This is a genomic window from Thermophilibacter sp. ZX-H3, from assembly GCF_052599055.1.
Genome location: NZ_JBQXES010000008.1, coordinates 56451 through 100468 on the forward strand (window position 1 = coordinate 56451; position 44018 = coordinate 100468).

Annotated in this window: 46 protein-coding genes (1 of these 46 only partly in view); 24 read left to right on the forward strand and 22 right to left on the reverse strand. The window is 70.4% G+C overall.

Translation table 11 applies throughout. The annotated features are described in order from the left end of the window. The 10 genes from aroF to ACULPM_RS04850 all read left to right on the forward strand — a co-directional run. On the forward strand, nt 1–237 hold the 3' end of the coding sequence (aroF, locus tag ACULPM_RS04805; protein ID WP_167929432.1) for a 3-deoxy-7-phosphoheptulonate synthase. It extends 789 nt beyond the left edge of the window; 237 of the gene's 1026 nt are visible here — the last part of the coding sequence; the start codon falls outside the window, past its left edge; its stop codon occupies nt 235–237. Then, nucleotides 238–1113, forward strand: a complete 876-nt coding sequence (locus ACULPM_RS04810; RefSeq protein WP_445331440.1) for a prephenate dehydrogenase — start codon at nt 238–240, stop codon at nt 1111–1113. Then, entirely contained in the window at nt 1110–2219 is a 1110-nt protein-coding gene (gene aroB, locus ACULPM_RS04815; RefSeq protein ID WP_445331441.1) for a 3-dehydroquinate synthase, read from the forward strand. The genes ACULPM_RS04810 and aroB overlap by 4 nt, the downstream gene beginning before the upstream one ends. After that, a complete protein-coding gene (gene aroA, locus ACULPM_RS04820; RefSeq protein ID WP_445331442.1) occupies nt 2216–3535 on the forward strand; it encodes a 3-phosphoshikimate 1-carboxyvinyltransferase in 1320 nt (439 codons plus the stop codon). Before aroB ends, aroA begins: the two co-directional genes overlap by 4 nt. Next, entirely contained in the window at nt 3535–4650 is a 1116-nt protein-coding gene (gene aroC, locus ACULPM_RS04825; protein ID WP_445331443.1) for a chorismate synthase, read from the forward strand. Before aroA ends, aroC begins: the two co-directional genes overlap by 1 nt. A gap of 29 nt (nt 4651–4679) precedes the next feature. Beyond that, a complete protein-coding gene (locus tag ACULPM_RS04830) occupies nt 4680–5831 on the forward strand; it encodes a bifunctional chorismate mutase/prephenate dehydratase (protein ID WP_445331444.1) in 1152 nt (383 codons plus the stop codon). A gap of 9 nt (nt 5832–5840) precedes the next feature. Beyond that, nucleotides 5841–7121, forward strand: a complete 1281-nt coding sequence (locus tag ACULPM_RS04835; RefSeq protein WP_167929463.1) for a shikimate kinase — start codon at nt 5841–5843, stop codon at nt 7119–7121. 195 nt (nt 7122–7316) lie between these two features. Continuing rightward, nucleotides 7317–8270 (forward strand): type II 3-dehydroquinate dehydratase, encoded by a 954-nt coding sequence (gene aroQ / locus ACULPM_RS04840; protein WP_167929437.1) that lies wholly within the window; start codon nt 7317–7319, stop codon nt 8268–8270. A 133-nt stretch (nt 8271–8403) separates the two neighbouring features. Next, the gene (locus tag ACULPM_RS04845; RefSeq protein WP_167929438.1) at nt 8404–8808 is read left to right on the forward strand and encodes a hypothetical protein; all 405 of its coding nucleotides are present in this window, start codon (nt 8404–8406) and stop codon (nt 8806–8808) included. Then, nucleotides 8805–9170, forward strand: a complete 366-nt coding sequence (locus tag ACULPM_RS04850; RefSeq protein ID WP_445331445.1) for a hypothetical protein — start codon at nt 8805–8807, stop codon at nt 9168–9170. Before ACULPM_RS04845 ends, ACULPM_RS04850 begins: the two co-directional genes overlap by 4 nt. Here the strand turns inward: ACULPM_RS04850 and ACULPM_RS04855 are convergent. Further along, on the reverse strand, nt 9148–10716 hold the full coding sequence (locus tag ACULPM_RS04855) for a LuxR C-terminal-related transcriptional regulator (protein WP_445331446.1): 1569 nt from the start codon (nt 10714–10716) through the stop codon (nt 9148–9150). The genes ACULPM_RS04850 and ACULPM_RS04855 overlap by 23 nt on opposite strands. A 7-nt stretch (nt 10717–10723) precedes the next feature. Next, nucleotides 10724–11323, reverse strand: a complete 600-nt coding sequence (locus ACULPM_RS04860) for a 5-formyltetrahydrofolate cyclo-ligase (RefSeq protein ID WP_445331447.1) — start codon at nt 11321–11323, stop codon at nt 10724–10726. A 151-nt stretch (nt 11324–11474) separates the two neighbouring features. Between ACULPM_RS04860 and trpS the strand changes: the two genes are divergently transcribed. After that, nucleotides 11475–12524: a tryptophan--tRNA ligase gene (trpS, locus tag ACULPM_RS04865; protein ID WP_445331448.1), complete on the forward strand. Its 1050-nt coding sequence runs from the start codon at nt 11475–11477 to the stop codon at nt 12522–12524. Between the two features lie 379 nt (nt 12525–12903). Here trpS and argF read toward each other — a convergent pair whose 3' ends face one another. After that, on the reverse strand, nt 12904–13902 hold the full coding sequence (argF, locus tag ACULPM_RS04870) for an ornithine carbamoyltransferase (RefSeq protein WP_445331449.1): 999 nt from the start codon (nt 13900–13902) through the stop codon (nt 12904–12906). Between the two features lie 202 nt (nt 13903–14104). Between argF and ppk1 the strand changes: the two genes are divergently transcribed. The 5 genes from ppk1 to ACULPM_RS04895 all read left to right on the forward strand — a co-directional run bounded on the left by ppk1 (nt 14105) and on the right by ACULPM_RS04895 (nt 20084). Next, complete coding sequence (gene ppk1 / locus ACULPM_RS04875; protein ID WP_445331450.1) at nt 14105–16588, forward strand: polyphosphate kinase 1; 2484 nt, start codon at nt 14105–14107, stop codon at nt 16586–16588. A 29-nt stretch (nt 16589–16617) separates the two neighbouring features. After that, entirely contained in the window at nt 16618–17910 is a 1293-nt protein-coding gene (gene rlmD, locus ACULPM_RS04880; protein WP_167931134.1) for a 23S rRNA (uracil(1939)-C(5))-methyltransferase RlmD, read from the forward strand. Between the two features lie 191 nt (nt 17911–18101). Further along, entirely contained in the window at nt 18102–18287 is a 186-nt protein-coding gene (locus ACULPM_RS04885; protein ID WP_075280240.1) for a ferredoxin, read from the forward strand. Between the two features lie 215 nt (nt 18288–18502). After that, entirely contained in the window at nt 18503–19135 is a 633-nt protein-coding gene (locus ACULPM_RS04890; RefSeq protein WP_445331451.1) for a Maf family protein, read from the forward strand. After that, the gene (locus tag ACULPM_RS04895) at nt 19128–20084 is read left to right on the forward strand and encodes a P1 family peptidase (protein ID WP_445331452.1); all 957 of its coding nucleotides are present in this window, start codon (nt 19128–19130) and stop codon (nt 20082–20084) included. The genes ACULPM_RS04890 and ACULPM_RS04895 overlap by 8 nt, the downstream gene beginning before the upstream one ends. A gap of 494 nt (nt 20085–20578) precedes the next feature. Here ACULPM_RS04895 and ACULPM_RS04900 read toward each other — a convergent pair whose 3' ends face one another. Together ACULPM_RS04900 and glf are read right to left on the reverse strand one after the other, a co-directional pair. Further along, nucleotides 20579–21613 (reverse strand): glycosyltransferase family 2 protein, encoded by a 1035-nt coding sequence (locus ACULPM_RS04900; protein WP_445331453.1) that lies wholly within the window; start codon nt 21611–21613, stop codon nt 20579–20581. Between the two features lie 89 nt (nt 21614–21702). After that, a complete protein-coding gene (gene glf / locus ACULPM_RS04905; protein ID WP_167931125.1) occupies nt 21703–22905 on the reverse strand; it encodes a UDP-galactopyranose mutase in 1203 nt (400 codons plus the stop codon). Nucleotides 22906–23105: 200 nt separating this feature from the next. Between glf and pta the strand changes: the two genes are divergently transcribed. After that, nucleotides 23106–24092 carry a phosphate acetyltransferase gene (gene pta, locus ACULPM_RS04910; protein ID WP_167931124.1) on the forward strand — a complete coding sequence of 329 codons (987 nt, stop codon included), beginning with the start codon at nt 23106–23108 and terminating at the stop codon, nt 24090–24092. 106 nt (nt 24093–24198) lie between these two features. Here pta and ACULPM_RS04915 read toward each other — a convergent pair whose 3' ends face one another. From ACULPM_RS04915 to pckA, 3 genes are all read right to left on the reverse strand, one after another. Beyond that, a complete protein-coding gene (locus tag ACULPM_RS04915) occupies nt 24199–24684 on the reverse strand; it encodes a type II toxin-antitoxin system VapC family toxin (RefSeq protein WP_445331454.1) in 486 nt (161 codons plus the stop codon). Then, nucleotides 24674–24991 carry a FitA-like ribbon-helix-helix domain-containing protein gene (locus ACULPM_RS04920; RefSeq protein WP_445331455.1) on the reverse strand — a complete coding sequence of 106 codons (318 nt, stop codon included), beginning with the start codon at nt 24989–24991 and terminating at the stop codon, nt 24674–24676. The genes ACULPM_RS04915 and ACULPM_RS04920 overlap by 11 nt, the downstream gene beginning before the upstream one ends. Nucleotides 24992–25123: 132 nt before the next feature. Next, entirely contained in the window at nt 25124–26728 is a 1605-nt protein-coding gene (pckA, locus tag ACULPM_RS04925; protein ID WP_167931121.1) for a phosphoenolpyruvate carboxykinase (ATP), read from the reverse strand. Between the two features lie 207 nt (nt 26729–26935). On the opposite strand from pckA, the gene ACULPM_RS04930 reads away from it, so the two are divergent. Together ACULPM_RS04930 and ACULPM_RS04935 are read left to right on the forward strand one after the other, a co-directional pair. After that, the gene (locus tag ACULPM_RS04930; protein WP_167931120.1) at nt 26936–27820 is read left to right on the forward strand and encodes an aldose 1-epimerase family protein; all 885 of its coding nucleotides are present in this window, start codon (nt 26936–26938) and stop codon (nt 27818–27820) included. Beyond that, entirely contained in the window at nt 27820–28311 is a 492-nt protein-coding gene (locus tag ACULPM_RS04935) for a GNAT family N-acetyltransferase (RefSeq protein ID WP_445331456.1), read from the forward strand. Before ACULPM_RS04930 ends, ACULPM_RS04935 begins: the two co-directional genes overlap by 1 nt. A 275-nt stretch (nt 28312–28586) precedes the next feature. Here ACULPM_RS04935 and ACULPM_RS04940 read toward each other — a convergent pair whose 3' ends face one another. The 11 genes from ACULPM_RS04940 to rnd all read right to left on the reverse strand — a co-directional run bounded on the left by ACULPM_RS04940 (nt 28587) and on the right by rnd (nt 38154). Continuing rightward, nucleotides 28587–29327: a gamma-glutamyl-gamma-aminobutyrate hydrolase family protein gene (locus ACULPM_RS04940; protein WP_167931118.1), complete on the reverse strand. Its 741-nt coding sequence runs from the start codon at nt 29325–29327 to the stop codon at nt 28587–28589. 1 nt (nt 29328) lies between these two features. Then, complete coding sequence (locus ACULPM_RS04945) at nt 29329–30093, reverse strand: amino acid ABC transporter ATP-binding protein (RefSeq protein ID WP_445331457.1); 765 nt, start codon at nt 30091–30093, stop codon at nt 29329–29331. A 15-nt stretch (nt 30094–30108) separates the two neighbouring features. Next, a complete protein-coding gene (locus ACULPM_RS04950; RefSeq protein ID WP_445331458.1) occupies nt 30109–30942 on the reverse strand; it encodes an amino acid ABC transporter permease in 834 nt (277 codons plus the stop codon). Then, entirely contained in the window at nt 30939–31598 is a 660-nt protein-coding gene (locus tag ACULPM_RS04955) for an amino acid ABC transporter permease (protein WP_167931116.1), read from the reverse strand. The genes ACULPM_RS04950 and ACULPM_RS04955 overlap by 4 nt, the downstream gene beginning before the upstream one ends. 49 nt (nt 31599–31647) lie before the next feature. Beyond that, nucleotides 31648–32619, reverse strand: coding sequence for a glutamate ABC transporter substrate-binding protein (locus ACULPM_RS04960; protein WP_167931115.1), 972 nt, complete (start codon nt 32617–32619; stop codon nt 31648–31650). Between the two features lie 328 nt (nt 32620–32947). Next, nucleotides 32948–34117 carry an acetate/propionate family kinase gene (locus ACULPM_RS04965; RefSeq protein WP_167931114.1) on the reverse strand — a complete coding sequence of 390 codons (1170 nt, stop codon included), beginning with the start codon at nt 34115–34117 and terminating at the stop codon, nt 32948–32950. 99 nt (nt 34118–34216) lie between these two features. Beyond that, entirely contained in the window at nt 34217–34561 is a 345-nt protein-coding gene (locus ACULPM_RS04970) for a histidine triad nucleotide-binding protein (protein ID WP_445331459.1), read from the reverse strand. Nucleotides 34562–34586: 25 nt separating this feature from the next. Continuing rightward, nucleotides 34587–34859, reverse strand: coding sequence for an exodeoxyribonuclease VII small subunit (xseB, locus tag ACULPM_RS04975; RefSeq protein ID WP_075280254.1), 273 nt, complete (start codon nt 34857–34859; stop codon nt 34587–34589). Between the two features lie 30 nt (nt 34860–34889). Further along, nucleotides 34890–36236, reverse strand: a complete 1347-nt coding sequence (xseA, locus tag ACULPM_RS04980; protein ID WP_445331460.1) for an exodeoxyribonuclease VII large subunit — start codon at nt 36234–36236, stop codon at nt 34890–34892. Continuing rightward, nucleotides 36236–36937, reverse strand: coding sequence for a zinc metallopeptidase (locus tag ACULPM_RS04985; RefSeq protein ID WP_445331461.1), 702 nt, complete (start codon nt 36935–36937; stop codon nt 36236–36238). Before ACULPM_RS04985 ends, xseA begins: the two co-directional genes overlap by 1 nt. Nucleotides 36938–37023: 86 nt before the next feature. After that, nucleotides 37024–38154, reverse strand: a complete 1131-nt coding sequence (gene rnd / locus ACULPM_RS04990; RefSeq protein WP_167931110.1) for a ribonuclease D — start codon at nt 38152–38154, stop codon at nt 37024–37026. 117 nt (nt 38155–38271) lie between these two features. On the opposite strand from rnd, the gene ACULPM_RS04995 reads away from it, so the two are divergent. Further along, nucleotides 38272–39246: a diacylglycerol/lipid kinase family protein gene (locus tag ACULPM_RS04995; protein WP_445331462.1), complete on the forward strand. Its 975-nt coding sequence runs from the start codon at nt 38272–38274 to the stop codon at nt 39244–39246. Nucleotides 39247–39264: 18 nt separating this feature from the next. On the opposite strand, the gene ACULPM_RS05000 is transcribed toward ACULPM_RS04995, so the two are convergent. The 3 genes from ACULPM_RS05000 to ACULPM_RS05010 are packed head-to-tail and all read right to left on the reverse strand — an operon-like array spanning nt 39265 to nt 41347. Then, a complete protein-coding gene (locus tag ACULPM_RS05000; RefSeq protein ID WP_445331463.1) occupies nt 39265–39582 on the reverse strand; it encodes an AzlD domain-containing protein in 318 nt (105 codons plus the stop codon). Next, on the reverse strand, nt 39579–40274 hold the full coding sequence (locus ACULPM_RS05005) for an AzlC family ABC transporter permease (RefSeq protein ID WP_445331464.1): 696 nt from the start codon (nt 40272–40274) through the stop codon (nt 39579–39581). Before ACULPM_RS05005 ends, ACULPM_RS05000 begins: the two co-directional genes overlap by 4 nt. An 11-nt stretch (nt 40275–40285) precedes the next feature. Continuing rightward, nucleotides 40286–41347 carry a Gfo/Idh/MocA family protein gene (locus tag ACULPM_RS05010; RefSeq protein WP_445331465.1) on the reverse strand — a complete coding sequence of 354 codons (1062 nt, stop codon included), beginning with the start codon at nt 41345–41347 and terminating at the stop codon, nt 40286–40288. A gap of 136 nt (nt 41348–41483) precedes the next feature. Between ACULPM_RS05010 and ACULPM_RS05015 the strand changes: the two genes are divergently transcribed. From ACULPM_RS05015 to thyA, 4 genes are all read left to right on the forward strand, one after another. Beyond that, nucleotides 41484–42200: an acyl-[acyl-carrier-protein] thioesterase gene (locus ACULPM_RS05015; protein ID WP_445331466.1), complete on the forward strand. Its 717-nt coding sequence runs from the start codon at nt 41484–41486 to the stop codon at nt 42198–42200. Nucleotides 42201–42208: 8 nt separating this feature from the next. Further along, nucleotides 42209–42640, forward strand: a complete 432-nt coding sequence (locus tag ACULPM_RS05020) for a (deoxy)nucleoside triphosphate pyrophosphohydrolase (protein WP_445331467.1) — start codon at nt 42209–42211, stop codon at nt 42638–42640. A gap of 61 nt (nt 42641–42701) precedes the next feature. Next, nucleotides 42702–43016, forward strand: coding sequence for a hypothetical protein (locus ACULPM_RS05025; protein WP_445331468.1), 315 nt, complete (start codon nt 42702–42704; stop codon nt 43014–43016). Nucleotides 43017–43066: 50 nt separating this feature from the next. Continuing rightward, the gene (gene thyA, locus ACULPM_RS05030) at nt 43067–43915 is read left to right on the forward strand and encodes a thymidylate synthase (protein ID WP_445331469.1); all 849 of its coding nucleotides are present in this window, start codon (nt 43067–43069) and stop codon (nt 43913–43915) included. Nucleotides 43916–44018: the final 103 nt, after the last annotated feature.

The following is a 44018-nucleotide window of genomic DNA, read 5'->3' on the forward strand; positions in this document are numbered from 1 at the left end:
CACCTGCCCGTCGTCGGCGACCCGAGCCACGCCACGGGCTACACGCGCTACGTGAGGCCCGCCGCCTACGCGGCCGTCGCCGCGGGGGCCGACGCGCTCGAGATCGAGGTGCACGACTGCCCCGCGAAGGCCTGGTCGGACGGCGCGCAGGCGCTCACGCCGGACCAGTTCGCCGACGCCATGCGGCGCATCGCGCTCATCCGCGAGGCCGTCACCGCCGACCTCGGGGAGGCCTAGGTGGCCGCCCGCGCGCTCGCCCCCGAGGTCGTGCCGGGGCGCATCGGCATCGTGGGGCTCGGCCTCATGGGGGGCTCCTTCGCCAAGGCCTTCGCGGCCGCCGGCGTCGAGGCCTTCGCCTGGAACAGGACGCGCTCCACGCTCGAGCTTGCGATGATAGAGACCGTCTCGGGCGAGCTTACCGACGAGGTGGTGCCGACCTGCGAGCTCCTGATCCTCGCGGGCTACCCCGCCGCGGCCGTATCGTGGCTCGAGGAGATGGCGCCGCTCATCTCCGCCGGCGCCATCGTCATCGACACGGTGGGCGTCAAGCGCGTCATCTGCGAGCGGTGCGAGAAGATCGCGGAGGGCCACCCCTTCACCTTCGTCGGCTGCCACCCCATGGCGGGGACGCAGTACTCCGGCTTCGCCCACGCGCGCGCCTCGATGTTCAGGGGAGCGCCGATGGTCGTCGTGCCGCCCGAGATGGACGACTTCGAGCGGGCGGACGTCCTCGAGCGCCTGAAGGAGCTCCTCGAGCCATGCGGCTTCGGCAGCTTCACGCTCGCCACGCCCGCGGAGCACGACCGCGTCATCGCCTTCACCTCGCAGCTCGCCCACGTCGTCTCCAACGCCTACGTCAAGAGCCCGACGGCACGTGCGCATCGGGGGTTCTCGGCGGGCTCCTACCGCGACCTCACGCGCGTCGCCCGCCTGAACGCGCCCATGTGGACGGAGCTCTTCCTCGACAACGCCGACTTCCTCTCCGAGGAGATCGGGACCATCATCCGGAGCCTCTCCGAGTACAAGGAGGCCATCGACGCGCGGGACGCCGCGCGCCTCGAGTCGCTCCTCGCGGAGGGCGACAGGATCAAGAGGGAGGTCGACCGCCGATGAGCGAGCCGTCTTCCGGCGAGCGCGCGGTGCGCGTGAGCGCCGCGTCGGGCGCCTATGACGTCTACGTCGGCGCGGGCGTGCTCGCCCGCGCCGGGGCAATCGCCCGCGAGGCGGCGGGCGGCGGGAGGTGCTGCGTGGTCACGGAGACCAACGTCGGGCCCCTCTACGCCGAGGAGCTCGAGGCCTCGCTCGCCTCCGCCGGCTACGAGGTCGCCCCCAAGCTCACCTTCCCGGCCGGGGAGCCCTCGAAGAACCTCGGGACGCTCGCGGGCCTGCTCGAGGGACTCGCCGAGCGCGGCCTCACGCGAGACGACGTCATCGTCGCGCTCGGGGGCGGCGTGACGGGCGACGTCGCGGGGCTCGCGGCGGCGCTCTACCTCAGGGGCTGCCCCGTGGTGCAGGTCCCCACGTCGCTTCTCGCCATGGTCGACTCCTCCGTCGGCGGCAAGACCGCCGTCGACCTGCCCGCGGGCAAGAACCTCGCCGGCGCGTTCTGGCAGCCGTCCGCCGTGGTGGCCGACGTGCGATGCCTCTCCACCGTATCCCCCGAGCTCTTCCGCGACTCGTGCGGGGAGGTCGTGAAGCACGCCGTCCTCGCAGACGCACGGATGCTCGACGACCTCACGCGCGCCCCGCTCACCGAGCCGGGCGTCGGCGAGGCGCGCCTCGTCGACGTGGTGGCGAGAAACGTGGAGATAAAGCGCGACGTCGTCGACGCCGACGAGCGCGAGCGCGGGCTTCGCCAGACACTCAACCTCGGGCACACCCTGGGGCACGCCATCGAGTCGGCGAGCGGGTTCTCCCTCGGGCACGGCTCGTGCGTCGCCGCCGGCCTCTGCATGGTCTCGCGCGCGTCCGCGAGGATGGGGTGGTGCTCCGAGGAGACGGCCGCGCGCATCGTCGCGTGCGTCGAGGCGCACGGGCTGCCCACGGGAAGCGACGTCCCCGCGGAGACGCTCATGGGCTACGTCGGGCATGACAAGAAGCGCCACGGTGACTCCGTGAACCTCGTCGTCCCCGTCGAGCCCGGCAGGGTCGAGGTCCGCCGCGTCGCCCTTGGCGAGCTCGCGCGCATCGTCGAGCTTGGAAGGGGGGCCAGATCGTGAACGTGACCATCGAGGCCGGCCCCCTCTCCGGCGAGCTCGGCGCCCCCTCCTCGAAGTCGGAGGCGCACCGCCTGCTCGTCTGCGCCGCCTTCGCGCCGGGCGTCACCGACGTCTCCTGCGCCACCTCCTCGGAGGACATCGAGGCCACGGCGTCGTGCCTCGGGGCGCTCGGCGCCCGCATCGCCCGGACGAAGGGCGGCTTCCGCGTGCGCCCCGTGCCCGGCACCTCCGCGACGGACAACCTCCCCGAGGCGCGCCGCGGCGCCCTGCTCGACTGCGGCGAGTCCGGGTCCACGCTGCGCTTCCTCCTGCCCGTCGTCGCCGCGCTCGGCTGCGACGCCCGGCTCACCGGCCGCGGCAGGCTCCCCGAGCGGCCGCTCTCGCCGCTCTACGAGGAGCTCGAGGCGCATGGCGCGACCCTCTCGGGGCAGGGCGTCTTCCCGCTCTCGGTGGGAGGCAGGCTCAGGCCCGGGCGCTTCTCCCTTCCGGGCGACGTCTCCTCGCAGTTCGTGACCGGGCTCCTGCTCGCCGCCCCGCTCCTTCGCGCCCCCGTCGAGGTCGTGGTGGGCGAGCCCGTCGAGTCGGCGCCCTACATCGACATCACCGTCTCCGCCCTCAGGACGTTCGGCGTCGAGGTCTCCGAGGGGGACGCGGCGACGGACGACGGGCGCCCGGCCCGCTCCTTCGTCGTCTGCGCCCCGGGCGGCTACGTCACGCCCGGCGAGGTGTCCGTGGGCGGCGACTGGTCGAACGCCGCGTTCTGGCTCGCCGCGGGCGCGATCGGGGAGGGCGGCGTCGCCGTGCGGGGGCTCGACCTCGCGAGCGCCCAGGGCGACCGCCAGGTCCTCGCCGCGCTCGCCCTGCTCGGCGCCCGGGTGCTGCGCCGCCCGGGCGGCGCCGCGTGCGAGCTCGACCGCCTTCGCGGCCGCGAGCTCGACGTGAGCAGCTGCCCCGACCTCGTGCCGCCCCTCGCCGCCGTCGCCGCCGTCGCGGAGGGCACGACGCGCGTGCGCGGCGCGGCGCGGCTGCGCATCAAGGAGTCGGACCGCCTCGAGACCGTCTCCGCCGCGATCCGCGCCCTTGGGGGCCGCGCGCGGGCCCTCGACGACGGCCTCGTCATCGAGGGCGTGCCCGAGCTCGCCGGCGGCACCGTCGACGCGGCGAACGACCACCGCATCGCCATGATGGCCGCGATTCTCGCGTCCCGCTGCTCCGGCCCCGTGACCATCCTCGGGGCGGAGTGCGTCGCCAAGTCCTACCCCGCCTTCTTCGAGGACCTCGCGGCCCTCGGGGGCATCGTCAGAAAGGAGCGGTGATGCCGTCCTCGTTTGGCACCGCGCTCAGGGTCACCGTGTTCGGCCAGTCGCACTCCCCCGCCGTCGGGTGCGTCGTGGAGGGACTCCCCTCGGGGCTGCCCGTCGACCTCGAGGCCCTCTCGGCCTTCGTGGCGCGCCGCGCCCCCGGAAACGACCCCTGGGGGACGCCGCGCAAGGAGCCGGACGCCCCCCGCATCGTCTCAGGGCTCAACCCCGACGGGCGCACCTGCGGCGCTCCGCTCGCCGCCGTCATCGAGAACACCAACACCCGCTCGCGCGACTACAACAACCTCCTCGCCGTGCCGCGGCCGGGGCACGCCGACTTCGCTGCCTGGGCCAAGTGGCACGGGGAGCAGGACGTGCCGGGCGGCGGCCACTTCTCCGGCCGGCTCACCGGCCCGCTCTGCGTTGCGGGCGGGATAGCCCTCCAGTGGCTCGCCACCAGGGGCGTGAGCGTGCGCGCCCACGTCGCCGAGCTCGCCGGCATCTCCGACGAGCCCTTCTCCGCGCTCGACAACTCGCCCGCCTCGCTCGAACTTCTCGCCCGCCAGATGGCCGCCCTCGCCGACGGGAGGCGCATGCCGACCGTGGACGGGACGGCGGGCGAGCGCATGGTCGAGGCCGTCATGGACGCACGGTCGCGCAAGGACACGCTCGGCGGCATCGTCGAGTGCGTCGCCACGGGCCTGCCCGCGGGGGCGGGCTCGCCGATGTTCGACGGCGTGGAGAACGTCATGGCGCGCGCCCTCTTCGGCATCCCCGCGGTGAAGGGCGTCGAGTTCGGGCGCGGCTTCGGCGTGGCCCGGATCTCCGGCACGCAGAACAACGACCCCTACGAGGTCCGCGGCGGCGCCTGCGTCCCCGCGACCAACAACGCCGGCGGCATCCTCGGCGGCATCACGACGGGCGCCCCGGTGCTCGTGCGCTGCGCCTTCAAGCCCATATCCAGCGTCATGGTCGAGCAGGACTCCGTCGACCTCACGACGATGGAGCCGGCGCGGCTCAAGGTGCACGGCCGCCACGACACCACGGCGGTCATCCGGGCGGTCCCCGTGGTCGAGGCGGTCTGCGCGCTCGCGCTCGCGGACGTCCTTCTCGCCTGGCCCGCCGAGTGACGCCCGCAGGCGACTAAGAAAGGTTTGACATGCCTGAGCTCTCTGAACTTCGACGTGAGATAGACCGCATAGACGGGGAGATCTTCCGGCTCTTCTCGGAGCGCGCCGGCGTGGCCGAGCAGGTCGCGGCCTACAAGCGCGAGCGCGGCATGCGCGTCTTCGACCCCGCCCGCGAGCGCGCGAAGGTCGCGGACGCCGCGGAGCGCGCGCCCGAGGACCTGGCGACCTACGCCCAGGTGCTGATGGAGCTCCTCATGGAGGCCTCCCGGGCGCGCCAGCACGCGCTGCTCTCCGACGTGGCGGACGACGGCACCCTCGCGCTCGTCGAGCGCGCCCGCGCGGAGACGCCGGAGCTTTTCCCCCGCTCGGCGCACGTCTCGTGCCAGGGGGTCGAGGGGGCCTACTCGCAGATCGCGGCGGAGCGCATCTTCCGCCGCCCCTCGATCAGCTACGCCGCGACGTTCGACGGCGTGTTCCGCGCCGTCGAGCAGGGCGCCGCGGACTACGGCGTCATCCCCGTCGAGAACTCCACCGCCGGCTCGGTGAACCAGGTCTTCGACCTCATGATGGAGCACTCGTTCTACGTGGTGCGCACCACCCGCGTGAAGGTGGACCACAACCTGCTCGCCCTGCGCGGCGCCGAGCTTTCCGGCATCCGCGAGATATTCAGCCACGAGCAGGCGATCAACCAGTGCGCGGAGTTCATCTCCGGCCTGCCCGACGTCCGGGTGCGCGTCTGCGAGAACACCGCGGCGGCGGCCAAGGGGGTCGCCGAGTCCGGCCGGCTCGACGTCGCCGCGCTCTCGTCGCTCCCCTGCGCCGGCCTCTACGGCCTCGAGGTGCTCTCCGCCGACGTCCAGGACCGCGACAACAACTACACGCGCTTCGCATGCATCTCCAAGAGCCTCGAGGTCTACCCCGGCGCGGACCGCACCTCCCTCATGATCGTGCTGCCCCACGAGCCCGGCGCCCTCTACAAGCTGCTCGCCAAGTTCTACGCGCTCGACATCAACCTCCTCAAGCTCGAGAGCCGCCCCATCCCCGAGCGCGACTTCGAGTTCATGTTCTACTTCGACATCGAGTGCCCGGTCGCGGCGCCCGAGTTCTCCTCCCTCCTGGCGACGCTCTCCCCGCTCTGCCAGGAGTTCCGCTACCTCGGGAGCTATGCGGAGGTGATCTAGGTGGCGGGCATGAGGGGCCTCGGCGAGGCGAGCTTCGGCCTCGTGGGGCGCTCGCTCGGGCACAGCTGGTCGCCGCAGATCCACGCGCGGCTGGGCTCCGCCCCCTACGCGCTCGTGGAGGTCGAGCCGGACGGGCTCGCCCCCCTCGTGCGCGACGGCGCGTGGCGCGGCCTCAACGTGACCATCCCCTACAAGCGCGAGGCGGCGGCCCTCGCGGACGTGCGCTCCCCCGCCGTGGAGCGGATCGGCGCGGCGAACACCCTCGTGCGAGCCGAGGACGGGAGCGTCGTCGCCGAGAACACCGACGTCCTCGGCTTCTCCTGGATGCTCGCTCGCTTCTGTCGAGAGCGCCTCGGGGGCTCGCCGCGCGACCTCCTCGAGGGCGAGAAGGTCCTCGTCCTCGGGAGCGGCGGCGCGAGCCAGGCCGTCGTCGACGCGCTCGAGCACGTCGCCGGGGCGCGCGCCGTCGTGATCTCGCGCTCGGGCGCCGAGACCTACGCCACCCTCGTCGAGCGCCATGCGGACGCAGCGCTCCTCGTCAACACCACGCCCGTGGGCATGTTCCCGCGCTGCCCCGCGACGCCCGTCCCCGAGGGGGACCTCGCGCGCCTCGCGGGGCTCAGGGGCGTGCTCGACGTGGTCTACAACCCCGAGCGCACCGGGCTCTGCCTCTGCGCCGAGCGCCTCGGCCTCCCGAGCGAGTCGGGCCTCGCCATGCTCGTCGCCCAGGCGCTCTATGCGAGCGAGCTCTTCCAGGGCCGCCCGATCGACGACGCCGTCGTCCCCCGGATCGAGCGCGAGATTCGCTCCCAGACCCAGAACGTGGTGCTCGTCGGCATGCCCGGCGCCGGCAAGACGAGCTGCGGCAGGGCCCTCGCCCGCGCGCTCGGCAGGCCGCTCGTCGACATAGACGAGGTCATCGCCACCGAGCAGGGCCGCAGCGCAGCCCAGATCATCCGCGAGGACGGCGAGGGGGCCTTCCGCGCGGTCGAGTCCGAGGTCACCGGCCGCTACGGCGCCCGCTCCGGCCTCGTCATCGCCTGCGGCGGGGGCGTCGTCACGCGCCCGGAGAACTACGCCCCGCTGCACCAGAACGGCACGATCGTCCTTCTCGACCGCCCGGTCGACCAGCTCGGCACCGAGGGCCGCCCGGTCTCGCAGTCGCGCGGCGTCGAGGCGCTCGCGGCCGAGCGCATGCCGCTCTACCGCGCCTGGGCGGACCTCGTCGTGACGTGCACGGGGACGCCCCAGGGCGACGCCGCGCTCGTCCGGTCCCGCCTCGGCCTGTAGCGGCGCGCGAGGCGCGCGGACTTGTGGCGTTTTGCCGGAGCCTCGACCGCCCGCCGCGCCGCTCGGCGGGATGGGCGGCACGCCGGCGCGACACACGTATACTAGCCATTCGAAAAGACGGATGACGCAGTCGTATGACGGTGAGTGGAGACGGGGCTCTGACTCGCGATTCGACGACGGGGAAAGGATCGCGGAGTGGACAGGCACCAGATCGCAGAGGAGGTCCTCGCGGCCATCGGCGGGGGCAAGAACGTCATGGCCAACGACATCTGCATGACCCGCCTCAGGCTCGTGACCGAGGACCCCTCGCTCGTCGACACCGACCAGCTCTCCGCCGCGCGCGGCGTGCTCGGCTTCGTGAGGAGCGGGGACAACGGCATCGAGGTCGTCTTCGGGCCCGGCAAGGCCGAGGCCGTCCACGACGAGATCGCGCGCATGACCGGCGTCGACACGAGCGACGTCGAGCAGGGTCCGTCCTTCCTCCCCCAGCAGAGCTCCATCAGGGTCCACATCACCCCCGCCCGCCTTCGGCCCGCCCCGGTGGCGCCCGCCGCGCCCGCGGCGGACGACGAGCGCTCCCCCGTGGACGAGCTCGTCAGCCTGCTGAGCGAGATCGAGCCCTCTGACGCCGACCTCGACGCGGAGGACGATGACGACGCCCTCGAGGCGACCGAGGACGACGAGGGGCGCGGCGAGCCCGAGCGCAGGAAGCCGCGGGTCCTCGTGATCAACGGCCCCAACATCAACATGCTCGGCATCCGCGAGCCGGACATCTACGGGCACGACACCTATCAGGCCCTTCTCGGCATCTGCCAGGCGAGCGCCCGCGACGCCGGCTTTGCGGACTGCACCTGCTTCCAGTCCAACCACGAGGGCGACCTCATCGACGCCATCCAGGACGCCTACGGAAGCTACGACGGCATCGTCATCAACCCAGGCGCCTACACGCACACCTCCATCGCCATCCTCGACGCCGCGAAGGCGGTGGGCCTGCCCATGGTCGAGGTGCACATCTCCAAGCTCGACGAGCGCGAGGAGTTCCGCCAGGTCTCCTACATCCGCGCCGCCTGCTTCGAGACGATCACCGGCCTCGGCCTGGACGGCTACCGCAAGGCGATGTTCGACCTTGCGGGGCACCTCGGGCTCTAGCGCGACGTTGCCTCCGGGCCCACGAGCCCGGGGTCCACAGGCGGTTGGGCGATCGCATCCCCCGGGACGACAGACGCTCCTCTCGACATCTGCCAGGATCTAGGCGAGAGGAACCCCGTCGAAGGAGGCCGCCATGAAGCCCCGTCCCCCTGCCAAGCTCGTGCTCCCCGTCGTGTACCTCGCCGTCTGGGGAGGCTCCGTCGCCGGCATCTGGATGGCCGACGACGCGGGCCTCATGGGCGCCATCATCCTGTGGCTCTACCTCCTCATGCCCGCCGTGACCCTGGGGACGTCGGTCGCCGCCGCGCTGCTCGACGCCTACGGGAGGGCCACGTGGCTCTGGGCGCCCGCCTGCGGCGTCGGGCTCATGCTCGTGCCCTCCCTCACGACGTCGCTCGCCAACACGCTCGCCACGGGCAACGTCCACGCGCCAGACCTCGGCGTCTTTGCCGTCGGGACGGCCATCTCGCTCGTGGGACTCCTGGCCGGGCGAGCTGCGGGGGCCCTCCGACGGCGGCGAGGGGGCGGTCGGGCATGAGGCCGCGTTCGGGGGCTTCCCTGTCGCTTGCCTACCTCGGCGCGTGGGCGGTCGCGGCCGTCGTGCTCCTCGCCGCCCGGGAGGGCGCGTTCGGGCCGCCCCAGCTGGCATGGCCGGCGCTGCTCGCGCTCTACCTCCTCATGCCCGCGACGGCGGTCGTGGTCTCCTACGCGGCGGGGCGCGGGGGCGCGTTCGGCCGATGCGCGTGGGCGCCAATCCTGGCGATAGGCGTGCTCCAGCAGGCGCTCCACTGCTTCACGCCTCACTTCTACCTGAGCGCCATCGAGCTCTGCCTGAGCCTCGGGCTGTCGATCATCGCCTACCTCGTGGGATACGTGGTCAGGCGCGTGCGGGAATCCTGAGCGCCTCCCTGAGCTCTGCCGCGCTGTGCACCCCAAGGGCCCGGTAGACGCGGCTCCGGTACGACTTGACCGTGCCGCGCGCGAGGTGCAGGCGCTCGCACACCTCGGGCTCGCCCATGCCGCCGGCGAGGCAGAGCGCCACCTCCACCTGCGTCTCACTGAGCCCGCGCTCGCTCAGGAGCTCCCGCGCGAGCGCGTCATGGCGCGGGGCGTCGCCGGGCTCGGGCCCGAAGGCGCGACCGAAGGCAAGCGCGGCCAGGGCGGCGACGAGGAGCCACGCCCCGTCGAGCGGGCCGGGCTCGGGGAGGACGACCCTCGCCACCGCGTCCTGAGAAAGTGCGATCAGAGCGAGACCCATGAGACCGGAGGCCTCGGGGGCGCGACAGGCGAGCTCCTGCGACCCTGCCCTGAGGACGCAGCGCGCCCGCGAGGCGGGGGCGTCCCCGGGCTCGCGGCGCGCGATGTCCGCGCCCAGAAGCGCGAGCGCCGCGACGACGAGCAGCGCTCCCGCGAGGCGACGTGGCCACGTCGAGACGACGAGCGCGGGGACGAGGGGCGCGACCAGCGCCGTGACGAGCCCCTTGTCCCAGGAGGGCGAGGTGCCGAGGCGCTCGCCGAGCGCATGGGCGCCGCCGGTGTCCGCGCCCAGGAGGACGAAGCACGAGAGCGAGACCGAGACGAGCAGCGCGCCGGCAACGACGCAGGCGCTGGAAAGCGACGAGGGCGCCAGGAGGGTGACCAGCGAGGCGCAGGGCGGCGTGGCCGCGGCCAGCGCCTCCGCAAGCCGCCGCGCGCGGCTCTCGCCAGCTCGGTCGTCCTTCTCGCCCCGCGCTCCCCCGACCTCTTTCGCGAGGGCCTCGAGCTCGTCCTTCGAGCCGACGCCCAGCTTCTCGTAGCCCCTCGAGCGCAGGGTGCCGACGGTCGACTCCGAGACGCCGAGCGCGCGGGCGATCTGGGGGCGCGTCTCGCCGGCAAGGGTCCTCTCCAGCACCTCCGCCTCACGCGGGCTGAGGGGGCGGGCGGCGAGGGAGGCGAGGGGCGCGGAGGCGTCAGCGGGCTTACCGCCGCGGGACGAAAGCGCCCTGACCGCGAGCACCGCCACGACTGCGCACGTCGCGAGCGAGAGCGACGCGAGCGCGACGGCGGGCGAGGGGGCCGGGAGGAGGGCGCAGGCGAGGACGGCGACGCCAGAGACCGAGAAGAGCTCCCGCTCGGGAACGCCCGCCCCCACGGCCAGGCATATCAGGCCGATGAGCGAGACCGTCGAGAGGGCGACCGCGAGGGCAGAGGGGAGCTGCAGTCCCAGCGCCCGAGCGGCGGCGCAGAGCGCGAGGGCTGACGTGGCAACCCCGCCGGCCGCCACCATCGCGCGCCGGCAGCGCTCGGAGGAGACGGGGTCCGCCGCGCCGAGCAGCCTCCCTGCAAGGACGAGGGCGGAGGCGAGGGGAACGGAAAGGGGGAGCGCGCACGCGGAGGTCAGAAGGCAGGCGATCCAGGCGAGCGCGAGCGGTCCCCGGCGACGACCCATGTGGGCACGCGCGGACAAGGGAGCCCTACCGGTCGCGGCAGCTCCAGACGGCGCCCTCCGTGGCGATGAAGTCAACGGGAACGTCATGGCCGTCCGTCGGGAGCGGGTTGGAGGAGAGCATCGTCGTGCGCGCGAGGCCGATCTTGTCGCCGGGATAGAACGCGAGGAAGCGGTCGTAGTAGCCGCCGCCGTAGCCCACGCGGTGTCCGGCCCCGTCGAAGACGAGGCCCGGGACGAGGCATACCGAGCCGACCATATCGGGCGTGGTCACGACCGGCGCGTCCGCGGCGGGCTCGAGGATGCGCATCGTGCGCGGGACGAGCTCGTCGAGCGAGCGGATCTCGTGGAAGGCCATGTCGTGGGCCTCGAGGTCGACCCTCGGGACGGCGACGCGCCGCCCCTCCGCGAGCAGCGACTCGATGAGCGCGCGCGTCCCCACCTCCGCCTCGCGCGACACGTACGTCAGCACGAGGGAGGCCTCGGAGAAGAGCGGGAACGCCTCGAGGGCGCTTCGTATCGAGGCGTCGCTCTCAAGGCGGGAGCGTGCCGGGATGGCGCGACGAGCGACGAGGTAGTTGCTCCTGAGCGAGCTCTTGTCGGCGTCCGTCCCGTATGAGCTCGCCATGGCCTCTCCCCTCTCTCGCTGAAGCAATGGGACCATTCTAGCAGTGAATCCCCGACGCACCCGTCTCGTGGCGGGCAATTCAACCCGTTTTGCCGTACCATAGGGTGCCGTGTGAACGCTGACGCGCCATGGCGCGACGAAGGGGGAAGACATGCCCAACGAGGGTAGCTACGAGGCCGCAAAGCGCAGGAGCGACGAGGTCCACGCCGACCTTCTCGTCCATCCCGAGAACTACACGATGCTCACGGGCGACCGCCCGACGGGCCGGCTCCACCTCGGTCACTACTTCGGCACGCTCGTCGACCGCGTGCGCCTGCAGGACATGGGCGTGCGCACCAACATCATCATCGCCGACTACCAGGTCATCACCGACCGCGACACCACCGAGCACATCCGCGACAACGTCTACAACATGGTCATCGACTACCTCGCCTGCGGGATCGACCCGGCCAAGACGATGGTATTCACGCACTCAGCGGTGCCCGAGCTCAACCAGCTCATGCTCCCCTTCCTCTCCCTCGTGACCGAGGCCGAGATGGAGCGCAACCCCACCGTCAAGGCCGAGCAGGAGGCCTCCGGCCACGCGCTCACGGGGCTTCTGCTCACCTACCCCGTGCACCAGGCCTGTGACATCCTCTTCTGCAAGGGCAACATCGTGCCCGTGGGCCGCGACCAGCTCCCCCACATCGAGATCACCTCCAAGATCGCCCGCCGCTTCAACGAGCGCTACGGCAAGGTCTTCCCCGACGTGACGGGCCTTCTCACCTCCACGCCGCTGCTTCCCGGCCTCGACGGCCGCAAGATGAGCAAGTCCTACGGCAACGCGATCTCCATCTCCATGACCGCGGAGGAGACGGCAAGGCTCATCAAGAAGTCCAAGAGCGACTCCGAGCGCAACATCACCTTCGACCCCGAGAACCGCCCGGAGATCTCCGGTCTTCTCACCACGGCCGGCATCTGCACCGGCCGCGACCCGAAAGAGATCGCCGAGGAGATCGGCATGGGCGGCGCGGGCCAGCTCAAGCGCGTGGTGACCGAGGCCGTCAACGGCTACTTCGCCCCCATCCGCGAGCGCCGCGCGGAGATCGAGAAGGACATGGGCTACGTGGCCGACGTCCTGCACGAGGGCAACCGCCGCGCCCGCGAGATCGCGACCGCGACCCTCGACGAGGTCCGCGAGGCCATGGGCATGGTCTACTAGGCGAGCCTGAGGCCCCGCGCCTCACGCGACACCCTGGGTTCCGCCGCGTCCTGCGGTCCGCGCGCACAGACTCGATGTGACGCGGTCGGGAAGCACGGGCCGCCACTCAAATCCGGAACTGAGCGCGACGACGTGCTCAGTTCCGGAAATGAGCGGCGGCCCGTGCTCAGATTCGGATTTGAGCGCCGGGCTACGGGGCCTTGCGGGCGGCGCGCGACCTCGACCTGCGTGAGCGTGGCCGGCCGGGGGGCCGACATCCTCGCGTGCCGCCGCAACGGGCCCGCCGCGGCGCTCAGTTCCGGATTTGAGCACCGGCCCCTACTCAGTTCCGGATTTGCGTGCGAGGCGGGTGTCCGCCGTACGCTGGCCGAGCGTACGGCTACTTCAACGTCGCGTACATCACGGCCTTGATGCTGTGCAGGCGGTTCTCCGCCTCGTCGAAGACGCGGCTGCGCGGCCCCTCGAAGACCTCGTCGGTCACCTCGAGCTCGGCCAGGCCGAACTTCTGGTAGACCTCCTCGCCGATCGTGGTCTTGCGGTCGTGGAAGCTCGGCAGGCAGTGCATGAAGATCGCGTCGGGAGCCGCCTTGGCCATGAGCTCGGCGTTCACCTGGTACGGCGAGAGCAGGCGGATGCGCTCGCCCCAGAGGTCGGCGGACTCGCCCATGGAGACCCAGATGTCGGTGTAGATGACGCTCGCGCCGCGGGCGCCCTCCTCGACGTCCGCCGTGAGAGCTATCGTGGCGCCCGTCTCGGCGGCGATCGCGCGGCACGTCTCGACCAGCTCGGCGGAGGGCATCTGCTCGGCAGGGCCGCACGCGCAGAAGTCGATCCCCAGCTTGGCGCACACCACCATGAGCGAGTTGCCCACGTTGTTGCCGGCGTCGCCCATGAAGGTCACCTTGCGGCCGGCCATGCCGCCCCGCCCGAACTCCTCCTCCATCGTGAGGACGTCGGCGAGCATCTGCGTGGGGTGGAACTCCGTGGTGAGACCGTTCCAGACGGGAACGCCCGCGTACTCGGCGAGCTCCTCAACGCGCTCCTGCCCGAAGCCGCGGTACTCGATGCCGTCGAACATGCGGCCGAGCACGCGCGCCGTGTCGGCGATGGACTCCTTCTTGCCGATCTGGCTCGCGGAGGGGTCGAGGTAGACGGCGTGCATGCCGAGGTCCGCGGCGCCCACCTCGAACGCGCAGCGCGTGCGCGTGGAGGTCTTCTCAAAGACGAGGGCGACGTTTCTGCCCTCGAGATAGCGGTGCGGCTCGTGCGCGCGCTTCTTGGCCTTGAGGTCGGCGGAGAGGTCGAGCAGATAGCGGATCTCGTCAGGGGTGAAGTCGAGGAGCTTGAGGAAGCTCCGCCCAGAGAGGCTCACGGACATGTTCTTCTCCTTCCGGGCGCGGCCCGTCGCTGGTTTGCTGAGGAGAGCATTGTATTCCCCGCCGCTCGCCGACGCACTCGGCAGAACGGGGCGCTTTGCACAACCTTAACGGTCGCAGGCGCGGAGCGGCGCCGCGCAAGCGGTACTATGTGAGAATAGCCGTGAGGTAGGCTCACACCACAACGCTGTTGAAAGGTTCGCGATGAGCAAGGACAAGACGAGAGACGCCGCAGACCAGGACGTCAAGAAGGGCGCCAAGACGGCACGCCGCGAGAAGGAGCTCGAGAAGGCCGCCGAGAAGTACGCCGGCAAGGACAAGGACGGCAAGCGCGACTTCTCCTACACCCAGAACCGAGAGATCAGCTGGCTGCGCTTCGACGACCGCATCCTCGACGAGGCCTACGACCCCGACGTCCCCATCTTCGAGCGCCTCAAGTTCTGCGAGATCGTCGAGTCCAACCTCGACGAGTGGTTCATGATCCGCGTGGGCGGCCTCTCCGACCTCGCCTCGCTCAAGAACCAGCCGCGCGACAACAAGTCCAACCAGACGCCCGCCGAGCAGCTCGACGGCATCTTCGAGGCCCTGCCCGCCCTCGTGGAGCGTCACGAGCGCGGCCTCGCCGAGGTCGAGTCGCTCCTCGCCGAGAAGGGCCTCGTGCGGGTCTCCCCCGCCGAGTACACCGACGAGGACCGCTCCGCCGTGCGCCGGCACTTCGAGCGCCGCCTCGCGCCGATCATCTCCCCCCTCATCGTCGACCCGCGCCACCCCTTCCCCAACCTGAGGAACGGGCGGCTCTTCGTGGCCTGCTCGCTCGACGGCGTCGACGAGACGGGCCTTCTCGGCATCATCGAGGTGCCGCGCACCGAGGCACGCGTCGTCGCGCTGCCCTCCGGGCCCAAGACCTGGCGCTACACCCTGCTCGAGGACGTCCTCGAGACCTCGCTCGACCAGTGCTTCGGAGACTACGTCCCCAAGCGCTCCGCGGTGCTGCGCGTCACGCGCAACGCGGACATCGACCCCGACGGCGAGGGAGTCGAGGAGGAGGAGGACTACCGCCAGCACATGAAGAAGGTCCTCAAGCTCCGCCAGCGCCTCCAGCCCGTCCGCCTGGAGATCCGCGGCAAGCTCGGCAAGAAGCTCGAGGACCTCGTCGCCGGCGAGCTCTCGCTCGAGCCTCGCCGGATCTTCCACCTCGAGCGCCCCATCGACCTCGGGTACGTCTACGGGCTCGAGCCCCACATCCCCGACCACGTTCACACCGCCTGCGTCTACCGTCCCTTCGAGCCGCAGATCTCCCCCATGGTCGACCTCTCGCGCCCGATGCGCGGGCAGGTGGAGGACCACGACGTCCTGCTCACCTACCCCTACGAGTCCATGACGCCGCTGCTGCGCCTCGTGCGCGAGGCCTCCGCCGACGACGCGTGCATCTCCATCAAGATCACGCTCTACCGCGTGGCCAAGAGCTCGCACCTCTGCGAGAGCCTCATCAGCGCCGCCGAGGCGGGCAAGGACGTCACCGTCCTCATGGAGCTGCGCGCCCGCTTCGACGAGGCCAACAACATCGCCTGGGCGGAGCGCCTCGAGGACGCCGGCTGCACCGTCATCTACGGCTCCGAGGGCTTCAAGTGCCACTCCAAGATCTGCCAGATCACCTATCACGACCGCGACGGCATCCGCCGCATCACGTGCCTCGGCACCGGCAACTTCAACGAGAAGACCGCGACGCTCTACTCCGACTTCATGCTGCTCACCGCCGACGAGGGCATCGGCGCGGACGGCAACACGTTCTTCCGCAACCTCTCCCTCGGCAACCTCCGCGGCACCTATCGCCAGCTCGGCGTGGCGCCCGTGGGCCTGAAGCCGCTCGTCATGCGCGGCCTCGACCGCGAGATCGCCCGCGCCCGCGAGGGCGCGCCGGCGCGCGTCTTCTTCAAGATGAACTCGCTCACGGACCGCGACGTCATCGACAAGATCTCCGAGGCCTGCGAGGCCGGCGTCAAGGTCGTCATGATCGTGCGCGGCATCTGCTGCATCAAGGCGGGCGTCCCGGGCAAGACCGACGGCCTCGTGGTGCGCCAGATCGCCGGCCGCTTCCTCGAGCACGCGCGCATCTACGCCTTCGGCGAGTACTCGGACACGATCTACCTCTCGAGCGCCGACATGATGACGAGAAACACCGAGCGCCGCGTGGAGATCGCCTACCCCGTGCGCGACCCCGCCTGCTCGGAGATCGTCCGCCACTTCATCGAGCTCCAGCTCTCGGACAACGTCAAGGCGCGCCAGCTCACGGCCGACGGCACCTGGGCGCGCGTCGAGTCCAGCCCCGACGACCCGCGCGTCATCTGCCAGGAGGTCCTCCTCAAGGAGGCCTACGAGCGCGCGAGGGCGGCCGTCGAGGAGCGCGCGGCCGCCGCGAAGGCGGACCGCTTCGAGCCCGAGCCCGAGGCGGCCCCGGCGCTCACGCCCGTCGAGGACGCGGTGGCTGCCGAGGAGCCGGGCGAGGAGGCCGCTGGGGCGGCCGCCGACGCGGCCCCCGTCCCCGCGCCGGAGCCCCCCGCGGCGCCCGCGCCTGCCCCCCGCCCCGCCCCGAGCCCGGCCCCGGCGCGGCGCAAGGGCCGCGTCGGCCGCGCGCTGTCCCTCTTCGGCCAGGCCTTCGGCACCCTCTTCGGCGGAGGTGACGAGTGAGCGAGGAGCTCGAGCTCGTCTGCGAGCGCATGACCTATGGCCCGGACGCCGTCGCCCATGACGGCGGCGGGCGGGCCGTCTTCGTCTCCGGGGCGGTCGCGGGCGACCGCGTCCGCGCCGTGGTGGACCGCGAGGAGGACCGCTGGGCCCATGCCCGCGCGACCGAGGTCTTGGAGGCCTCCCCCGACCGCGTCACGCCCGCATGCCCGTACGCGGGCGCCTGCGGGGGCTGCCCGTGGGCGGCGCTCTCGCGCGACGCGCAGGCTGCGGCCAAGCGCGCCTGCGTCGTCGACGCGCTCTCGCGCGTGGGGCGCATGGGCGACGCGCGCGCCGAGGAGCTCGTCGCCCCGCTCGAGTCCGCGGGCGACCCCTGGGGGTATCGCAACAAGGTCGAGCTCGCCGTCTCCCGGGATCGCGGTCGCGTCGCGCTCGGAATGCACGCCGCGTGCGGCGAGGGGGTCGTGCGGGTCAAGGGCTGCATGCTGCTCGACAAGGCGCACGCCGGTGCCGTCAAGTCCGTCGCCGGCGCGCTCTCCTACCTCTCCAACAGCCATGGGCTCGACCTCGAGCGCGTGGGCATCCGCGTCTCGCGGCGCACGCGCGACGTCGAGGTCGCCCTCTGGGACCGTCCCGGGGCCTTCCCACGCGCCCAGGCGGCAAAGGTGCTCGAGGACGCCCTCAGGCCCACCTCCGTGGTGCGCGTCATGCAGAAGGGCCCCGCCAAGGCGCGCCGCATCGCGGGCGTGGAGTGCCTCTCCGGCGCCGGCTCGTGGGGGGAGCTCGTCGGGGACGAGCGCATGCGCGTCTCCGCCCCGTCCTTCTTCCAGGTGAACACGCGCGGCGCCGAGCGGCTCGTCGAGCTCGTCATGGCCGCCCTCGACCCGCGTGATGACGAGGAGGCCATGGACCTCTACTGCGGCGCCGGCACCTTCACGCTCCCGCTCGCCCGGAGGGCCGGCTTCGTCTCCGCCGTGGAGTCCTACGGGCCGGCGGTACGCGACCTGCGGCGCAACCTCGAGACCGCGGGGCTGGACAACGTCGACCCAATCGGGGGGGACGCGGGCAGGGAGTTCCCGGACACGGATGCCGACGTGATCGTGGTCGACCCTCCTCGCGCGGGCCTCTCCGCGGACGTGGTGCGCCGGCTCTCCGAGCAGCCCGCCCGGGCCATAGCCTACGTCTCCTGCGACCCGGCGACCCTGGCTCGCGACCTCGCGCGCTTTGGCGAGGCCGGGACCTTCTCGCCCGTTCGCGTGACGCCGGTGGACCTCTTCCCCCAGACGTATCACGTGGAGACGGTGACGCTGCTCGAGCGCACGTGAGGCGCGCCCGGCAAGCGGCATGACGCGGCTGCTTAACACTACCTATCTGGTAGGAATAAAGCGCAGCTCATGACCGTTAGCCGTCATTTCTGCCCCCGGACGACAAACAGTTGCGCGCGCGGCGCGAAACGTGTAAAAACAGAATGAACCTGGGCGAGGGGCCCAGGCCCAGGCTAGAGAGAGGAATCAACATGAAGGCTACGGTCAACGAGGATTGCATCGGCTGCGGGCTCTGCGAGGGCACCTGCCCCGACGTCTTCTCCATCTCTGACGACGGCGTCGCCGTCGCCATCGAGGAGGACGTCCCCGAGGACGCCGAGGACGCCGCCCAGGAGGCTGCTGACAACTGCCCCGTCTCCGCCATCGTCGTGGAGTAGGCAGCTGCGCCAGGCGCTGCCGGCGGGGGCCCTCGGGCCCCCGCTTTTTTGTTTTACGGCCCCTTCCGCGTTTGCTCGTGCAAACGCGAGGGCAATCACGGGTCCCCTTGGGGGCCAACTGGGAAAACGCGGCAGATCGCGCCGCGTTTGCTCGTGCAAACGCGGGGGCGGCCCTACAATGGGACACGCAACGTGACACGGACAGGAGGTCGTGCGTGATACTCGCCTCACAATCCCCGCGCCGCCGCGAGCTGCTGGCGGACGCGGGCTTCGAGCTCACCATCATCCCCGCCCAGATCGACGAGTCCCGCCTGCCGGACGAGACCCCCGTCGAGCTGGTGGGCCGGCTCGCCGCCGAGAAGGCCGAGGCGGTCCGGGCGAGCCTGGAGGCGGGGGTTCGGGACGACCTGCTCGTCGCGGCGGACACCATCGTGTGGATGGGCGACGAGGCCCTGGGGAAGCCCTCGGACGCCTCAGACGCGGCGGCCATGCTGCGCGAGCTCTCGGGCCGCACGCACCACGTCTCGACGGGCGTCTGCGCGATGAGGCTCGCCCCGGGCGGAGAGCCCATAGCGGAGACGCGCTTCGTCGAGACGACGGACGTCACGTTCTGGGAGCTCACCGGGGCTGAGGTCGCGGCCTACGTCGCCACGGGCGAGCCGCTCGACAAGGCGGGCGCCTACGGCATCCAGGGGGCCGGGCGAATGCTCGTGAGACGGGTCGACGGGGACTACCCCAACGTCGTCGGGCTGCCCGTCGCCCGCCTGGTGCGCGAGCTCGGCAGGCTCATGTCAGACGGGGCGGACCCCGTCGCGGAATCCATCAGGTTGGGAGGGCCCCATGCCTAGCATCACGCAGATCCCGGGCGTCTTCGCCGCCCACGCAACCAACGAGGCGGCAGGGACCGGGTGCACCGTCATCGTCTGCCCGAAGGGCGCCACGGGTGGCGTCGACGTGCGCGGCGGGGCCCCCGCAACGCGCGAGACGGACCTCCTCCGCCCCGAGGAGACCGTCGACGTGCTCCACGCCGTCGTGCTCTCCGGGGGAAGCGCTTTCGGGCTTGCGGCGGCATGCGGCGTCGCGGACGAGCTCGAGCGCCGCGGAATCGGGCTCGACGTGGGGGTGGCGCGCGTGCCCATCGTGTCCGGTGCGTGCCTGTTCGACCTCGCCTGCGGGGACCCGAGCGTGCGGCCCACGGCCGATGACGGGCGCGCCGCATGCGTTCGCGCCCTCGACTGCCCCGGGGCCCCGCTCGCACGCGGCAACGTCGGGGCCGGAGCCGGGTGCACCGTCGGAAAGCTCGCCGGGCCCGACCGCGCCATGAAGGGCGGCCTCGGGGAGGACGTCGAGCGCGCGGGCGAGCTCGTCTGCGGCGCCGTTTCCGCCGTCAACGCCTGCGGCGACGTTCGCGACCCCGACTCGGGGGAGACGATCGCCGGGATGCGCGGGGAGACGGGCGGGCTGGCGAGGACCCTCGACGTTCTTCTCGGCGGCTCGGCGAGCATGCCGCTCGAGCGGACCAACACCACGATCTCCTGCGTGGTCACCAATGCCCGGCTCACCAAGGCACAGGCCACCAAGGTCGCCCAGATGGCGGCCGACGCCTACGCCCACGCCATCTCCCCCACCCACACGACCAACGACGGCGACACCGTCTTCGTCATGGCCACGGGCGCGGTGGAGGCACCCGTGGACGTGGTGGGCTCGCTCGCCACGCGCGCGCTCGGGCGCGCCATCGCCGACGGCGCGCGCCAGGCCGAGACCGCCTACGGCTACCCCGCCGCCCGCGACCTCTAGGCGCGCCCTCGCACCGCCTTCCGACCCCGGCGCTCCGCTCCCCCGCCCGGGCGCCGCATGCCGTCGTGCTCATTTCTGGATTTGAGTACGGGCTCGCGCTCAGTTCCGCATCTGAGCGCCACGTCAGGCCCCGCTTACGCTCAGTTCCGCATCTGAGTGCCGAACCGGCAGCGCCGCCGCGCTCAATTCCGGATTTGAGCGCGGGCCGATGCTCAGTTCCGGATTTGAGTACGGGCCCGCACTCAGTTCGGCATCTGAGTACGAGCTGATGCGCAATTCCGCATCTGAGCGCCGCAAAGGGGCCGCAGCGTGCCCGGCTTCGCAAGAGCCTGGGGCCGGCGCCGCCGACCCGCCCAAGACACCACGCGGCAAAATGCCGCTGCGACGTGAGGCGGCATCGGCCGACGCCCGAACGCCCGCCCTTCTCGCCCGGCGGCTTCTGCGAAGCACCGATCTGGGGAGAAGGGCGGGCGTTTGGCCAGGCGACGGAGAGCCTAGTTGAACTTCACGAGCTTCTGGGCCGCCTTGTAACCGGCGAGCGTGAGCGAGCGGCCCACGGTGCCGGGGAGGTTGGTCGCCATGCCCACGATGCCGTGGCGCGCGCGGCGGTACATGCGCTTGTCGTAGGCCTTGAGCTCGTCCCAGAGCGACTGCAGCTCGTCCATGGCGTCCTCGCGGTCGCTCTTCTTGGAGAAGACGGAGCAGATGGCCATGATGATCGTGAAGTAGTTCATCATGTAGCTGCGCAGCTTCGCCGAGGAGATGTCGTCGTAGACGTGATAGGCGTGCATCATGATGCGGGCGACGCGCCAGTAGTGGTCCACACGGCTCGTGAGCACCTTGTCGTTCACGGACTGGTCCTCGCGACCGATGAAGTAGCGATAGACGTCGGCGTCGAGGTAGTAGATGCTGCGGCACTTGGGGAACGGCACGTAGGCGTAGATGTTGTCCACGTAGAAGGTGTGCGGCGGCATCTGGAGGTTGGCCTCGCGCAGGGTGTCAACGCGGTAGGTGAGCGCGTGCATGAGCAGGTACTGCCACATCATGAAGTGGCCCATGTCGTTCCAGGTGAAGACCTTCCCGCGCGGCAGCACGTGATGGTAGTCAACGACGTTCTGCGTGTCGTCCTCGACGTGCTCGTAGACGTAGTTGGTGATCACGAGGTCGACGTGGTCGCCGAGGCTGATGAAGCGACGGAGCTGCTCGAGCAGGGCCATGACGGCCTCCCCGTCGACCCAGTCGTCGGAGTCGATGTTCTTGAAGTAGACGCCGTCGGCGTTGGCGACGGCCTTCATGACGGCGACGCCGTGGCCGCCGTTCTCCTGGTGGACCGCCTTGATAAGGGACGGGTAGCGCGCCGCCCACTCGTCGGCCTTCGCGGGGGTCTCGTCCTTGGTCGACCCGTCATCGACGATGACGATCTGGACGTCCTCGGCATACCCCGTGCCCTCGAGGATCGACTCGATGCAGTGGTCCATGTACGCGGCCGAGTTGTAGCAGGGGATGCCAAAGGTGATGGTCTTGTTCATCGGGGCCCTTCGGGTCATGGGAGGCGGGCCCTTTTCGGCCCGCCGCAGGTACATCACGGGAGCGGGCCCCGAGGGGCCCGCCATCCGCGCTAGCTGTGCTGGGAGACCAGCTCGTCGGAGAGCTCGAGCGCCGACGCCACGACGCCGTCCATGTCGTAGTAGCGGTACTCGGCGAGCCTGCCCACGCAGTGGAAGTTCACCACGCCGGCGACGCGCTCGCGATAGCGGCGATAGAGCTCGCGGTTGGCGTCCTCGAGGATGGCGTAGTAGGGAGTCTCCCCCGAGCCGGGCGTGTACGCCTTGGAGTACTCCTTCATGATGGTGGTCTTGCCGGGCAGGACCTGGCCGGTCATGTTCTTGAACTCGGTGATGCGGGTGAAGTCCTCGCTCGTGGTGTAGTTGACGGTGCCGACGGGCTGGAACTGGTCCTGGTCGAGCGTCTCGAAGACCATGTCGAGCGTGCGGTACGGCAGCGCGCCGAGGTCGAGGTCGAAGAGCTCGTCGAGCGGGCCGGTGTAGATGACCTCGCCGCCATAGGGCTTGCCGCACACGGAGACGCTCATGTCGGACACCTTGAGGATGTCGCGGGCGTCGACGCCGAGGAAGACCGAGATGAGGTCATGCTCGAGCATGTGCTCGAAGAGCACGGTGTAGCCCTCCGCCGGCATGCCCTGGAAGGGGGCGCCCGGGAAGTAGCGGTCGTCGTCGCCCACGAAGACGGGGACGCGCCCGGTGATGGACGGGTCGATCTGGTCGGGCGTCTGGCCCCACTGCTTCATCGTGTAGTAGAGGAAGACATTCTCGAAGACGTAGTCGGCGACCTCGACGAGCTCGGGGTCGTTCTTCTCGCGAAGCTCCATGATGGGGACCTTCTTGTTCTCGCCGAAGGTCGCAACGAGCTTCTGGTAGAGCCGCTCGCCCTTCTCCTCGCCGAAGGCGAGCTTGAGAGAGCGGTGGTTGAAGGGGACCGGCATGAGTGTGCCGTGGATGTTGGCGAGCACCTTGTGCTGGTAGTCGGTCCACTCGGTGAAGCGCGAGAGGAACTGGTTCACGCGCTCGCTCATGGTGTGGTAGATGTGCGGGCCGTACTTGTGCACGAGGACGCCCGCCTCGTCGTAGTAGTCGTACGCGTTGCCGGCGATGTGGTCGCGACGCTCGAGGATGGCGACCTTGAAGCCGCAGGACTCCGCGAGGCGGCGCGCGCACACGGCGCCGGCGTATCCCGCGCCGACGACGATGGCGTCATAGCTGTCCGGATTGAACCCAGCGGGCAGACCGTTTTCGATACCCATACACGTCCTCTCAGCCGTCAGATACTCGCGTGCCGCCGCTGCGGCGGGGCGAGCGCGCTCCGCTCGCCCAATCGTGCGATAGATTCTAGCACCTCGTCCCTATAATGGTCTCGTGCCCGCACCCTCCCCGCCGATTCTCACACAATCGAGGGGCGAGCGCGCTAGAATGTGAGCGTTTCGCGGCTATCGAAGGGAAGAACATGAGCGACTTTCTCACACGGATGAAGACCGCCGCCAAGGCGGACAAGAAGACCATCGTCCTGCCCGAGGGCGAGGACCCGCGCACCCTCGAGGCGGCCCGCAAGATCGTCGAGGAGGGCCTCGCCGACCTCGTCATCCTGGGCGACCCCGCGACGATCGACGTCGAGGGCGTGACCGTCATCGACCCGAAGAGCCCCACCGCCCCCAAGCACGAGGCCTACGCCCAGAAGTTCGCCGAGCTGCGCGCCAAGAAGGGCGTGACCATCGAGCAGGCCCGCGCGCAGATGATGGACGCCACCTACTACGGCACGATGATGGTCAAGATGGGCGACGCCGACGGCCTGGTCTCCGGCGCCTGCCACTCCACCGCCAACACGCTTCGCCCGGCCCTGCAGATTCTGAAGACGGCCCCGGGCACCAAGCTCGTCTCCGCCTTCATGGTCATGTGCACCAAGACCCCCGAGTTCGGCGCTGACGGCACGCTCGTCTTCGCCGACTGCGGCCTCAACATCGACCCGACCTCCGACGAGCTCTCCGAGATCGCCATCGCCTCCGCGAACTCCTTCAAGACCTTCATGGGCGACGTCGAGCCCAAGGTGGCCATGCTCTCCTACTCCACGATGGGATCGGCCGGCGGCGACACTGCCAAGAAGGTCCAGGAGGCCACGGCCTTCGCCAAGGAGAAGGCGCCCGAGCTCGCCGTTGACGGCGACCTGCAGCTCGACGCCGCCATCGTGCCCTCCGTGGCCCAGCTCAAGGCCCCCGAGAGCACCGTGGCCGGCCACGCCAACGTGCTCGTCTTCCCCAACCTCGAGACCGGCAACATCGGCTACAAGCTCGTGCAGCGCTTCGGCCAGGCGGACGCCTACGGCCCCATCCTGCAGGGCATCGCCAAGCCGGTGAACGACCTGTCCCGCGGCTGCTCCGCCGACGACATCGTGGGCGTCGTCGCCATCACCGCCGTCCAGGCGCAGATGGCCGAGTAGCGCTCACGGCGCACGGCGAGAAGAACCGGCGCGAGAAGAACAGCCGATAAGAACGTGGGGCCCGGAGGCTGATGCCTCCGGGCCCCTTTCCGTGCCGATTCGGGCCTCAGCCCCGCCCCAGCAGCTCGTCGCGCGCGTACGCCCGGCCGGGCCCCTCCTCGAGGTCCGCGCGGATGGTCCAGGGCTCTCCGCCCCCAAGGCGCTCCCCGCACACGCAGCTCACGCCGTTCTCGAGCGCGAGCTTGACGAGACGCCGGTCAATGGTGAGAAGCGTTCCGCCCGTCCTTCTTGCCAGCACGAGGTAGAACATGTCATAGCTCGAATGGCGCAGGCGGACCGACTCGGAAAGCACCTCTGGGCAGAGGTCTTCCATGGGAACGAACTCGTCAACCAGTCGAAGCGCCCGCGCCAGATTATCCTGCATGTCACCCGCGGCCATCTTGCCGCCGCGAACGTGCTTCTGGAAGACATGGATAATCTCTGCGATATAGAGCTGCGGCGCGAGCGCTCGCTCCCCCTCATACATCAGCTGCTCAAACTTCTTTCCCTCAGGCCAGCCGAGGGAAAGCGCGCATCCGGCGCTAGCATCCAAGATAAGCAAGGCGCTCCTCCCTCCCCTCGCGGATTATCTCCACGACGCTCGGAAAGTCGTCGGGCATCTCCACCTTGGGAAGCGCGCGTATCTCGGCGAAGAGCGCCTCGCGCCTTGCGATGCGCGCCTGACGCTCCTCTTCCTCCGTGAGCGCACGCTCGCGCGCGGCGCCCCCCGGAACCAGCCGCAGGTGCTCCTCGATGGCGACGGTCGCCTCCTGGGCGAGGCTCCGGTGCTCGCGCTCCGCGCGCCACTTGAGCGCGTCGTAGGTCCCCTGCGGGAGGTCCCTGATCTGCAGTGCGGGCATCTCAGCTCCTTTCATCATGTGATATGCATGCATAGTACATCATCCACACGACGAAAAAGGCGCCGCCCACCCCGGACGGGACGGGCGGCGCCATCTCGGTCCCAGGCGGGACCGACGCGCATCGAAGGGGGGCTACTTCCCCATGATGGGCTTGGGGCCGGCGGCGCGGACCTCGGGCGCCATCGTGGTGAGGCGCTTCTCGGCGTTGTCGACGAACATCTGGGCGAGCTTCTCGGCCATCTCGTCGTAGGCCGCGCGGTCCTCCCAGGTGTTGCGGGCGTTGAGGAGCTCGGAGGGCACCCCCGGGCAGGTGGTGGGCACGTCGAGGTTGAAGCGCTCGTCGTGGACGAACTCGCAGTCGTCGATGATGCCGGACTGGGCGGCCTCGACCATCTTGCGGGTGTAGGCGAGCTTCATGCGCTTGCCGGTGCCGTAGGGGCCGCCGGTCCAGCCGGTGTTGATGAGGTAGACGCGCACGCCGCCCTTATCGATCTTCTCGCCGAGCATCTGGGCGTAGACGTTGGGGTCGAGCGGCATGAACGGCTCGCCGAAGAGCGAAGAGAACGTGGGCTGGGGCTCCTTGATGCCGCGCTCGGTGCCGGCGACCTTGGAGGTGAAGCCGGTCATGAAGTGGTACATGGCCGCGTTGCGGTCGAGCTTGGCGATCGGGGGCAGCACGCCGAAGGCGTCGGCGGTGAGGAAGATCACGACGTCGGGGGTGCGCTTGGCGCGGCCCTTCTTGACGGCGCCGGGGACGAACTCGACCGGGTAGGCCACGCGGCCGTTCTCGGTGAGGGAGGTGTCGAAGTAGTCGGCCTCGCGGGTGTCGGGGTCGATGACGACGTTCTCGCACATGGAGCCGAAGCGGATGGCGTTCCAGATCTGCGGCTCGGTCTCGGGCGTGATGTCGATGGTCTTGGCGTAGCAGCCGCCCTCGATGTTGAACACCTTGTCCTCGGCCCAGCCGTGCTCGTCGTCGCCGATGAGCAGGCGGTCGTCGGCCGCGGAGAGGGTGGTCTTGCCGGTGCCGGAGAGGCCGAAGAAGACCGTGGTGCCGTGGGAGCGCGGGTTCATGTTGCAGGAGCAGTGCATGGTGAGCACGTTGTCCTCGACGGGCAGCAGGTAGTTCATGACCGAGAAAATCGACTTCTTGATCTCGCCGGAGTACTGGGTGCCCACGACGAGGATCGTGCGCTCCTGGAAGTTGATGAGGACCGCGGCCTCGGAGTGGGTGCCGTAGACCTCGGGGTCGAGCTTGAGCGTGGGGGCGGCCATCACGACGAAGTCCGCCTCGCCGAAGTCGCGCAGCTCGCTCTGCGTGGGGCGCACGAGCATCTGGTGCACGAAGAGCGCCTGGCTCGCGAGCTCGCAGATGGCGCAGATCTTGCGGGAGTAGCGGCGGTCGGCGCCGGCGAGGCCGTGCACCACGAAGAGGCGGCGCTCGGAGAGGTGGCCGATGACCTCGGCCTTGATCTTGTTGTAGTTCTCGACGGAGAACGGCACGTTGACGCTGCCCCACGCGATCTTGTCGTGCACGTCGGGCGTGTCGACGATGAAGCGGTCCTTGGGCGAGCGGCCCGTGTACTGGCCGGTGATGACGGAGAGCGAGCCGGTTCCCGTGAGCTCGCCCTCGCCGCGCTCGACCGCGGTCTCGATGAGGACGGCGGGAGACGCGTCGATGACGGTCTTCTCCTCCGTGTGCGCGATGCCGTATCGCAGAAGCTCCTCGATGATCATGCGTACCTCCTTGGAAAAAGCGGTCCCCGACCGCCCCTTTGACGCAACGGCGCGGCCATCCGCCCGGAACGCGGATGGGCTCAGCAGGTGCTATTATGCCACATCACCCCGCTAGCGGCGCCAACCGCCCCATTCGGCAAGATTCGCGCAACAATTCAGTCAGGAACGGATAAGGTTTTGAGAGATAGGGAACGAAGGGAGAAGAACATGGGCGCCATCACCACCATCTCTGACGGCCACGTCACCGCGAGCGTCGACGCGACGGGGGCCCAGCTCATGAGCCTGCGCACGGACGCGGGAGAGTACCTCTGGCAGGGCGACGAGCGGTTCTGGCCGCGCCGCGCCCCCGTGCTCTTCCCCATCGTCGGCTGCCTGCGCGACAACCGCGCGACGAGCGCCCAGGGCGAGGTCCGCCTCCAGCGCCACGGCATCGCCCGCCTCTACGACCACGCCGTCGTCGCCCAGACCCCGTCGAGCGTGACCTACGAGCTCGCCTCCACCGACGAGACGCGCGCGGCCTATCCCTTCGACTTCCGCCTCAACATGACCTACGCCGTCAAGGACGGGACGCTCTCCCAGACCTTCGCGGTCACCAACGCCGGCGACGTGCCCCTACCCTTCACGCTGGGCGGCCACCCCGCCTTCAACGTCCCCGCCCCCGGATGCGAGGGCGAGTCCTTCTCCGACTACGAGCTCGTGTTCCCCGAGGCCTGGACCGCCGAGGTCCCCACGATCGACGCCGCCGGACTGCACGACTTCTCCAAGACGCACGAGCTCTTCCGCGACTCCGACCGCCTGCGGCTCTCCCACGACCTCATAGCGAGGCTCCTGACCCTGGTCTTCGTCGAGGTCCCGGGGCGCGGCGTGAGGCTCGTCGGCCCCTCCGGGCACGGCGTCGAGGTCTCCTTCGACGGCTTCGACTACCTCGGCGTGTGGACCTCCTCGCCCGAGGCGCCGTTCGTCGCCATCGAGCCCTGGGTCGGCTGCGCGACGGCCTACGACGAGTCCGACGTCTTCGAGAAGAAGCGCGGCACCATCACGCTCGAGCCCGGGCAGTCGTGCGAGAAGACCTTCTCCATGAGGCCCTTCTAGTGACGGGCGCCATCCGACGTGCGACCGAGGGGGACCTCGGCGCGGTGATGGGCGTCTATGACGCCGCGCGCGCCTTCATGCGCTCGACAGGGAACCTCACCCAGTGGGTCGGGGGCTATCCCTCCCGCGCGCACGCCGAGCGCGACCTCGCGGGCGGCTGGCTCTGGGTGCTCGACGAGGGCAGGGGGGCCGTCGCCTGCATGAGCGTGCTCCCCGGGCCCGACCGCACCTATGCCGCGATCGCCGGCGAGCCCTGGCTGAACGACGATCCCTACTGGGTCATGCACCGGCTCGCCTGCGCCGAGCAGGGACGAGGCCTCGGCTCGCACATGCTCTCGTGGCTCTGCGAGCACCACGACAACGTCCGCGCGGACACCCACGAGGACAACGTCCCCATGCAGCGCGCCCTCGAGAGGTGCGGCTTCGTGCGGCGCGGCACCATCATCTGCGACGACGGCACGCCGAGGATCGCCTACCACTTCGTTCGATAGCGCGTGCGCGAGTCCGCGCAACCCACGTGCGCCGTCCGGCAATCCGCGCGTAGCGGCGTTCCGGTCGGCGCGTTCTTATCGCGTCAGGCCCTGCCGGGACACGGCGGGCATGCGCGTGAGCGCAGTGTCGCCGAGCATGCCCCGGCGCACGAAACGAGTCCTCCTTGGCTTAAATCCGTGCGCAGCGACATGCTCGGCGAATCCGTGCGCAGGGGCGTTCTCGCGGCATGCGAGACGCCGCGAGAACGCCGGGCGATAAGGACCGTCGAGAGGGCCTAGCGGCAGGCCTCCACGAACGAGCGCCAGAGCGCGAAGTCCGTCGACAGGGTCCGCCAGGTGTACTCGGGGTGCCACTGCACGCCCACGCAGAAGCGCCTGCCCGGGACCTCGATGCCCTCCGGGACGCCGTCGGTCGCGCGGGCCACGAGCCTCACGCCCTCGCCCAGCCGCTCGACGCAGCAGTGGTGGGCGGAGTTGACCTGGGCGTGCGTGACGCCGCCGAGGGCGCGCGACAGCAGCGACCCCTCCTCGACGTCGACGGGGTGGCAGACGCCGTTCAGGATGCCGGCATGGCGCCACTGGGCCATACCCTCGGGTGCCCCGAGGCTCGGCACGTCCATGCAGAGCGTCCCGCCGAGCGCGACGTTCAGGAGCTGCGTGCCCCGGCAGGTCGTGAGCAGCGGCAGGTCCGCCGCGAGGGCGCGCCGGACGAGCGGGAACTCGAACGCGTCGCGCTGCTCGCAGAGCAGGGCCGGGTCGTAGTCCATGTCGCTCCCCCACCGGCGCGGGTTGACGTCGGGGCCGCCGGGCACGGCGACGCCGTCGGCGAGCTCGAGGTACGAGTCGATGACCCCCTCGTCGTCCGTGAGCGACATGACGAGCGGGAGGCCCCCGGCGGCGAGGATGGCGTCGACGAAGCAGTCGGCGATGGCCTCCTGGGGGGCGATGCGCTCCGACCCCGCGACGGACTCGGGGACCCATCGGGGTGCAACGAGCACGACCGGTCTTCTCGCCATGCTAGTGCCCCCTGATCGAGTCGAGGAAGTCGCGGGCGCGCTGGGTCTTGGGATGGTCGAAGAACTCGTCGGGGGAGCCCTCCTCGACGATCTGGCCGTCCGCCATGAAGACCACGCGGTCGGCGACGCGGCGGGCGAAGCTCATCTCGTGCGTCACCACGACCATCGTCATGCCGCCGCGCGCGAGCTCGACCATGACGTCGAGGACCTCGTTGATCATCTCGGGGTCGAGCGCGCTCGTGGGCTCGTCGAACATCATGGCCTTGGGGCGCATCGCGAGCGAGCGCGCGATGGCCGCGCGCTGCTGCTGGCCGCCCGAGAGCTGCGCGGGCACCTTGTGCGCCTGCTCGCCGACGCCCACGCGCTCGAGGAGCTCCATCGCGTACCTCTCGGCCTCCTCCCTGCCCTGTCCCAGGACCTCGCGCGGACCGAGCGTCACGTTGTCGAGGATCGTCATGTGGGCGAAGAGGTTGAACTGCTGGAACACCATGCCGAGCTCCGCGCGCATGCGCGCGAGCTCGCGCCCCTCCTGCGGGAGCGGCTCGCCCTCGATGAGTATCTCGCCGGAGTCGATCGTCTCGAGCCGGTTGATGGTGCGGCACAGGGTCGACTTGCCGGAGCCGGAGGGCCCGATCACAACGAGCACCTCGCCCCGGGCCACGGTCAGGCTCACGTCGCGCAGGACGTGGAGGTCGCCGTAGTGCTTGTCCACATGGCGAAGCTCTATCACCGGCACGTTCTTCTCGGCAGCGCTGTCTTGGCTCATGATGCTTGTCCGTTCCTAGCGAATGATCTTGACGCCCGTGCGACGGGCAACGTACACGGACGCCTTGTTGATGGCGAAGTTGATGAGGACGTAGATGACGGCGACGACCAGGTACATGGAGAGCAGCGCGTCGTAGTTGGTGATGAGCACGCGCGCGTTCTGCATGAGGTCGGGATAGCTCACCACGTATGCCACCGTCGTGTCCTTGACCACGACGACGAGCTGGGCGATGAGCGAGGGGATGACGTAGCGGACCGCCTGGGGCAGCACGATCTTCCGCATGGTCTTGGCCGGGCTGAGCCCGATCGAGAGGGCCGCCTCCACCTGGCCCTTGGGCACGGCGTTCACGCCCGCGCGAAAGACCTCGGCGAGCACGCCCGAGGCGGCGAGCGCCACCGGGAGCGTGAGCATCCAGAAGGCGGGCATCTGGATGCCGTACTGCGGGACCACGAGGAAGAAGAAGTAGATCAGAAGCAGGCTCGGCACGCCGCGGAAGAAGTCCGTGACCACGCGACAGAGGGCCGCAAGCGGGGCGATGCCGCTCGTGCGGCCGAGCATGAGCGCAAGGCCCAGGACGAGCGCTATGGCACCCGCCGTGAGCGCGACCTCGACGGTGCCCACGAAGCCCTGCAGCAGGAACCGCCACGTGGGCCACTCGAGCAGGAAGGACCAGTAGCGCGGCGCGAGCTGTCCCGTCACGTAGAACTGGCGGACCACAAGAGCCGCGAGCAGGGCGAGAAGGACGGCGGAGACCGCGGTGCCGATTGCGATGCGGCGCCTGGCGCGCGGACCGGGCGCCTCGTAGAGCGCGGCGCGCACGCTCGGAGCGGTCTTGGTGCGCGTGCTCATCGGAGTATCCTCACCCTCTTGTCGATGCGGTTGCCCACGAACGAGATCGCGAACGCCGTGAGCACGTAGCCGAGCGCCGAGATCAGGAAGGCGAGGATGCCGCCCGTCGCGCGCGTGTTGACGTAGGAGACCACGCCGGTGAGCTCCTGGGGGGAGAGCGGCACCTGGGAGCCGAGCGCGGTCGTGAGCATGACGGCGATGAGGAGGTTCGTCATGGGCAGCACCGTGGTCCGCAGCGCCTGCGGGATCACGATGTGGCGCAGGATCTGCGTGAACGTGAGCCCGACGGAGCGCGCGGCCTCGATCTGGCCGACGCCGATCGTGTTGATGCCGCTCATGAAGTTCTCCGAGCCGAAGGCCGAGCCGAGCAGCACCACGGTCACGATGACGCAGGTCCGCCAGTCGAGGACCACGCGCAGCTGCGGCAGGGCGTAGGCGATGAGGATGAGCAGCGCCACGCCGGGGATGTTGCGGAACACCTGGACGTAGAGCTCGCCGAGCCCGCGGAGGGGCGCGACGGGGCTCACCCGCGCGACCGTCACGAGCACGGCGAGCACCATGACGAAGATGAACGAGACCGCCGTCATCGACCACGTGGCGAGAAGCCCGTCCAGGTAGTTCTGGCCATATGTCCCAAGAAGCTCAGTGAGCCCCATCACACCTCCTCATATGCCTAAAAGGGGACTGTCCCCTTTTTGGTCATTTCTACGCGCCGATGGCGGGCGGCTCCGGGGCCGCGTCGATGCCCGCGCGGTCGCCGATGCAGATCTGCCAGAGCTGCTCCCATACGCCGTCGTCCTCGACCTGCTTGAGCCAGGCGTTGACGAACTCGACGCCGTCAGAGTCGAGCGGCAGTCCGATGCCGTACGGGTCGACGGGACCGAAGGGGTCGCCGGCAAGGCGATAGCGGCCGGGGTTGCGCGTCATCGAGCCCATCTGCATCGCCGTGTCGATCACGTAGGCGTCGACGCGACCCTGGGAGAGCGCCGTGCGGGCCTCCTCGTCGGTCTTGAACTCCTGGACGTTGGCCTCGGGCGCGTACTCCTCCAGGATGCTCGGGCCCGTGGAGCCGGACTGGGCGGCGACGTTCTTGCCCGCGAGGTCCTCGACGGAGTTGATGTCGTCGTTGTCCGCCATCACGAGGATGGACTGCTGGGTGCTGTAGTAGGGGCCGGCGAAGGAGATGATCTCCTTGCGGGCGTCGGTGATGGAGTAGGTTGCAAAGACGACGTCGACCTGGTCGTTCTGGAGGACCGACTCACGCGTGTCGGAGGTGACCTGGGTGATCTCCTGCTTGGACTCGTCGCCGAGGATGTAGCGCGTGAGCAGCTGGGACAGACCGGCGTCGAAGCCGCGCGTCTTGCCGTCCTGCTCGTTCAGGGACGAGAAGAGCAGCGACGTCTGGACGCCGCCGACGCGCAGGGTGCCGGCGTCGCGGACCTTCGTCGCCCACTCGGAGGCGGCGATGTCCTCGTCAGTGGCGACAGCGCCCTCCGCGAGCAGCGCGTCGTACGCCTCGGCGTCGAGCTTCGCCTCCTCAGCCTGCTCGTCGGCGGAGCCGCCGGACGGGGCGGGGGCCTCCCCCGAGTCGCAGGCCGCGAGTCCAAGGGTGGCAAGCGCCGCGGCGCCGAGGCCGAGTGCCTGGCGGCGGCTCATCATCAGGTGATTGAGGGCCATGGTGTATTCCTTTCGGGACGTAGGCCGTTCATAATCCCAAATTGTACCCTCCCGACTAGGATTTCAGACACCACGCCACGCCCTGAAATGCAACGATAACCTGTGGCCGACCCGCGCGCCTGAGCATGCCGTGGCGCACGGTCGCGCTGAGCATGCCCCTGTGCACGGAATCGGACCCGCCCAGCGCGTTTTCGTGCACGGGGGCATGCTCGACGGACTTTCGAACGCCGCAAAGCTCCGCTGCCTAAACCCCGCCGCGCGAACAGAAGAAGGGCCCGACCAGGCGGCCGGGCCCTTCGTGGCGCGTTCTGGGGCACGCCGGGCGTGATTAGCCCAGCAGCTCCTCGACGTCGAGGGCGATCATGTACTCCTCGTTGGTGGGAACCACCATGACGGTGATCGCGGAGTCGGGCGTGGAGATCACGCGGGGCTCGTCGGAGCGGATCGCGTTCTTCTCGTCGTCGATCTTGACACCCATCCAGGCGAGGCGGTTGGCGACGCCGGCGCGCATCTCGGGCGCGTTCTCGCCGATGCCGGCGGTGAAGGCCATGGTGTCCACGCCCTCCATGGAGGCCGCCATCTCGGCGAAGAGCTGGGCCGTGCGGTAGTAGAACATGTCGAGCGCCATCTGGCACTTCTCGTCGCCGTTGGCGGCGCCGGCCTCGATGTCACGGGAGTCGGAGGAGACCTCGGAGACGGCGAGCAGGCCGGACTTCTTGTTCATCATCGTGTCGATCTCGTCGATCGAGTAGCCGCCGACGCGGTTGAGGTAGAAGACCGTGGCGGGGTCGAGCGTGCCGCAGCGGGTGCCCATGATGAGGCCGTCGAGCGGGGTGAGGCCCATGGTGGTGTCCATGCACTTGCCGTCCTCGATGGCACACAGGGACGCGCCGGAGCCGAGGTGGCAGCTCACGAGCTTGTGGGTCTTGTCGCCCATGACCTGGTTGACGGTGCGCCAGATGAAGCGGTGGCTCGTGCCGTGGGCGCCGTACTTGCGGACGTGGTACTTGTCCACCACGTCGCGCGGCAGGGCGTAGCGCCAGGCGCGCTCGGGCATGTGATAGTGGAACGCGGTGTCCGGGACGATGACGTTACCGAGCTCCGGGAACATGTCGCGGCAGATCTCGATGACGTCGGCCTCGGCGTAGTTGTGAAGCGGCGCGAGCGGGGCGACCTCGCGGACCTGGGCGAGCGTCTCGTCGGTCACGACGGCGGACTCGGGGAAGTACCAGCCGCCCTGGACCACGCGGTGGCCGATGCCGCCGATCGGCTTGTCCACGGTCTTGAGGATGTCGAAGACGTACTTGATGGCCGTCTTGTGGTCGGGAAGCGCGACCTCGAGCTTCTGCTTCTCGCCGCCCATCTCCTCGTGGCCGACGAACGAGCCGTCGATGCCGATGCGCTCGCAGTTGCCCTTCGCGTAGACCTCGCGCGTGTCGACGTCAAGAAGCTGATACTTGAGCGACGAGCTGCCGGCGTTGATGACAAGGACGTTCATGACTCTCCTCTCGCGGGGACTCCCCCACCCTCTTGCTGACGAGTAACACTCCCATGATACGCCCCCGCGGCGGCGCTCAGGGCGTTCCGCGGAACAAAATCACGCGGGAATCAGGCCCTCGCCGAGGGGCTTGCCGCCCAGGACGTGCATGTGGAGGTGCATCACGGTCTGGCCGGCCGCGGCGCCCGTGTTCATGATGCAGCGGAAGCCCGACTCGGCGATGCCGGTCCTCTCGGCGACCGCCTTGACGGCACGCTCCATCGAGGCGAGCGTCTCCGCGGGGACGTCGTCGACGAAGTTCTCGTGATGCGCCTTGGGGACCACGAGCACGTGGACGGGGGCCTGCGGGCTGAGGTCCCTGAACGCGACGACGCGCTCGTCCTCGTAGAGGAACTCACTCGGGATCTCCCCGTTGGCGATCTTGCAGAAGATGCAGTCTGACATGGTGCCTCCCATCGGTTCGCGTGAGCTACTCGTTAATATACGCCGTGCTCGGGGCCGAAGAGGTGTCGGTCACCGGGGCGTTCTCGTCGGTGGCGTCGAGAAGGACGCGCACCTTCTGCTCCGCGCCGGAGAGCCGCTCGCGCAGGCTCCTCAGGAGCTCCACGCCGCGTCCGTAGCGCTCGAGCGACTCCTCGAGCTCGAGGTCGCCGGACTCGAGCGCGCGCACGATCTGCTCGAGCTCGACGGAGGCCTCCTTGAACGTCATCTCGTCGATGGGGCGATAGGTTGCATCAGCCATGGTCTCACACCTTTCCGGGCACACGCCCAGCTAGTCGTTGACGGCGGTGACCGTCGCGTCGAAGGAACCCGTGCCGAGAAGGACGCGCACGTCGTCGCCGCGCGAGAGCGAGGCGGCGTCCTTCACCACGTGCCCCGCGCCGTCGCGCGCGATGGCGTAGCCGCGGGCGAGGACGGAGAGCGGCGAGAGCGCGTCGAGCGAGGCGGCGAGCCGCGCGAGCATCGACTCCGCGGGGCGGAGCAGGCGCGGGGCGAGCTCGAGGAGCCGCGCCGCGGCGCGCTCGGTCGTCTCGCGATCGCGCGCGAGGGCGCGCGGGATGGCATCGTGGAGCCGCTGCTCGGTCTGCATGAGGTCCGCCTCCCGGTCGCGGACCGGGGAGAGCGGGTCGGTGAGGCAGCGCCGGGCGCCCAGCGCCTCCACCGCCATGCGCCGGCGGGAGAGCCCGGCGTCCATCGCGCCCGACATGAGGCGCGCGAGCGCGTCCACGCGCTGCGCGCGGAAATCGAGCGCGGCCGACATCGCCCGGCCGAGGCGCACCTGGCGCTGGAGCATCTGGCGCTCCACCTCGTCGATGGCCGGGGCGACGGACTCGGCGGCGGCCGTCGGCGTCGAGGCGCGCCGGTCGGCCACCATGTCGGCGATCGTGGTGTCCGGCTCGTGCCCGATGCCCGTCACCACGGGGACCGGGCACGCCGCGACGGCGCGCGCGACCGACTCGTCGTTGAAGCACATGAGGTCCTCGAACGAGCCGCCCCCGCGCACGAGCAGGATGGCGTCGGGGCGGGCGGAGGCGGCCGTGGCGAGCGCGCGGACGATGGTCGCCGGCGCCTCGGAGCCCTGGACCGAGCACCCCACGACGTCGATCTCCACGAGGGGGTTGCGCCGCGCGAGCGTGCGCTTGACGTCCTCGATGACGCTTCCGGAGAGGGACGTGACCACGCAGACGCGCGAGCAGAACACCGGGACGCGGCGCTTGCGCTCCTGGGCCATGAGCCCCTCGCGCTCGAGGCGCCGCGCGAGCTCGGCCACCTGCTGGCGGAGCAGCCCCTCGCCCGCCGCCTCGACCCTGCTCGCGACGAAGGAGAGCTTGCCGGAGGCCTTGTAGACGTCGAACTTGCCCGTGAGCTGCACGGTGAGCCCGTCGCGCAGCTGGAAGCCCATCTTCGCCGCGGTGCCGCGCCACACGATGACGCTCATGGCGGCGCCCTCGTCCTTCACCTCGAAGTAGCAGTGCCCCGAGCGGGCGTTGGGGCCCCGGAAGCCCGAGACCTCTCCCGAGACGACGAGGGTAGGCCAGGCGGAGACGGCGCCCTTGGCCAGGGCGACGGCGTCGGACACCGAGATGGGCGCCGAGGAGACGCGCGCCTCGTCCGACATCACTCCTCCCCCCTTCCGCCGTAGCGGCCGAGAAGGTAGAGCAGCTGCATGATGGAGGTGAGCGCCGCGGCCACGTACGTGAGCGCGGCGGCCGTGAGGACCTTGCGCGCGCCCTCCTCGTCGAGCCCGGCGCCGTTGAGCGAGAGATAGGCGACCGCGCGGCGCGAGGCGTCGATCTCCACGGGAAGCGTGACGAGCTGGAACACGACGGAGACGGCGAAGAGCAGGATGGCGAGCTGGACGAGGTTGAGGGCGTTGAGCATCACGCCGAGCACGAGGACGAGGACCCATCCCTGCTGGGCGATGTTGACCGCCGGGACGAGGGCGGAGCGCAGGCGATAGAGCCCGAAGCCCTGGGCGGCCTGGATGGCGTGGCCCGCCTCGTGGCACGCCACGGCGACCGAGGCCACCGAGGCGCCGCGGTAGTTGTCGTCGGAGAGGTGCAGCCGGTTGTCACGCGGGTCGTAGTGGTCGGTCAGCGAGCCCGCGACGCGCGTGATCCCCACCTCGCCGGCGCCGCCGTCGGCGAGCATGCGCCGCGCGACGTCCGCCCCCGTCCCGCCGACGTTGGCGGGCACCTTCGACCACTTGTTATAGGTGCTCCTGATGTAGGCCTGCGCGATGCCGCCGATGACGAGCGCGACGAGCGCGATGAGGTAGTAGCCCAAATCGATGCCGTAGAAGCCATAGTAGAGGGGCATGTGCGGTCTCCAATCGCTTGACTGAGGACCATTCTACCCGGCCGGGCGGACATTAATGCCTCGCGGGGGCGCCCTTCTCGCCGGTGCTAGAGCAGCTCGATGCGCCCCTCCTTGACGGTGAGGCCGACCTCCCCCGCGAGCAGGCGGTCGAGCGTGCGCCCCGCGAGCTCCCAGCGCCAGGAGCGCGAGAGGCGCGAGCGCTCGCGGTCCGAGACGAAGTCGAGCAGGTCGTCACGGGTGGCGATGAGCTGCGTGGCGACGCCGCTGCGCTCGGAGACGAGCCGCAGGACGGCGTACATGAGGTCGATGACGCTCTCCGTCTCGGCGGACGGGCGGGCGTGGCGCGTGACCTTGGGGCACTCGTCCGCCGGGCACGCGAGCCCCCTCCCGACGGCCGCGACGAGCCTCGCCCCCTCGCGCTCGCCGAGCTGGTCGGTCCCCCGGATGCGCCTCAGGCGCTCGAGCGAGGTCGGCGTGCGCTTGCAGACCTCGACGGCAACCTCGTCGGAGATGACCCACTTGCGGGGGACGTCCCGCCGCGCGGCCACCTCCTCGCGCCACGCGCACACCTCGCGGGCGACGGCAAGCTGCCGGCGCGTCAGCGAGCCCGAGCGACGAAGGCGCAGGAAGGCCTCGCGCGGGTCCCGCCGGACGCGGGCCGGGTCCGCGAGCTCGGCCATCTCCGGCTCGACCCACGAGAGGCGGTCGAGCTCGATGAGGCGCGACATCATCGTCTCGTAGATCCCCGGGAGGTAGCGCACGTCGTCCTCGGCGTACGCGAGCTGCTCGGGATCGAGCGGGCGGCGCGACCAGTCGGTGAGCGACTCGGCCTTGGGAAGGTGGACGCCGCAGTAGGCGTCCACGAGCGAGCCGTAGCTCACCTGCTGCCGCATGCCGAGGAACGCGGCGGCGACCTGCGTGTCGAAGACCGGGGCGCACGTGCAGCCGAGGCCGTCGAGAAGGACCTCGATGTCCTGGCTGCAGGCGTGGAAGACCTTGGTGACAGACGGGTCCTCCAGGAGCGCCCTCAGCGGGGCGAGGTCGTCTATGAGGATGGGGTCGACGGCGGCTATCTCGTCGCCAGCGGCGACCTGGACGAGGCAGAGCCTGGGGTAGTAGGTCTTCTCGCGCAGGAACTCGGTGTCAACGGCGAGGACCCTGGATGATGAGGCGCGCTCGCAGAAGTCGGCAAGCTCGGAAGGGGTCGATACGTACACGGCGCTCGATTCTGTGTCATGCGAGGTTTGGGTACCATAGGAAGTGCCGTGCGCCCCCCGCGGGCGGCGGCGCGTTCCATGATACCCAATAGCCCCCGCGTCCCGGGGAGGAGACCGATGCGCACCCTCATCATCCACAACCCGAAGTCCGGCTTCGGGTCGGACGCCGTCTTCCAGTTCGAGCGCGTGCTCGTGCGGGCGGGCGACGAATGCGTCCTCAGGGTCCTCGAGGAGGACTTCGAGGCGAGCGAGACCTGCCGCGACGCCGAGCGCTTCGACGTGGTCGTGGCGTCGGGCGGCGACGGCACCGTCGCGGCCCTCCTCCACGCCCTCGCCGGGACGGACGTCCCGGTCTGCGTCTTCCCCTCCGGGACCGCCAACCTGCTCGCCGCCAACATCGGCAACGCCCCCGAGCCCTCGGCGCTCGCCCGGGCCTGCCGCAAGGGGAAGACGGCCACCGTCGACCTCGGGGAGATCTCCTGGGAGGACGAGCGCGGCGCGCGCGGAACGCGCGGCTTCGCCCTCATGTCGGGGACGGGCTTCGACGCGCAGCTCATGCAGGCCGCCCTCCCCAACAAGGCGATCATGGGCCAGGCGGCCTACTTCGCGGCCGCGCTCTCCAACCCCCGCCCGACGGTCGAGCGCTTCCGCATCACCGTGGACGGCGAAGTGCGCGAGCGTGAGGGGATCACCTGCCTCGTCGCCAACAACGCCATGATCCAGGGGGACATCGAGCTCATCCCCGACTGCCGGATGGACGACGGCCTACTCGACGTGATCGTGGCGGAGACCTCCGACGCCGCCCAGCTCCTGAAGCCCCTCGCCTTCGGGCTCATGGACCGCACCGGGAAGGTGATGGGCCGCCCGCACCTCGAGAGCTTCCGCGGGAGGGAGATTCGCGTCGAGGTCGACCGTCCCGTCGCGCTCGAGGTCGACGGCGACGTGATTCCGGGCCTCGTGACCTCCTACGACGCGCGCGTGCTCCCCGGCGCGGCGCGCATCGTCGTCGACGCGATGGGGCCCTACGCGAGCGGGGACGACGGCCCGAGCCGCTTCGGCGGCTCCGACGTCATCGCCTACCCCGACGCGTAGCGCCGTCGAAGGGCGGCCCTAGCCCAGGCCGAGGGCGGCGAGCGCCGCGTAGGCGACCATGCCGGTGACCGCGCACCAGATGAGCGAGCCCGTCCTTCTCGCCACGAGCGCGACGAAGGCAGCCGCGAGCAGCGGCGCCGCCCGGAGCGGGGCGGTCGGGTCGAAGAGGTCGTTTGCCACGAGCGCCGCGAACGCGGCGGGCGGGATGAGCGCGAGCGCCTCCGCGGCGCGCGGCGAGAGCGGCCGCCCCTTCAGCGCGAGGAGCGGGAGGCAGCGGCAGGCGAGCATCACGACGAGCACGCACCCGTAGAAGACGAGGAAGTCCGAGCCGCTCACCGCACGCCCCTCCCCCGCGCGCGGGCGTCGGCGGCGAGCCCGGCAGCGACGCCCGCGATCGCCCCGAAGAAGACGGAGAGCGAGCCCGCCCCGAGAAGCTTGAGCGCCACGACGGCCGCCGCCGCGACGATGGCCGCGGCAGCCGTGCGCGGGGCCCATCGCTGCCCCACGAGCAGGCAGACGAAGATGGACGTCATGGCGAACGACATGACGGCGACGGGGATGGCGAGCGCCGGCCCCACGGCGGCGCCGAGCGCGTTCGCGGCGGCCCAGGACAGCATGCTCATCAGGTTGACGAGCGTCGCCCGCGCAGGCGTCCACGCGTCGTCGGAGACGAAGCGCTCGAGGTTGACGCCGAAGCTCTCGTCGGTCACGGTGGCGGCGAAGAGCGCGGCGAGGGGCCGCGGGGCGGACGAGACGTGCGGGGCGAGCGCGGCGGCGTAGAGGGTCTGCCGGGCGCTCAGAAGCGAGACGCTCGCCACCATCGCGGCGACGGGGGTCCCCGCCAGCGCGAGCGACGACATCATGAACTGCCCCGCTCCCGAGTAGAAGGTCGCCGAGACCGCGAATGCCCAGAGGGGCGAGACGCCGACCTCCGCCTCCATGACGCCGCAGGGGATGCCGATGGTAAGGTAGCCCAGCATGACGGGGAGCGCCGCGCTCGCGGCGGCGCGCAGGTCGGAGCGGCCCATCCGGGAGGGCCTCAGCGGAGGTCCGCGGGGAAGCGCACGCCGGCCTGGCGGCGGACCTCGTCCATCACGGCGAGCGACTCGAGCGTCACGCGCTCGAAGCGCTCCCGCGCCGCGAGCGCCGCCGCGTCGCCGCGAGCCGCGGCCACGAAGTCGGCGAGCTCGCAGACCATGTCGTTCTCGGGCACCTCGACCTCGACGGGGGCCATCTCGGCCTGCTCGACGCGGAAGACCTGGCCCGAGGCGGCGCACTCGTGGAGCCACAGGCGCTCGGGCCCGGAGGTGGGCTCCCAGACGAGCGTGCCGCGCTCGCCCTCGACCTGGGAGGGCAGCATGCCGTCGCTCGCCTTCCCGTACGAGAGGCTCACGACCTTGTCCGCGTACCCGAGGATGACCTCCCCCGCGAGGTCGATCGTCGAGCAGGGGTCCCCCTCGGGGCGGCCTGGGACCGGGGCCGTGACGGAGAGCGCGCGCACCTCGTCGGGCCGCCCGAAGAGCGCGATCGCGGGCTCGACGCAGTAGACGCCGATGTCCATGAGGGCGCCCGCCGAGAGCGAGGGGTCGAAGATGTTGACGCGCTCGCCGGCGAGCAGGCGCGGCATGCGCGATGAGACCTTCGAGAAGCGCAGGGACGCGAGCCGCACGGGGCCGAGCCCCTCGGAGACGATGCGCTCTATGACGCCGAAGCTGGGGGTGTGGAGGTTGCGCGTCGCCTCGAGCGCCACCACGCCGGCGGAGCGGGCGGCGTCGAAGACCTCGCGGGCCTCGCGCTCGTTCGACGCGAGCGACTTCTCGACGAGCACGTGCTTGCCCCCGGCGATGAGCCTGAGCGCCTGTCCCGCGTGCAGCGCGTTGGGGCTCGCGACATAGACGGCGTCGACCTCGGCGCTTTCGGCGAGCGCGTCAAGGTCGTCGAAGAAGAGGCGCGCGCCGCGCGGCCCGCCGAAGGAGCGGGCACGGTCGAGGTCGCGCGAGTACGAGCCGACGAGCGCGGCGCCGTCGTACGCGGCGAGCGCGTCGCAGAAGCGCGCGCAGATGCCGCTCGTCCCTATCGTTGCAATGCGGAGGTCGCCCACGTCGCTCCCCTTCCGTCGCGCGTCCCGCGGTACGCAGTCGATTGTACACTCCGGCCGCGCGCCCGGGTTTCTCGCGCCCCGCGCCGCCCGAGGACTGCTAAGGTCTTGTCTCGGACACAGGACAAGGAGGGCACAGATGTACTCGTTCGAGGGTCGCGTCCGCTACAGCGAGTGCGACGACACGGGGCGCCTCTCGCTCGTCTCGCTCATGAACTACTTCCAGGACTGCTCGACCTTCCAGTCCGAGAGCCTGGGGCTCGGGATCACGCGCCTCGCCGAGGAGCACCTCGCGTGGGTGCTCGCCCTCTGGAGGATCGAGATCGACGAGCTCCCGCCCTTCGGAGCCCCGGTCGAGGTCTCCACATGGTGCTACGAGATGACGCGCGCCCACGCCAGGAGAAACTTCGAGCTGCGCTCCGCGGACGGCCGCTCGCTCGCGCGGGCCGACTCGCAGTGGCTCGTGTTCGACGTCGATCGCGGGCGCGCGACGCGCGTCCCCGCCGACCAGCTCGTCTACGCCTCGCCCGAGCGCCCGCTCGAGATGGGGCCGCTCGACCGGCGTCTCCGCGCCGAGGGCGAGGGAACGCCCTGCGCGCCGATCGTCGTGGGCGCGCGAAGCATCGACACCAACCATCACGTCAACAACGCCCAGTACGTGCTCTTTGCCGAGGACGCCCTCGTCGGGCTCGGCAGGCGCGTCCGCCCGAGGGTGCTCTCGGTGCTCTACCGCGCGCAGGCGCACCTCGGGGACGTCGTCACGCCCGTTGCCCACGAGCGCGCCGACGGCTGGGACGTTGACCTCACCGACGAGGCGGGCGCGAGCTACGCGCTCGTCAGGTTCCAGGAACGCTAGGAGGACCGATGGACGACAAGAACGTTGTGCGCGTCGCGGCGGGCATCATCCACCGCGACGGCCGAATCCTCGCCGCGCACCGCTCGGACGGGGCGCTGCCCGGGGGCTGGGAGCTCCCCGGCGGCAAGATCGAGCCGGGCGAGAGCGCGGTCGAGGCGCTCAAGCGCGAGGTCGAGGAGGAGCTCGGCTGCCCGGTGCGCGCGGCGTGGCCCTACGACACCGTGGAGTACGACTACCCGGACTTCCACCTCTCGATGGACTGCCTCGTCTGCACGCTCGAGGACGGCTCGGAGCCGGTCGTTGCCGACGCGTCCCACGACGAGCTGCGCTGGCTCGCGCGCGGCGAGCTGCTCGACGTCGAGTGGCTCCCCGCCGACGTGGCGCTCGCGGGCTCGCTCACGTACTACTGGGACGAGGCCCTCTCGGACCAGATGCTCTGACGCCAGGTCGAGGCCGCCCGCAAGGGCTGCTATGATGGGGCGATACGACGAGAGGAGCACCGTGAACGAACACACCGACGAGACGGGGCTCGTGCCCGAGACGCCCGTCATCGAGAGCGCGAGCGGGACCACGGACCCCCGCAACTCCGAGTCCGGCCCAACCGCCTACGTCGTGTTCGGCGTGGTCGTCGGCCTGCTCGTCCTTCTCGCCATGAGCGTCTCGAGCTGCACCGCGGCCCTGGGATCCATCGCGAGCAGCTCGTACCTGTGGGAGGACGAGGGGTACGGCGACGCCTGGGACGAGGACTACGGGACCGAGTGGCCCTGGGCCGAGGAGGACTACGGCGTGACCCTCGAGAGCCCCTACGACGCCTAGCGGACGGCCGGCAGGACGCAGACCCGCGAGACGGGACGGAAGGGAGCGCCATGAGCAAGGCAGACGAGATCTTCATCTCCATGTGCTCGGACATCATCGAGCACGGCACCACCACCGAGGGCCAGAGGGTCCGTCCGCGCTGGGAGGACGGCTCGCCCGCCTACACGATCAAGCGCTTTGGCGTGTGCAACCGCTACGACCTGCGCGAGGAGTTCCCCGCGCTCACCCTGCGGCGCACGGCGCTCAAGTCCGCGATGGACGAGGTGCTCTGGATCTACCAGCGCAAGTCCAACAACATCCATGACCTCAAGCCCCACATCTGGGACGAGTGGGCGGACGAGACCGGCTCGATCGGCAAGGCGTACGGCTACCAGGTGGGCGTGAGGTCCCACTACCCCGACGGCGACTTCGACCAGATGGACCGCGTCCTCAAGGACCTGCGAGAGAACCCCTACTCGCGCCGCATCATGACGAACCTCTACACGTTCGCCGACCTCTCGGAGATGAACCTCTACCCCTGCGCCTACAACGCTATCTACAACGTGACGCAGGAGCCGGGCGACGATCGGCCCACACTGAACATGGTGCTCGTCCAGCGCAGCCAGGACGTGCTCGCGGCCAACAACTGGAACGTCTGCCAGTACGCGATCCTGCTCATGATGGTGGCCCAGGTCTCCAACATGAACGCCGGCGAGCTCGTCCACATGATCGCCGACGCCCACATCTACGACCGTCACGTGGACATCGTGCGCGAGCTCATCTCTCGGCCCACGCACCCCGCCCCCACCGTGCGCCTCAACCCTGACGTCACGAACTTCTACGACTTCACCACCGACGACCTGATCGTCGAGAACTACGAGCACGGCCCGCAGGTAAAGAACATCCCGATCGCGGTCTGACCGTCCGGCGGGAGGGGAGAAGGACAATGCCCCGGCGCTCAGACAGCTTGCCGCAGAGGGCGCGGCAAGAACTCGCGGCGGGACAATGTCCTTCTCCCCTCCC

Bases quoted from the DNA above. Each gene is read 5' to 3' on its own strand.
- ACULPM_RS05005 (WP_445331464.1), bottom strand. From the start codon at position 40,274: ATGGGCCGCTCCGACCTGCGCGCCGCCGCGAGCGCGGCGCTCCCCGTC.
- ACULPM_RS04955 (WP_167931116.1), bottom strand. From the start codon at position 31,598: ATGGGGCTCACTGAGCTTCTTGGGACATATGGCCAGAACTACCTGGAC.
- ACULPM_RS04920 (WP_445331455.1), bottom strand. From the start codon at position 24,991: ATGCCCGCACTGCAGATCAGGGACCTCCCGCAGGGGACCTACGACGCG.
- ACULPM_RS04995 (WP_445331462.1), top strand. From the start codon at position 38,272: ATGCGCACCCTCATCATCCACAACCCGAAGTCCGGCTTCGGGTCGGAC.
- ACULPM_RS04950 (WP_445331458.1), bottom strand. From the start codon at position 30,942: ATGAGCACGCGCACCAAGACCGCTCCGAGCGTGCGCGCCGCGCTCTAC.
- ACULPM_RS04930 (WP_167931120.1), top strand. From the start codon at position 26,936: ATGGGCGCCATCACCACCATCTCTGACGGCCACGTCACCGCGAGCGTC.
- ppk1 (WP_445331450.1), top strand. From the start codon at position 14,105: ATGAGCAAGGACAAGACGAGAGACGCCGCAGACCAGGACGTCAAGAAG.
- xseB (WP_075280254.1), bottom strand. From the start codon at position 34,859: ATGGCTGATGCAACCTATCGCCCCATCGACGAGATGACGTTCAAGGAG.
- ACULPM_RS04845 (WP_167929438.1), top strand. From the start codon at position 8,404: ATGAAGCCCCGTCCCCCTGCCAAGCTCGTGCTCCCCGTCGTGTACCTC.
- ACULPM_RS04895 (WP_445331452.1), top strand. From the start codon at position 19,128: ATGCCTAGCATCACGCAGATCCCGGGCGTCTTCGCCGCCCACGCAACC.
- ACULPM_RS04835 (WP_167929463.1), top strand. From the start codon at position 5,841: ATGAGGGGCCTCGGCGAGGCGAGCTTCGGCCTCGTGGGGCGCTCGCTC.
- thyA (WP_445331469.1), top strand. From the start codon at position 43,067: ATGAGCAAGGCAGACGAGATCTTCATCTCCATGTGCTCGGACATCATC.
- aroB (WP_445331441.1), top strand. From the start codon at position 1,110: ATGAGCGAGCCGTCTTCCGGCGAGCGCGCGGTGCGCGTGAGCGCCGCG.
- ACULPM_RS05020 (WP_445331467.1), top strand. From the start codon at position 42,209: ATGGACGACAAGAACGTTGTGCGCGTCGCGGCGGGCATCATCCACCGC.
- ACULPM_RS04970 (WP_445331459.1), bottom strand. From the start codon at position 34,561: ATGTCAGACTGCATCTTCTGCAAGATCGCCAACGGGGAGATCCCGAGT.
- ACULPM_RS04965 (WP_167931114.1), bottom strand. From the start codon at position 34,117: ATGAACGTCCTTGTCATCAACGCCGGCAGCTCGTCGCTCAAGTATCAG.
- aroC (WP_445331443.1), top strand. From the start codon at position 3,535: ATGCCGTCCTCGTTTGGCACCGCGCTCAGGGTCACCGTGTTCGGCCAG.
- ACULPM_RS05015 (WP_445331466.1), top strand. From the start codon at position 41,484: ATGTACTCGTTCGAGGGTCGCGTCCGCTACAGCGAGTGCGACGACACG.
- xseA (WP_445331460.1), bottom strand. From the start codon at position 36,236: ATGTCGGACGAGGCGCGCGTCTCCTCGGCGCCCATCTCGGTGTCCGAC.
- ACULPM_RS04830 (WP_445331444.1), top strand. From the start codon at position 4,680: ATGCCTGAGCTCTCTGAACTTCGACGTGAGATAGACCGCATAGACGGG.
- ACULPM_RS04885 (WP_075280240.1), top strand. From the start codon at position 18,102: ATGAAGGCTACGGTCAACGAGGATTGCATCGGCTGCGGGCTCTGCGAG.
- ACULPM_RS04860 (WP_445331447.1), bottom strand. From the start codon at position 11,323: ATGGCGAGCTCATACGGGACGGACGCCGACAAGAGCTCGCTCAGGAGC.
- pckA (WP_167931121.1), bottom strand. From the start codon at position 26,728: ATGATCATCGAGGAGCTTCTGCGATACGGCATCGCGCACACGGAGGAG.
- argF (WP_445331449.1), bottom strand. From the start codon at position 13,902: ATGTCCGTGAGCCTCTCTGGGCGGAGCTTCCTCAAGCTCCTCGACTTC.
- pta (WP_167931124.1), top strand. From the start codon at position 23,106: ATGAGCGACTTTCTCACACGGATGAAGACCGCCGCCAAGGCGGACAAG.
- ACULPM_RS04945 (WP_445331457.1), bottom strand. From the start codon at position 30,093: ATGAGCCAAGACAGCGCTGCCGAGAAGAACGTGCCGGTGATAGAGCTT.
- ACULPM_RS04960 (WP_167931115.1), bottom strand. From the start codon at position 32,619: ATGGCCCTCAATCACCTGATGATGAGCCGCCGCCAGGCACTCGGCCTC.
- ACULPM_RS04985 (WP_445331461.1), bottom strand. From the start codon at position 36,937: ATGCCCCTCTACTATGGCTTCTACGGCATCGATTTGGGCTACTACCTC.
- glf (WP_167931125.1), bottom strand. From the start codon at position 22,905: ATGGGTATCGAAAACGGTCTGCCCGCTGGGTTCAATCCGGACAGCTAT.
- rlmD (WP_167931134.1), top strand. From the start codon at position 16,618: ATGACCTATGGCCCGGACGCCGTCGCCCATGACGGCGGCGGGCGGGCC.
- ACULPM_RS04850 (WP_445331445.1), top strand. From the start codon at position 8,805: ATGAGGCCGCGTTCGGGGGCTTCCCTGTCGCTTGCCTACCTCGGCGCG.
- trpS (WP_445331448.1), top strand. From the start codon at position 11,475: ATGCCCAACGAGGGTAGCTACGAGGCCGCAAAGCGCAGGAGCGACGAG.
- ACULPM_RS04900 (WP_445331453.1), bottom strand. From the start codon at position 21,613: ATGAACAAGACCATCACCTTTGGCATCCCCTGCTACAACTCGGCCGCG.
- ACULPM_RS04940 (WP_167931118.1), bottom strand. From the start codon at position 29,327: ATGGCGAGAAGACCGGTCGTGCTCGTTGCACCCCGATGGGTCCCCGAG.